We start from the raw sequence: 56,146 nt of genomic DNA, 5'->3' as shown, positions 1-56,146 counted from the left end.
GTTGAAGTCGACCTCCTCAGCGGCGGTCAGGTAGTCGATGTCATCGGTGACCACGCCGTCGACGACGCGACGGTACGGGGTCTCGATGAAGCCGAAGGAGTTGATGCGCGCGAACGTGGCGAGAGCACCGATCAGACCGATGTTCGGGCCTTCCGGGGTCTCGATCGGGCACATGCGGCCGTAGTGCGAGGGGTGCACGTCGCGCACCTCGACGCCGGCGCGGTCGCGGGAGAGACCACCAGGGCCCAGGGCCGACAGACGACGCTTGTTGGTCAGACCCGCGAGCGGGTTGTTCTGGTCCATGAACTGCGACAGCTGCGAGGTGCCGAAGAACTCCTTGATCGCGGCCACGACGGGGCGCACGTTGATCAGGGTCTGCGGGGTGATCGCCTCGATGTCCTGCGTGGTCATGCGCTCGCGGACGACGCGCTCCATGCGCGACAGGCCGGTGCGGACCTGGTTCTGGATCAGCTCGCCGACGGCGCGGATGCGACGGTTGCCGAAGTTGTCGATGTCGTCGGTGGCGATGCGGATGTCGGTGGTCTTGCCGCCGCGGATGCCCTCGAACGTCTCGTCTCCGCGGTGCACGCGCACGAGGTACTTGATGGTCGCGACGATGTCGTCGCGGGTCAGCACCGAGTCGGTGAGCGGGGTTGCGAGGCCGAGCTTCTGGTTGATCTTGTAGCGACCCACCTTGGCCAGGTCGTAGCGCTTCGGGTTGAAGTAGAAGTTGTCCAGCAGCGAGCGCGCGGCCTCGGCGGCCACCTGCTCGCCCGGACGCAGCTTGCGGTAGATGTCGCGCAGCGCGTCCTCCTGAGTGAGGATGGTGTCCTTCGCCAGGGTCTCCTCGATCGAGGGGAAGCCGGCGAACTCGGCGAGGATCTCCTCGCTGGTCAGACCCAGCGCCTTGAGGAAGACGGTGACGGACTGCTTGCGCTTGCGGTCGATGCGCACGCCGACCTGGTCGCGCTTGTCGATCTCGAACTCGAGCCAGGCGCCGCGGCTGGGGATGACGCGCGCGGTGACGATGTCCTTGTCACTGGTCTTGTCGGGCGTCTTGTCGAAGTAGACACCGGGCGAGCGCACGAGCTGCGAGACGACGACGCGCTCGGAGCCGTTGATGATGAACGTGCCCTTGTCGGTCTGCAGCGGGAAGTCGCCCATGAAGACCGTCTGGGTCTTGATCTCACCCGTGAGGTGGTTCATGAACTCGGCCTCGACGTACAGCGGGGCGGCGTAGGTCTTGCCGCGCTCCTTGCACTCGTCGATCGAGTACTTCTCGGGCTCGAGGTACGGGTTGGTGAACGAGAGCTGCATGGTCTCGCCGAGGTCCTCGATCGGGGAGATCTCCTCGAAGATCTCACCCAGACCCGAGACCTCGGAGACATCGCTGCGGCCGGCCTGCTTGGCCTCGGCCACGCGCGCCTTCCAGTCGTCGTTGCCGACGAGCCATCCGAAGGACTCGGTCTGCAGCGCGAGCAGGTCGGGGACCGTCAGCGTGTCGGAGATCTTGGCGAACGAGAGGCGGGAGACTCCGCGGCCGTTCTTGTTGGTGGTGGATGTGGATGCGTTGCGAGCAGCAGCCAAGGGAGTAACCTCCGTGAGCCCGGGCAGGGGCTGGTCGATTCCTAGACGTCGGTGGAGAACGCGCTCGAGAGCTCAACGGATGCCGACCACCATATGAGGGCACGGAGAAGCGAGCGCAACTACCAACTATAGGGCGAATTCGACGACATGGCAAGCGGAATCCTTGACCAATTCCGGATGCTGCGGTATTGGCGCCCTCTGCGACACTGGAGCATGCGCATCGTGCTGAAGTTCTCCATCGACTGCGACGCCGACACCGCCTGGCGTGCACTGCACTCGCCGCGGGTGGTCGGAGAGCTGTACGCGCCGCTGCTGCAGATGCAGCCCCTGCTGCCGGCCGGACTTCCCCAGCGCTGGACGCCCGGCGACGAGGTGCCGGTGCGGCTGGCCGCGTTCGGCCGCGTCCCAGTGGGCACCCAGCTCATCCACATCAGCGAACGCACGATCGACGAGACGGCTGGTCGGGTGCGCATCCTCCGCGACAGCGGCATCCCGCTCACCGGCCCGCTCGGGGCGCTGGATGTGTGGGACCACCAGATGGCGGTCTCACCGCTGCCCGGGCATCCGGGGCGCACACTGTGGCGCGACCGGCTCACCTTCGACGGCCCGGCCGCGGCCCTGTTCTGGCCGGTGCTCTGGGCGTCGTGGCAGGCGCGCGCGCTGCGGGTGCGCGCGCTCGCCCCCCGCTGGGCGCGCGATCCGGGGCTGCGGGACTGACTTCTCTGGTCAGGAGGCGATGCCGAGCTCGTTGCCGGGGATGGATGCCAGAAGTCGGCGCGTGTACGGGTCCCGCGGGTTCGTGAAGATCTCCTCGGAGCTCGCGGCCTCGACCAGAGCACCGTCCTTCATCACGCAGACGTAGTCGCTGATGAGTCGCACCACCGCGAGATCGTGCGAGATGAAGAGGTAGCTGAGGCCGTACTCCTTCTGCAGGTCGCCCAGCAGCGTGAGGATCTGATCCTGCACGAGCACGTCCAGCGCTGAGACCGGCTCGTCGCACACCATGAGATCCGGCGAGAGCGCGAGCGCCCGCGCGATCGCCACGCGCTGGCGCTGACCGCCGGAGAGCTCGGAGGGGTAGCGCTGCAGCATGGACTGCGGCAGTGCCACGTCGTCGAGCAGCGTGCGCACGCGCGCGCGGCGCTCGGCGCGGTTGCCGCGTTTGTAGAACTCGAGCGGCTCGCCGATGAGCCGCTCGATCGTGAACATCGGGTTCAGGCTGGAGTACGGGTCCTGGAACACCGGCTGCACGCGCTGACGGAACTCCCGCAACTGCGCGCGATCGAGCTTCGCGATGTCGCGCCCCTCGAAGCGGATCGTGCCGGCGGTCGGCTCGATGAGCTTGAGCAGCATCCGGGCGGTGGTGGTCTTGCCCGAACCGGACTCCCCCACGATCGCGACCGTCCGCCCCCGCGGGATCGCGAGCGAGACGTCGTCGACGGCGACGAAGTCCTCTGCCTGCCCGCGGATCGGGTAGACCTTGCGCAGGCCCTCGATCTCGACGATGTGGTCCTTCGCCGGGCTCAGGGATGCGTCCTCGGTCGCCTCGCCCGCCGCGGCCTCGTGCACCTCGGGCTGCAGCCGCGCGGCGGCGATCGACGGCGCCGCCTTCACCAGACTCTGCGTGTACGGATGCTGGGGGTCCTCGAGGATCTGCCGCGCCGGGCCCTGCTCGACCACGCGCCCGCGGTGCATGACCACCACGCGCTGCGCGCGCTCGGCGGCGAGGCCCAGGTCGTGGGTGATCAGCAGCACGGCGGTGCCCAGTTCGCGGGTCATCTCGCCGAGCTGGTCGAGGATCGTCTGCTGCACCGTGACATCCAGCGCGCTGGTGGGCTCATCGGCGATCAGCAGGCGGGGCCGGCAGGCGAGACCGATCGCGATCAGCGCCCGCTGACGCAGACCTCCGGAGAGCTCGTGCGGGTACTGCTTGGCGCGGCGCTCGGGATCGGGCAGACCGGCGGCGCTGAGCGCCTCGACCACCTTCTGCTGCACGTTGCCGCGGTTGGCCAGGCCATGCGCGAGCAGCGTCTCGGCGACCTGGGTGCCGATCTTCGCGACGGGGTTGAGGTTCGACATCGGATCCTGCGGCACCATGCCGATGTCGCGGCCGCGGATGCGGCGCATCTCCCCCTCCGAGATGCCCACCAGCTCCCGGCCGTCCAGGGCGATGCTGCCGGCGGCGACCCGGCCGCCGGAGGCGAGCAGTCCGATCACGGCCATCGCGGTGGTGGACTTGCCCGAGCCGGACTCGCCGACGATCGCGACGGTCTCTCCGGGGGCGATCTCGAGGTCGACGCCCTCCACGGCGTGCACGACGCCGTCCATCGTGCCGAAGTCGACCGCGAGTCCGGAGACCTGCAGCAGCGGGGCGCGGACGGCATCCGGGCGGGTGGTGTTCATCTCGTCGTCTCTCATCGCGCTCGCGTCCTCGGGTCCATCGCCTCACGCAGGGCCTCGCCGAACAGGGTGAAGCCCAGTGCGGTCACGGCGATGCAGATGCCGGGCAGGAACGCCAGCTGCGGGGCGATCGCCAGCTCGTTCTGCGCGTAGGTCAGCATCCGGCCCCATTCCGCCGTCTCGGGGCGTCCGCCGCCGAGTCCGAGGAACGACAGGGCCGCCGCGTCGATCACCGCGGTCGCCAGGGTCAGCGTGCCCTGCACGATGACCGGGCCGATCGCATTCGGCAGCACATGCGACATCGTGATGCGCCCGCGTCCCAGGCCGAGGGTCTGCGCCGAGAGCACGTACTCCGCCGAACGCTGCTGCAGCATCGACGCGCGCAGCAGCCGGGCGAAGATGGGCACCTGCGAGGCGCCGATGGCGATCATCACGGCCGAGGGCGTCTGCCCCAGGATCGCGGCGATCGACACCGCGAGCAGCAGGTTCGGCACCGAGAGGATGATGTCGACGATGCGCATGATCAGCGTGTCCACCCAGCCGCCGAACGTGCCGGCGAGCAGGCCGAGCAGCATGCCGCCCACCAGACCCAGCGCGGTGGAGACGACGCCGACCAGCAGCGAGGCCTGCGCACCCCAGATGAGCTTGGAGAGCACGTCGCCGCCGAAGCGGTCGAGACCCAGCGGGAAGCCGTCGACCTCGCCGATGCCGGGGATGCTCGTCGGCGTGATGAACTCGGTGCCCGGCAGGGCCGTCTCGGGGTAGGGCGCGATCACCGGCGCGAGCGCCGCGACCAGCAGGAAGAGGAGCACGATGACCGCGCCGATCCAGGCTGCGGGGTTCCGGCGGATGCGACGCAGCACGTCGCTCCAGAAGCCGCCGCCGCCCTTCATCTCCGCCTGAGTCACGGCGACGGTGTCGAGCACCTCGCCGCCCTGTGCGGGTGGGAGCACTGCGCTCATCACTGGACCCTCACTCTCGGATCGATGAAGCTGTACGACACGTCGACGGCGAGGTTGATCAGCGCATACGCGATCGCGATGAAGATGATGAAGCCCTGCAGCACCGGGAAGTCGCGCGCGAAGATCGACTGCGCGAGGAACGAGCCGATGCCGGGGTACGCGAACACGGTCTCGGTGAGCACCGCCCCCGAGATGAGCAGGCCGGTCTGCAGGCCGATCGTGGTGATCACCGGCAGCATGGCGTTGCGCAGGATGAACCTGTTGCGCAGCGTGCCGGATGCCACGCCCTTGGCCTTGCCGGTGCGGACGTAGTCGGCGTTCTGCACCTCGAGCACGCTGGCCCGGGTGATGCGCACGATGATCGCCAGCGGGATCGTGCCGAGGGCGAGCGCCGGCAGCACGAGGTGCAGGATGGCGTCCCAGCTGGCGTCGAACTCGCCGGTGATGAGGCCGTCCCACACGTAGAACCCGGTGACGTGCGTGGCGTTGATGCGCGGGCTCTGCCGGCCGTCGGAGGGCAGCCAGCCCAGCTGCACAGCGAAGATGTACTTCAGGATGAAGGCCAGGAAGAACACCGGGATGGTGATCCCGATCAGGCTGAAGATCACGGCGCTGTGGTCGCTCCAGCGTCCGTGCCGGCGCGCCGCCCAGTAGCCGAGCGGGATGCCGACGCCGACGGCGAAGATGAGCGCGGCGATGCTCAGCTCGATCGTCGCCGGGAAGCGGCGGAAGAACTCCTCGACGACCGGCCGGGAGGTGACGATCGACGACCCGAAGTCGCCCTGCAGCAGCCGGCCGATCCAGGTGACGTACTGCTCGATGAGGGGCCGGTCGAAGCCGTAGAGGGCGTTGACCTGCTCGACCGCCGCGGGTGTCGCCTTTTCGCCCAGCAGCGCCACGGCAGGACCGCCCGGGAGCGCACGGACCCAGGCGAACAGCAGGATGCTGAGGCCGAAGAGGGTGGGGATGAGCAGCAGCAGCCGCTTTCCGATGGTTCGCAGCACGAAGTTCTCCGTCAGGGCACGTCGTCCGCCCTCACTGGCCCTTCGACAGGCTCAGGGACCCAGTGAGGGCGGACGACGTGGCGGGCATTACTTGGTGAGGACGATCTCGTTGAACACCTCGTCGTTCACGGGGCTCGCCGGGTAGCTCTTCACCCGCTCGTCAAACGCGAGCGTCGGCGCCGGGTGGGCCAGCGGCACGCCGGGGATGAACTCCGCGACGTCCTCGTTGATCTGCTCGTACGCCTTCGTCTGGTCGTCGATGTTCGAGATACCGCGGGCATCGGCCAGCTCGCCGAACAGATCCGGGTTGTCGAAGCCCCACTCCGCGCTCTTCTGACCGAAGAACACGCCGACGAAGTTGTCGGTGTCGTTGTAGTCGCCCGTCCAGCCCAGCAGGTGGATGCCGTGGTCGGGCGTGCTGCTGATGCGCTCCAGGTAGTCGGGGCTCCACGCGTCGGTCTGCGGGTTGACCTTCACACCCGCCTGCTCGAGCTGCTTCGCCAGCACGGTGAAGATCTGCTCAGGGTTGGGCATGTACGGCCGCGACACGTTGACCGGGTAGTTGAAGGTCAGCGTGAGCGGCTTGTCGGCCGTGTAGCCGGCTTCCTCGAGCATCGACTTCGCCTTATCGACGTCGTAGTCGTACGTGGTGACGTCCTTGTTGTAGCCGTTGACCACCGGCGGCACGAACTGCGTGGCCTTCTCGGTGCCCTCCGGCAGGACCTGCTTGATCAGCGCATCCTTGTCGATGGCGTGCGAGAGCGCCTCGCGCACCTTGAGGTCCTGCAGCTCGGGCACGGCCTGGTTGAAGCCGAGGTAGAGGATCGTGAAGGGCTTGCGCGACACCATGTTGAAGCCCTTCTCCTCGAGGGCCTGGGTGTCGGCCGGACCGACCAGGTCGTAGCCGTCGATGTCGCCGGCCTCGAGCGCCTGGCGGCGCGCCGTCGGGTCGTCGATGACGCGGAAGATGACCTCTTCGATCTGCCCCTTCTCGCCCCAGTAGTCGTCGTAGGCCTTGAGCGTGACGTTCTCGCCGGGCGCCCACGAGTCGAACTGGAACGGGCCGGTGCCCACCGGGTGCGCCTTGGCGTACTCCGACAGCGTGGGTGCGGCGGCGGTGCCGCCGACCTCGTCGGCCTTGAACTCCTGCAGCGCCGACGGGCTCTGCATGCTGAACGCCGGCAGCGACAGCGAGGCGACGAAGCCGGCGAACGGCTTGTTCAGCTCGATCGTGACCTTGTCATCGCCGTCGGGCGTGCACGACTTGTACACGGCATCCGCCGGGTTCGACGCGTAGCCGCGGAACAGCTTGTTGTAGTAGTAGCCGAGCGCCTCAGAGGCGAGCAGGTCGGTCCAGTTGTACCAGCGCTCGAAATTGAAGCACACGGCTTCGGCGTTGAACGGGGTGCCGTCCTGGAACTTCACGCCGGTCTTCAGCGTGAAGGTGTGGCTCATGCCGTCCTCGGCCGACTCCCACGACTCGGCCAGCAGCGGGGCGGGGTCGGCGGTGCCGGGCTTGGTGCCGACGAGACCCTCGAAGATCTGACGCGAGACGCGGAAGGTCTCGCCGTCCTGCGCGAGCGCGGGGTCGAGACCCTGCGGGTCGGATGAGGCGGCGAAGACGAAGGTGCTGTCGACATCGGCCGACCCCTTGTCGCCCTTCGCATCGTCACGCTGGCTGGCGACGCAGCCGGTCAGCAGCATGGCTGCGGCGACCGCGCCGGCCGCCAGGGCGATGCCTCGCCTGCGGGTGCTCTGGTGCATGGTGAACCTCTCTGTGAACGCTTCTTCGCATGGATCGGATGCACCTTTGCATCCGCACATGATGCCTTGACGCTACTCAGCCGCCGCGATGATCACCAAACTTTCCCAGGTTGCGATCCGGTATCAAGTACCGCGCCCCGTACGCCCGGTAGGGTCGGGAGCCATGAAGCGCAGGCCCATCGCCCGGCACGCCCCGCATCGCAGCCCGACGGCGTTCGGGTCGGTGATGCGGATGCTCGGCATCGGCCTGGGCGTGCTGGTGGTCGCCGCGCTCGGCATCGGCGGCTTTCTCGCGGCCGACCTCGCGATGCGGGTGGGTGACGGCGCCGTCACGCTCGAGGACGCGCCGAAGGTCGCCGCGCCCTCGCTCGATGCATACCCCGGCGAGTTCGCCGTGCTGCTGGTGGGCACCGACGAGTGCGGCGCCGTGTCGACGCAGAAGCTCGGCGAGCGCTGCATCGATGAGGACGGCATCCGCAACGACGTCAACCTGCTCGTGCACGTGTCCGCGGCGCCGCGCCGGGTCAGCGTCGTCTCGCTGCCGCGCGACCTGGTCGTCGAGGTGCCGGACTGCACACGGGAGGACGGCACGGTGGCATCCGGCTCCCAGCGCGCGGTGATCAACACCGTCTTCGAACGCGCCGGACTGTCGTGCGTGGCGAAGACGGTGACCGGCATCAGCGGCGTCGACATCGGCTTCGCCGCGAAGCTGAGCTTCGACGGAGTGATGGAGATCACGGATGCCATCGGCGGCGTCGAGATCTGCGTGGGCGGCACCGGCATCCGCGACCGGCACACCGACATCGATTGGGAGCCCGGCCTGCGCACCGTCTCGGGGTACGAGGCGCTGCAGTTCATCCGCGTGCGCAAGGGCATCGGCGACGGCAGCGACCTGGCCCGCATCTCGAACCAGCAGCAGTACATGTCGCGGCTGGCGCGGACGATCCTCAGCAGCGAGACGCTCACCGACGTGCCCAAGGTGCTGCGTCTGGCGAACGTCGTAGCCGACAACGTCGACCCGAGCGACGAGCTCGCGAACCCGGTGCGGCTCGCGCAGCTCGGTTTGGCGATGAAGGACGTGCCGTTCGACGACTTCGCGTTCCTGCAGCTGCCCACACTCGAGGACCCCTTCGACCGCAACCGCGTGGTGGTGAACGAGGAGGCCGCGGAGCCGATGTGGGCGGCGATCCGCGCGGGTGCTGCGCTGCAGATCACGGGGAAGGCGAGCAACCACGGCGGCGTGGTCGACCAGCAGGGCGAGGGCGGCGAAGGCGACGAGGGCGAGGGGGACGAGGGCGCGACGCCGGAGGAGCCGGCGGCTCCCGGCTCACCGGATCCCACGTCGTCGGCATCCGAACGCGCCGTGCTGTCGGAGCAGATCAGCGGCATCGACCTCACCCAGGACACCTGCTCGGGCGGGCGGCGCTGACCCCCGCCGACCGCGCTGGGTAGGCTCGGACGATGGGACGAGCACGGGCGCAGGACGCCGCCAACCCGCAGGCGCGCCTGGATCACGGCGGGATCGCCGAGATCGCGCCCAGCGCGTTCGCGAACGGGTTCGAGCTGATCGTCGACGGCACGCCGCAGTCCCACGTCGACCTCGACGACCCCACCCACCTGCACTTCGAGTACATCGTGCGGATGGGCGCGGTGATCGATCAGCTGGGCGAGTCGGCATCCACTCCGCTCAGCGTCGTGCATCTGGGAGCCGGGGCGCTCACCCTGCCGCGCTACATCGCGGCGACCCGTCCGGGTTCGCGGCAGCAGGTGATAGAGCTCGAGGAGCCGCTGGTCGCGCTGGTGCGCGAGAACCTGCCGCTGCCGCGCGCCGGCGCCATCCGCATCCGCATCGGCGACGCCCGCGCGGGCCTGCGCCGGCTGCCCCCCGCGCTGCGCGGCCAGTGCGACCTCGTCGTCTCGGACGTCTTCTCGGGCGCGCAGACACCCGCGCACCTCACCAGCGTGGAGCTGTACCGCGAGATCGCCGACCTGCTCGCGCCGAACGGCGTGCTGCTGGTGAACGTCGCCGACGGACCCGGTCTCGCCTTCGCGCGACGTCAGGTCGCCACCGCGATGTCGGTGTTCGCCGAGGTGGCGCTGCTGGCCGACGCGCAGGTGCTGAAGGGACGCCGCTTCGGCAACCTCGTGCTCGCCGCCTCGCGGGCTGCGCTGCCGACCGAATGGCTGCCGCGGATCCTGGCCGCCGGCCCGCATCCGGCGAAGATCGCGCAGGGCGCCGAGGTCGCCGCGTTCGCGCGGGGTGCGGCGGTGGTGACGGATGCCGACGCCGTGGCCTCTCCACGTCCGGACGCCGGCATCTTCCTGCGCTGATCGTCGGGTTGGGCCGTCGCAGGGCGTGGCTCGAACGGTTCTCAGCCGGGCGGGGCAGACTGGGACGACGGTCGCGGAGAGGAGCCAGCAGTCGTGAATTTGATCCAGGGATACGACCCCGACACGCTTCGTGAACTGGTCGACGCACGCGAGTGCATGCGGCGCCTCGCCGAGATCGAGAACCAGCGCAGCCTTCCGGTGCTGCTCGAGCGGGTGTGGCTGCTGAAGGTGCTCGACCGGCTCGATGAAGCCCTCGAGCTCGCCGACGAGGCCGTGCGCCAGGCCCGCATGGCCGGCACCCGTAAGGACCTGCTGCGCGCGCGGGTGCTGCACGCCACCGTGCTGCAGAACCGCGGCGCGCACGCGGCGGCCGCCCAGGAGCTGGCGACCTGCGCCAACGAGGCGGAGGGACAGGGCTGGGCCGGCATCGCGGCGTTCGCCCACCAGCACCACGGCAAGAACGCGTATGAGGCGCACGACTACGAGCAGGCGCGCGAGAGCTTCAAGCGCTCGCTGTTCCTGCGGCGTGCCGCCGGCGCCGACGAGTCGGACCTCGAGAAGGCGCTGCGCGCGATCGAGGCGGCCGAGCGGCGCAGCCTCTCCTCCCCCGACGTCCTCGTCTGAGCCGGTGTCGGTGGGTGGTCCTACTCTGATCACATGGCCGATCTGAATCGGGTCCGCGTCTGGGGCGAAGCGCTGATCCGCATGCATCTCGATGACTCCTGGTCCTTCGAGTTCGACAACGCCAAGCGACGCGCGGGGCTGTGCGACTACCGCCGCAAACGCATCTCCGTCTCGCGTTATCTCGCCGCGCGCTTCGCCGACGACGAGATCCACCAGACGCTGCTGCACGAGGTCGCGCATGCCCTCGCCGGGCACGAGGCCGGGCACGGCGCGCACTGGAAGCACGTCGCGCGCGGGCTCGGCTACGTGGGCGGCACGACCCATCAGGGTGAGACTGCCGAGGAGCTGGCGCCGTGGATCGGCGAGTGCCCGTCGGGGCACGTCGCGTACCGGCATCGCCGCCCCTCACGAGAGACCAGCTGCGCGCGGTGCTCGCGCAGCTTCGATCGCCGTTACCTGTTCGAGTGGCATCGCCGCGAGATCACCGCCGCCGATCGGATGGCCGCGCAGCTGCCGCGCTGAGAGCTCGCCGGCGTGCGTGCCGGCCGGGTGTGCGAGCCCGGGTCAGGCGGCGGTGCGCGGACCGCGGAAGCGGCGCACGAGCAGGGCGATGAGCCGCCAGCCGAGCAGGAACGCGGCGAGCACAAGGGTGGCGACGATGATGAAGGGCGTCTCGGCGGTGTCGCCGGATGCCACGCGCAGCAGCATCCCGCCGGCGACGGTGACCACCCAGACGATCGCGCCCCACCCCAGCGACCAGGGCCGGCGCGGGCGCAGCGGCACGAGCGCGGCGACCGCATGCCCGACGAGCAGGGCCAGCAGGAACGGCCACGACGTGAGCAGGAAGCCGAGCGGGTCCTCGCCGTGCGAGGCGCGGCCGATCACCGCGAAGACGAGCACGAGGACGACGTCGACGAACACGGCGGGCAGGTACCTCATACTCCGACCTTATTCGGCCCGCGGACCGCCCGGCCGACGACACGTCGCGTGGTGCGCGCCCCTCAGCGGAACAGCGCGAAACGCCCGTCTCGCAGCACCGGCACGGCGTCGATCGCGTCGAGTTCGGCGGCCTCGGCGGTCGTGGCGGGGCGGATGCCGTCGGCGGCCATCCGCGCGGTCGAGGCGACGCCGTCGACGAGCTCGCGGCCGGATCCGCTGCCGATGAGCATGTGTCGCAGACCGCGGCGCAGCGCCCGGAACGACTCCGCCGCGGCGGCCGCCTCGGGCGAGGAGTGGTCGATGCCCAGACCCGACAGGGCGGCGATCACGGCGCCTGCCCCCAGCTGATCCTCGACGGCGAAGCGCAACTCTCCGGCGGCGGCGACCTCCCCCGCCGCGATGACGCTCACGGAGGTGCGCGCGGCCCGGCGCTCCTGCACGGTCATCACCGCGCGGGCGACCGCTCCGGCGTTGCGGATGCCGCCGACGAGCACCTCCGCGGTGGCATCCGCCTGCGCGGCGGCGTGGACGAGGGCGGCGCCGTTCGTCGACCATCGCATCGCGTCGGCCAGCGTGACCTGCTGCCCGGCGGCGAGCGCGTCAGGCAGCGTGGACGAGAAGCGCAGCACATCGACGACGATCACGATGTCGGCCGGTGCGAGCCGGGCGAGGCCCGTCGCTCCCCAGTCGAGGCGCACCTGGTACGAGGACTGATCGAACGGCGACGGCATCCCTCGAGTCTATTTCCTGCGCTTCTCACCCATGCTCGACTCGATCAGTCCGCAGCGAGCGCCTCGACCGGAGCGACCCGGGTCGCCAGGCGCGTCGGCGCCACCGCGGCGACCACCGTCAGCAGCGCCGTGGCGACGACGATCACGGCCACCGGGATCCACGGCACGGCCGGGTACACCAGACCCGCCGGCTCGAAGTCCGGCAGCACCGGCACCGAGCCGAGCAGCGACTGCGCGGCGATCCAGCCGTACGCGATCCCGAGCACCAGGCCGGTCAGGGTCGCGGCCACCGTGATGTGCACCGCCTCGAGCAGCACCATGCGCCGCACCTGCGCCGAGGTCAGCCCGATCGCCCGCAGCAGACCCAGCTCGCGCTTGCGCTGCACGACGCCGATCGTCAGCAGGTTCACCAGTCCCACCGCGGCGATCACCGCGGACACCGCCACCAGCACCATCATGACGCTGGCGAAGGCATCCATCGGCGCGAAGAACCCGTCGACGAACTCCCCCTCGCTCTGGCGCATCATCAGCGCCTTCGACGACTCCAGCGCCACGGCGAACATGGTCACCAGCGCCACACCCATCACCACGCCGATCGCCATGCGACTGGAGCGCTCCGGGTGCCGCAGCGCGTTCTCGGCCGCCAGTCGGGCCGTGGCGCCGCTGCCGAACATCCGGCCGACCAGCCGCAGCACGGGCGGCATGAACAGCGGAGACGCGGTGACCAGCCCGGTGAACGAGAACAGGCCGCCGAAGAACGCCACCACCACGCCGAGCGGGCTGAGCAGCCCCAGCAGCACGCCGCCGGCGAGCAGCACGACACCGACCGCGATGAGCACCAGCGCGACCACGTGCTTGCCGCGGCGTCCGGCCTCCTCGGCATGGGTGCGCTCGACCGACCCGCTCAGCGCCTGCAGCGGCGTGACTGTGAGCACGCGGCGCGAGCCGACCGCTGCCGCGAGCCAGGTGGTCAGCGCGACGCCGACGACGGGCACCAGCACGCCGGGCTGCGCGAGGGTGAACTCCTTCGGCGTCAGCGCGAGCAGCTGCTCGCCGACCAGCATCCCGACCGCGGCGAAGCCGATGCCGACGCCCAATCCCAGCACCGCGCCGATCACGCCGATGACGAACCCCTGGCCGGTGACCTCGGCGCGCTGCGAGCGCGCCGACGCGCCGATCAGTCGCATCAGGGCGATGCGCCGGGTGCGTCCGGCGATGATCGTCGAGAACGTGTTCGCGGTGACGACCGCCGCGACGTACATCGCGACCGCGCTGAGCAGCACCGAGAGGATCCCCACCACGACTGCCAGCGTCCCGCTGTCGCCGATGAACGGATCTGATTGCAGCGCGGCGCCGATGTACACGGTCACCTCGACGAGGGTCACCCCGAACGCGGTGGCCAGCGCCGCGACGAGGATGCTCGCCCCCATCCCCCGCTCACGCAGCCAGGCCAGCCCCGCACTGCGCGGGCGCGGCGCTATTGACCCGGGTGCGACGACGGCGCTCACGCCGCGACCTCCGCCGCCAGCATGTGGGCGGCGATCTGCTCGGCGCTCTGCCGGGGGTGATCGGCGGTGATGCGGCCGTCGCCGAGGAACAGCACGCGATCGGCATGGCTGGCGGCGATCGCGTCGTGGGTCACCATGGCGATCGACTGGCCGTGGTCGCGGCTCGCGGATGCCAGCAGCTCGAGCACCTCGCGTCCGCTGCGCGAATCGAGGTTGCCGGTCGGCTCGTCGGCGAAGACCAGGTCGGGTGCGGTGGCGAGCGCGCGGGCGATGGCCACGCGCTGCTGCTGGCCGCCGGACAGTTCGTGCGGGCGGTGGGTGAGCCGGGATGCCAGACCGAGGCGGTCGATGAGGCCGTCGATCCGCGCGCGCTCGATCGCAGTGGGGCGGCGCCCGTCGAGCTCGAAGGGCAGCAGGATGTTGCCGAGGGCGTCGAGGGTGGGCACGAGGTTGAACGCCTGGAAGATGAACCCGACCCGACGCCGCCGCAGGATCGTCATCTCGAGGTCGCCGAGTCCGGTGATCTCGGTATCGCCGATCCAGGCGCGGCCCTCGGTCGGCGCGTCCAGGCCGGCCATGATGTGCATGAGCGTCGACTTGCCCGAGCCCGACGGGCCCATGATCGCGGTGAACTGGCCGCGGCGGATGCCGACGCTGACGTCGTCGAGGGCGCGCACGCCGGCGGCGCCGACGCCGTAGGTCTTGGTGAGGTGCTGGACGCGGGCGGCGAGGCCGAGGTCCGAGGTGGTGATCTGCATGACTTCGACGCTATTTCCGCCATCCGCCCGCCCGCATCGGCCCGCAGGCGCATCCGGCTACACCCGGAGGATGATCCCGCCGCCCTTGTTTCTGCTCCCGGCGGGGTACGGATGTCGGCGAGATGCACACGCGTCGGCGCGCATGACGGAATGCCGCCGACATCCGTGCATCGCACCGACAAGCGTGTGCGGCGGGCGGGTGCCGGCGGGCGGATGCCGTCAGGCGAGGCCGTGCTCGAACGCGAACACGACGAGCTGCACCCGGTCGCGCAGCTGCAGCTTGGCGAGGATGCGGCTGATATGCGTCTTCACGGTCGCCTCGCTGAGGAACTCCCGCGCGGCGATCTCCGAGTTCGACAGTCCTCGGGCGGCGAGCGCGAAGATCTCGCGCTCCCGGTCGGTGAGCTCGCCGTAATGCGCGGGCACGGGCTTGGTCTGCGTGGTGAAGTGCGCGAACAGCTCGCGCGTGGCGGATGCCGCGATCACGCTCGACCCGGAGACGACGGTGCGCACGGCGGCGAGCAGGAACTCCGGATCGGCGTCCTTGAGCAGGAAGCCGCTGGCGCCCTGCTGGATGGCGCGCGCGGCCGCTTCGTCGAGATCGAAGGTGGTGAGCATGACGACGCGGGGCGGGTCGGGCTGGGCGAGCAGCTCGGCGGTGGCGGTCAGGCCGTCCATGACCGGCATCCGGATGTCCATCAGCACCACGTCGGGTCGGGTGCGGCCGATCACCTCGAGCGCCTCGCGGCCGTCGCCGGCTTCGCCGACCACGTCCATGTCGGGCTGGGACGAGACGAGCATGCGCACGCCGGCGCGGAAGAGCGCCTGGTCGTCGACGAGCACGACCCTGATCATCTGACCTCCCGGTCGTTCGCGACCACTCAGTTCGCCGAGGGGCCGATGGGAAGCGTAGCGCGCACGACGAACCCGTCCGCTTCGTGTTGCGCCGAGAGCACCCCGCCCACCAGCTGAGCGCGCTCGCGCATGCCGACGAGGCCGTGTCCGCTGCCGGGCGCGACACCGGCGGTGGCGCCGCGACCGGGGTCGACGGCGTTGCGCACGGCGATGTCGACACGGTCGGGCCACCACGACAGGCGCACGTCGACGTCACCGCGGCCGTGGCGCAGCGCGTTGGTGAGCGCTTCCTGCAGGATGCGGTACACGGCGAGCTGGATCGCCCCGGGCGGTTCGCCGGGTGGTGTGGGATCGACGGTGACGCGCGGCTCGACGCCCGCCTGGCGCACCTGTGCGAACAGGGTCTCGAGGTCGGCGAGGGTGGGCTGCGGGCCGTCGCCCTGCCGGTGGCGCAGCTGGGTGAGCAGCATCCGCACGTCCGAGAGCGCGGATCGCGCGGTCTGCCCGATCGTGGTCAGCGCCTCCTGCGCGAGCTCGGGCTGCGCGGCCGCGGCGTAGCGCGCACCATCCGCCTGCGCGATGACCACGGCGAGGGAGTGCGCGACGATGTCGTGCATGTCACGCGCGATGCGCACGCGCTCCTGCTCTTCGGCGGCCACCGCCTCGGCACGCTGCTGCGCTTCGCGAGTGGCGCGGTTCTGGCGCACCACCCGCCACAGCAGCCCCGCGCCCCAGGCGAGCGCGAGCGAGAGCACCACCGTGAGCCCCATCGTGATCCCGAGCAGCACGAGGCGCAGGTCGATGGGCGATTCCGCGGTGGCGGGGTCGAACTGCAGCAGCCCGATGTACAGGCCCGCGACGAGGCCGCCGATCAGGGCCGAGGCGCCGCCGAGCCACAGCATCCGCCTGCTGCCCCACGCCGACGTCGCGAACACCACCGCGAACACGGCGACATCCATCGGCAGCGGCGGCAGGCCGCTGCCCATCTGCAGCAGCGCCCCGACCCAGGCGACGGCCAGTGCCACCGCCGGGGAGAGCCGACTGATGGCGGCGGCGCCCCAGAGCAGCACCGCGGATGCGACGAGCAGCCCGTCGGAGACCAGACCGACCGGCAGCCAGAAGCTGAGCTCGCCTGCGCTGAAGGTGTACGACAGGGGCAGGGTGATCAGCAGGCCGACGATCGCGCCGACGATGTCGAGCGCGAGCCAGGGGCGAGGGACACGGCGGATCACGCTCTCACGCTACGGGAGTGCGGGCGGAGGGCGCGTCCGTCTGCGGATGTATCCCGCGGGCGTCAGTCGTGCGGGGGAACCTCGTGGATCATGCGGCGCAGCAGCTGCCGGTCGGGCTTTCCGGATGCCAGCAGCGGGATCACGCCGGCCTCGAGCTGCACCGGGCGGGCGTGCCGGCCGATCTCGGCCGCCACGAGGGCGCGCGCGGCTTCCAGCATCCGTCCGCCGTCCTGCCCGCGCACGTCGGCGAAGAGGACCGACGCCTCCCCCCATCGCTCATGCGGCATGCCGAGCACGACGGCGTGCTCGAGGCCCGGCACGCGGCGCACGATGCGCTCCACACGGTCGAGGGAGATGTTGATGCCGCCGGAGACGATGACGTTGTCGCGGCGTCCGTGCACTTCGACGACGCCGTCACGGAACTCGCCGAGGTCCCCGGTGCGGTACCAGCGGGTGCCGTCCGTGTCGGTCGGGAACGTCTGCGCGGTGCGTTCCGGGTCGCCGAGGTATCCGGTGGCGAGCATCGGACCGCTCAGCCAGAGCTCGCCGTCGACCTGCTGCACGGCGACCCCGTCCAGGGGGATGCCGTCGTACACGCAGCCACCGCTGGTCTCGCTGGAGCCGTACGTGCGGACGATCGGCACGCGGAGGTCGGCGGCGCGCGTCCGGATGCCGTCCGAGAGCGCCTGCCCGCCGACCAGGATCGCCGTGTGGGCGCGAAGTGCTCGCAGCACCGAGGGATCCTCCGCGGCGTCGATCAGGGTCGTCAGCTGCGCCGGCACGAGAGAGGTGTACAGGTCGCGGCCGGCGGCGGCTCGCGTGGTCGCGGAGACGAAGGCATCGGCGGTGAAACGCCCCTCGAGCAGGATCGGGTCGGTTCCGGCGAGGTGCGCGCGCACGAGCACCTGGAGTCCGGCGACGTAGCCGCTGGGCAGCGCGAGCATCCACTGCCCGGAGCCGATCCGGGCGGCGGTCGCCGCGGCGCTCGCGCGCAGCGCGTCGCCGCTGAGGATCACGCGCTTGGGGATGCCGCTGGATCCGGATGTCGCGATGACGGCGGCCGTGCCCGCCGGGACGGTCTGGTCTGCGGCGGGTGCGAAGCCGAGGGCCAGTGGCTGCTCGCCGTCGAGCGCGGCGGGCAGGGCGTCGCGCACTGCGGCGGCATCCGCCCCGTCGACCGTCCGCACCTTCATCCCCACCCCTCTCCTCGCTGCGTCCTTCACCCCGATCCCCGCTTCCCTCCCGGTACCCGCTTCCCTCCCGGATCCCCGCTTCCCTCCCGGATTCCCGCTTCTCGCTCCCGGCGACCGCTTCTCGCTCCGGTATGACTTTCTGCCGCCTGATTCGCCTCCAAGCGACACAAACTCATACCGGAGCGAGGGGCGGTTCGGCTCAGAAGTGGTAGGGGAACGCCGACCAGTCGGGTGGGCGCTTCTCGAGGAAGGAGTCACGGCCCTCGACGGCCTCGTCGGTGCCGTACGCCAGCCGGGTCGCCTCGCCGGCGAACACCTGCTGGCCGACCATGCCGTCGTCCACCGCGTTGAACGCGAACTTCAGCATCCGGATCGCCGTGGGCGACTTGGTCAGCACCGTCCGGGCCATCTTCAGCGCCTCGCGCTCGAGCTCGGCGTGCGGCACGACCCGGTTCACCGCGCCCATCTCGTAGGCGCGCTGGGCGGAGTACTCCTCGGCCAGGAAGAACACCTCGCGCGCGATCTTCTGCCCGGTCTGGCGCGCCATGTACGCCGAGCCGTAGCCGGCGTCGAAGCTGCCGACGTCGGCATCCGTCTGCTTGAACCGGCCGTGCTCGGCGCTCGCGATCGTGAGGTCGCACACCACATGCAGCGAGTGCCCACCCCCGGCGGCCCATCCGGGCACCACGGCGATGACGACCTTCGGCATGAAGCGGATCAGCCGCTGCACCTCGAGGATGTGCAGGCGTCCCGCGCGGGCCGTATCGTGCACCTCGGTCGTGGACTCGCTGTACTTGTATCCGTCGCGGCCGCGGATGCGCTGATCGCCGCCGGAGCAGAACGCCCACCCACCGTCCTTGGGGCTGGGGCCGTTGCCGGTGAGCAGCACGGCGCCGATGCGCGGATCCTGCCGGGCGATGTCGAGTGCGCGATACAGCTCGTCGACGGTGTGCGGCCGGAAGGCGTTGCGCACCTCCGGCCGGTCGAACGCGATGCGCGCGACGCCGCCGTCGTGCGACACATGCGCGGTGATGTCGGTGTAGTCCTCAGCGCCCGGCGCGAGGGTCCATTCGGCGGGGTCGAAGATGTCGGAGACGGATGCGGGGCTCACAGCATCCACTGTATGCGGCGTCGCTACGATCGTCCCGTGCTGACTCCCCGCCTTCGCCGTTCCCTGCTCGCTCTCACCGCCGCCGCGGCGCTCGTGCTCACCGGTTGCGCATCGACGCCGGATGCCGACCCGTCTGGCTCCGCGGGCGCGGCGCCGCAGTCGACGGCATCCGCAGACGCCGGCACCTGCTCCTACCCGACCGACGACCGCGAGCCGGCGAAGACCGCCGACCCGCCCGCCGCGGAGCCGACCGCTGCAGGACAGGTTCCCGTGACCGTCGCGACCAGCGTGGGCGACCTCGCCGTCACACTGGATGCCGACAAGACCCCGTGCACGGTGAACAGCTTCCTCTCGCTCGCCGAGCAGGGGTACTTCGATGGCACCGCGTGCCACCGCCTCACCACCCAGGGGATCTTCGTGCTGCAGTGCGGCGACCCGACCGGCACGGGCACCGGGGGCCCCGGGTACTCTTTCGGCGACGAGCTCGACGGCTCCGAGACCTACCCGGCGGGCACGCTCGCGATGGCGAACGCCGGACCCGACACCAACGGCTCGCAGTTCTTCATCGTCTACGCCGACAGCCAGCTGCCCCCGTCGTACACCGTGTTCGGCCACCTCGACGAGGCGAGCACGAAGACCGTGGCGGCCGTGGCGGAGAAGGGCACCGAGGACGGCGGACCCGACGGCGCGCCGAAGACGCCGGTGCAGATCGAGTCGGTCACCGCCGGCTGACCCCCCCGCGGCGGCCCCGGCTCCGGGCCCGGTCCCGGCCCCGCCGAACCGCCGAACCGCCTAACCGCCCTTCACTCCGGTATGAGTTTCTGCCGCCTGATTCGCAGGTAGGCGACAGAAACTCATACCGGAGCAAGAAGCGGTGGGCGGTCAGGCGGCGCGGCGGTGCAGGCGCACCTTGCGCCAGCCGTCGACGGCATCCCAGATCGAGATCCCGGCGATGAGCACACCGGCGAGGGCGCCGAGCACCGGCGTCGCGGCATCCCCACCATGCGCGAACACCGCGTCGACGACACGGTCGTCGAACAGGGCGCCTGTCCCCAGCGCGGTCAGCGCCATGCTCAGGAACGCGATCGCGAGCACCGTGTTCACCGCGGCGAGCGCTGCACTCCATGTCCCGCGCGCATACACCGCGATCGCGAGCGCCGCCTCACCGGCGATCACCACGAGCACCGCTCCGATCCCCCAGGGCCACAGCGCCGGATCCAGCACATGCCGCAGCTCGCCCCCGACGTAGGCGAACCCGATGAAGCGGTCCCACAGCAGCGCCCCGGCGAACAGGGCGAGCAGCACCAGCGAGACGACGAGATCCGCGCGCCCAGTGCGCGAATCCGCCGACTCCGGCGGATTCGGCAGCTGATCCACACTCCAGCCCACTCCGGTGTCGGCGCCGGTGCGCTCGAGGATCACGAAGACGAGCGTCGTCCAGAACGACACGTGCACGATCACCGACAGCGCGACCACGACCGCTTCGCCGATGATCTGCCCGATCGCCGCACCCGTCAGCGCCTGTGCGATGACGACCCCGCCCACCGCACAGGCCGGCACGATGGCCAGCAGCACCTTGAGCAGTCGCCACCAGGTGAGGAAGTAGCGCGGGCCGATGAGGTGCAGCGGACGATCCGCATACCCTGCGGCCAGGATGCCGGGATCGCCCAGCTCGGTGAGCACCTCGCGCTCGGCCAGCGCGACCGGCTCGCCGTTCTCCGCGCGCGCGTCGATGGCATCCGCGATCGAGGTCTGCAGCTCGTCGCGCACCTCGCTCTGCAGTCCCGGAGGCAGACCGCGCACGGTGGCAGCGATATAGCGTTCGGTCAGGGTGGCGGTCATGTCACATCTCCTGTTCGCGGAGTGCAGCGGTCGCCGCCGCGATCGCGGCGACCTCGGCGGTGAGAGTCTTGGCGAGGCGGATGCCCGTCTCGGAGGTGCGGTAGAACTTGCGAGGCCGCGCCTCGTCGGTGTTCCACTCGCTCTCGAGACAGCCCTGCTTCTCGAGTCGGCGCAGCAGCGGGTAGAGCGTGTTCGCGTCGGTGGGAAAACCGGCGGATGCCAGCTGCTGCAGCAGTCCGTATCCGTAGCCCGGGGTGCGCAGCAGCTGCAGACTGGCGAGCACGACGGTGCCCCGCCGCAGCTCCTGCAGATGGCCCTCGAACTCAGCATCGCTCATGCGCATCACTATATTGTGTGTCGCACACTATAGTCAACGACACAATGCATCGAACAGCGCGCTCTATTCTGAGGCGATGCGCGCCGCTCTGCAAATCCTTCGCGTCGACCCGTTCGACGCCGCCGACCACGACCGCTGGTGGCACGCGTACGCTGCGGCGAAGCACGCCGACATGGGTGAGGACGCGCTGGTGTGGACCCTGGAGGAGAGCCGCGCGGAGATGCAGCAGCACTCGGCTACCACCGAACGGCGCACCTACGTCGCACTGCGCGATGGCGCGGTCGTCGGGGCGGGCTCCTTGGCGCTCGGGCTCAAGGACAACCTCCACGCGGCTGCGCTCGGCGTGACCGTTCCTGCCGAGCACCGCCAGCGCGGTGTGGGATCCGCCCTGCTCGCGTACATCGAGGCCGAGGCTCGCGATGCTGGACGGCGCACCTTCCGCGCCGAGACCGCGTGGCCCGCCGCAGCACCGGCAGACGGGAGCGGGCAGCCCGGCATCGATTTCGCCCGCCGCCACGGCTACGCGCTCGCACTCGGCGACCTGCAGAACAGGCTGACTCTCCCCGTGCCTGACCGGATGATCGCCGAGCTCTTGCACGAGGCCCCGCACGAGGCCGAACCCACGACCGTGCCCGAGTCCGCGTCCCCCGCAGCGGGGTACGACATCCGCAGCTGGGTCGGGCCGGTTCCCGAGGAGTTCGTCGCGGAGTGGGCCGCCCTCGACGCCGTCCTCGACACCGAGGCGCCCACCGGCGACCTCGACATCGAGGCGGGCGTCGCCGATGTGGCCGATCATCGCGCCGACGAGGCGCTGCAACAGGCGCAGGGACGCACCTCGTTCGGGACGGTGGCAGTGGCACCAGACGGGCGCGTCGCGGCGTACACCCAGCTCGTGGTGTCGGGCGACGACGGCAACGCATACCAGTGGGGCACGCTGGTACGCCACGAGGACCGCGGGCACGGGCTGGGACTGCGCGTCAAGCTCGTGAATCTGCGGATGCTGCAGCAGCACAGTCCGCACGTCCCGCGCATCTACACGTACAACGCCGAGTCCAACGCGCACATGCTCGCGGTGAACACCCGGCTCGGATTCGTGGCGACCGGACGGCTCGGCGAGCTGCAGAAGCGGATCGGCTGAGCCCCCAGCGGTTCAGAACTCCGGAGAACCGGACCGGAAACGAGCCAGGACGGCAACGAACCGGTCCCGACGCACGAATTCTCCGGAGTTCTGACCTGGGAGGGACGCGCAGGACGGGCATGATGGACGCATGACGCCGCCGCTCGCCGACCTGCTCGACACCGCCCGCGTGCTCGCGCTGCCGATGAACACGCGCTTCCGCGGGGTGGATGTCCGCGAGGTGGTGCTGTTCGAAGGGCCGCAGGGCTGGGCGGAGTTCTCGCCGTTCGTGGAGTACCCGGATGCCGAGGCCGCGACCTGGCTGGCCGCGGCGGTCGACTTCGCGTGGAACGAGCAGCCCGCGCCGCTGCGCACGCGCATCCCGGTGAACGCGACGGTGCCGGCGGTCGCCGCCGAGGACGTCGCCGCCGTGCTGGCCCGTTTCGACGGATGCCGCACGGCGAAGGTCAAGGTCGCCGAGCGCGGCCAGCGGCTCGCCGACGACATCGCCCGCGTGCGAGCGGTGCGCGAGCGGATGGGACCGGAGGGGCGGGTGCGCATCGATGCCAACGCCGGCTGGAACGTCGATGAGGCCGAGCACGCCGTGCACGCCCTCGCCGAGTTCGACCTGGAGTACGTCGAGCAGCCCTGCGCCACGGTCGACGAGCTCGCCGAGCTGCGCCGCCGAGTAAAGCACAGGGGCATCCCGATCGCCGCAGACGAGAGCATCCGCAAGGCCGAGGACCCGCTCGCCGTGGCCCGCGCCCGCGCCGCCGATCTCATCGTCATCAAGGCCCAGCCGCTGGGCGGGATCCGCCGCGCGCTCGACATCGTCGCCCGGGCCGGCCTTCCCGCCGTCGTCTCCAGCGCGCTCGACAGCGCGGTCGGCCTCGCGCAGGGCGCGGCGCTGGCGGCATCCCTGCCAGCGCTGGACTTCGACTGCGGGCTGGGCACGGCGTCGCTGTTCGCCGACGACGTCGCCGACGCACGCCCGGTCGGCGGCACGGTGCCGGTGACCCGTGTGGTTCCGGATGCCACGGCGCTCGCGCGCCTCGAGGCCCCCGCCGCGCGGCGGGAGTGGTGGCTGGAGCGGCTCACGCGGTGCCACGCGCGGCTCGAGAGCTGACACCCACGCGCGGCTCGAGCGCTGACGGCGGGTCCGACCCGAACGCCTCAGACCCGCAGCAGCTCCACCATGCGGCCCAGCGCGTCGCTGCCGACGCGGCGCAGCCGGGCGGGGTCGTCGCCGTCCATCGCCCCGCGCACGGTCGTGCCCTCCCACACCGTCATCAGCAGCTGCGACGCCTCCGCGGCTTCGACGCGCAGGGTGATCTGGCCCGAGTCGACGAGCTCCTGGATCAGGGCGGTGATGCCGCGCACCATCTCGTTCTCCTGCGCGAGATAGGCCGCTCCGAACGCCGGATCACGCAGCGCACGGATGCGGATCTCGCTGAGCATCATCACGCCGAGGCGGTCGTCCGCGCCGGAGTCCATGATGCGCTGCACGAGATCGACGGGGTCGCAGTCATCCAGCGACTGCTCGCCGATGACATCCGACACCCGCTCGCGCACAGCGGCGAGCCGCGCCTCGCCGACGGAGGCGGCGAGCGTGAGGAACAGCTCGTCCTTCGACTCGAAGTTGGAGTAGAACGCCCCACGGGTGAACCCGGCGCGCTCGCAGACCGCCTCCACGGTGGCGCCTTCCAGACCCACCTCCGCGAAGACCTGCTCGGCGGCGTCCAGCAGGCGCGCGCGAGTGTTCTCGCGACTCCTCGTCGGTACCGTCATGGCTCCTCCCGGAACAACTCTCGCACGCCGCACGCAGGCCGCGCAGAGCACACCTTCCCACCCGGCGCACAGCCTGTGGCCTCCCGATGCCCCTACGATACATCTACGTATCCAATACGTTCATGTATCGAGATCTCGCGGAGGCCGTGTGTCCACCCTTCTCTCCTCGCTCGGCCGCTGGTCGTTCCGCCACCCCTGGCGTGTGCTGGTCGCGTGGCTGATCGTGCTGGGCGTCGCCGGCTGTGGCGCGCTCGTGCTCGGCTCTGGCACCGACAACACGTTCTCGATCCCCGGCACCGAGTCACAGGCGGGTCTCGAGCAGCTCGAGCGCACCTTCCCGCAGGTCAGCGGCACCAACGCCCAGTTCATCGTGGTCGCTGCGCCCGGTGACGACGTCACGGACGCGCAGTATCGCGACGACATCGAAGACACCGTCGCCGACCTCGACCGCCTCGACGGCGTGCTCGCGGTCACCTCGCCCTACGACGAGAACATCAGCGGCATGGTGAACAACGAGCACACCGCGGCCATCGTGCGACTGCAGTTCGAGGGGCAGTCCACCACCGTCTCCGACGAGGTGAAGACCGACCTGCGCACCTCGGTCGACCAGCTGGCGGACGCGCTGCCCGACGGGTCGCAGGTCGCCCTCGGTGGCGACCTGTTCGCCACGTCGATCCCCACGGTCACGCTCACCGAGGCCGTCGGTCTGGTCATCGCCCTGCTCGTGCTGATCGTCACTTTCCGCTCCTTCGTCGTCGCCGGGATGCCGCTGCTGACGGCGATCCTCGGCGTGGGCATCTCGATGGCGGGCATCTTCGCCGCCACCGCCTTCGCCACCGTCTCGTCCACCACTCCCCTGCTCGCCCTCATGCTGGGGCTCGCGGTGGGCATCGACTACGCGCTGTTCATCGTGGCGCGCCATCAGGATCAGGTGCGCGAGGGGATGGACCCCGAGGAATCCACCTCGCGTGCCGTGGGCACGGCGGGTTCGGCGGTCGTGTTCGCCGGCGTCACCGTGCTCATCGCGCTGATCGGCCTGGGCTTCGCCGGCATCCCGTTCCTGACCACCATGGGCATCGCCGCCTCGGTCGCCGTGGCGATCGCCGTCGCGATCGCCGTCACCCTCACCCCGGCGGTGCTCGGCTTCTTCAAGGGACGCGTCGTCGGCCGGCCGCGGCGGTCGCGCCGCGGCGGGACGGATGCCGGCGCTGAGAGCCGCGCCGCTCGCCCGCGACCCACCGCGTCGCAGCGCTGGGTCGCCGCGATCACGAAGAAGCCGGCCCTGGTGGCGACCGCTGTCGTCGTGGGGCTGGGCATCGTGGCCATCCCGGCCCTCAGCCTGAATCTCGCCCTGCCGAACGCCGGCGTGCTGCCGAAGGGCTCCGAGGCCCGCGTGAACTACGACCTCACGGCCGAGGAGTTCGGCCCGGGATTCAACGGCCCTCTCATCCTCACCGGCACGATCGTCACCTCCACCGACCCGCTGAACCTCATGAAGGATCTCGGCGACGCCGTCGAGCAGCTGCCCGGCGTGCGCGAAGTGGCCCTGTCCACCCCCAACGAGACCGCCGACACCGGCATCGTGCAGATCATCCCCACCACGGCTCCCGACGACCCGGCGACCTCCGACCTGGTGCGCGAGCTGCGCTCGCACCACGACGAGTGGCTGGACGAATTCGGCATCGATCTGAAGGTCACCGGGTTCACCGCCGTGGCCATCGACATCTCCGACCAGCTGGGCGCCGCCCTGCTGCCCTTCGGCGTGTTCGTGATCGGCCTGTCGCTGATCCTGCTCGCGATCGTCTTCCGCTCGATCTGGGTGCCCATCACCGCCGCGGTGGGCTACCTGCTCTCGATCATCGCCGCGTTCGGCGTCGTGGCCGCGGTCTTCGAATGGGGCTGGTTCGCCGACCTGCTGCACGTCGCGCGCACCGGACCGATCATCAGCTTCATGCCGATCGTGCTGATGGGCGTGCTGTTCGGTCTGGCCATGGACTACCAGGTGTTCCTCGTCTCGCGCATGCGGGAGGACTTCGTGCACGCCTCCGGCTCGGGCCGAGCGGAGGCGGAGGAGGCCGTGCGCACCGGATTCGCCGGAAGCGCCCGCGTGGTCACCGCCGCCGCACTGATCATGTTCGCCGTCTTCGTCGCGTTCGTGCCGGAGGGCGACTCGTCGCTCAAGCCCATCGCGCTGGGCCTCGCGGCAGGCATCGCGATCGACGCGTTCCTCGTGCGCATGACGCTCATCCCCGCCGTGATGGCGCTGCTCGGTGACCACGCCTGGCGCATCCCGCGCTGGATGCAGCGCATCCTGCCGCACGTCGACATCGAGGGCGAGGCCGTAGAGCGCGAGCGCGCGCTGCGGGAATGGCCGGGCGATGACAGCATCCTTGCCGCCGACGACCTGGCCGTCGACGCCGCCGGCATCTCGGGCGCCCACCTGCGCCTGATGCCGGGCAGATCCCTCATCGTCACCGGCGCGTCCGCTCGCGAGCTGCGCGCCCTCGCGCTCACGCTCGGCGGACGTGTGAAGCCGGATGCCGGGATGCTGCGCGTCGCCGGGCATCTGCTGCCGGGACGCTCCGCCTGGGTCCGCGCGCACGTCGGCGTCGTGCTGCTCGCGGAGCCGGATGCCCGCGCGCAGCTGACCGACGCGCTGCGCGGTCGCACCGGGCTGGTCATCCTCGACGGCGTGGAGCGGGTCTCGGCATCCGATCGGGACCAGTTCACGGCGCGGCTGCGGGACGCCGGTGACGGCCTCGCGATCGTCTGCACGACCACGGACGCGGATGCCGCGCAGCGTCTGCTCGGCGAGGCGGGCCGGGCCGCGGCATCCGTCACCGCCCTCTCCCCTTCTTCCGTCACTGACCTCTCCGATTCGACCGAGGTGCCCGCATGACCCTTCCCATCGAACGCGCGCGCTCGCGCCGGCCGATCACGTGGCTCACCGTGCTCGGCGTGCTGCTGCTGCCGGCGCTGATCGGCGGCATCCTCGTCGCCGCGCTGCAGGAGCCCACCGAACGACTCGACGAGATGACCGCCGCGGTGGTCAACCTCGACGAACCGGTCACCATCGACGGGCAGTACACGCCGCTCGGGCGGCAGCTCGCCGCCGGGCTGGTGGAGGGATCCGACGAACTGGACTCGAACCTGACCTGGGTGATCTCCAACAAGGACGACGCGGCGGAGGGCATGTCCGAGGGCCGGTATCAGGCGGTCGTGACGATCCCGAAGTCGTTCTCGGCGGATGCCACCTCCGCCGGCACCACCTTGAAGGACGGCGAGGGCGCGGCCGAGCAGGCCGAGATCCGCGTGACCACCCCACCGGACGGGCGGGTCGCCGACGGCCTCATCAGCCAGCAGATCGCCACGGCCGCGGCCTCTACGCTCGGCACCATGCTCAGCGAGGCGACCGTCGAGAACGTGCTGATCGGCTTCACGACACTGGGCGATCAGATCGGGGATGCGGCCGATGGTGCCGACCAGCTCGCCGACGGCGCGCGTTCGGCGGCCGACGGCGCATCGGAGATCCCCGGGGGCGCGGCGAAGCTCGCGGACGGCGCGAACGGGCTCGCCGACGGCGCGGCGCAGCTGGCCGGCGGTGCGGGCGAGCTCGCGTCCGGCGCGGATGCCCTCGCCGGCGGGCTCGGCACGATCGCCGGGAAGGCGCGCGAAGCGGGATCGGGTGCGACACAGCTCGGGCAGGGCCTGACCTCGGGCGCGAGTGCGCTCGAGCGCGACGGGATCGTGCCCGCGCAGCTGCTGGACCCAGCGGGACTCGCCGCGAAGGCCGCCGACGGGGCCGCGAAGGCCACCGCCGGAGCGGCGCAAGCCAGCACGGGCGTGAAGGACGGTCTGGACGAGATCGCCCCCGGGCTCAGCGGCTTGGCTGCCTCGTGCAACGCGGCCGCGCAGCCCGAGTTCTGCGGTCAGCTCGAGGGGCTGGCGGCCGGCACGGAGAAGCTGAGGGAGTCGGCAAAGACGGCCGCCGACCTGGCCGACACCGCCGCGAAGGCCACCGACGGTGCCCAGCGGGCTTTGACCGGCGTCGCCTCGGGTCTCGGCGCCTTCAACGAGAAGGCGACCGCCGAGATCGCCGGTCAGCTGCGCACGGCCGGCGCGGCGGCGTCTCAGCTCGGAGGCGGCCTCGGCCAGCTCGCCGACGGCGTCGACCAGTCGGCGACCGGTGCGCGCCAGCTGTCCGACGGAGCGGGGCAGGTCGCCGACGGCAACCGCGGCCTCGCGGACGGCGCGCACGAGCTGGGCGATGGCGCGACTGCGCTGGGCGACGGAGCGGGCGAGCTGGCGGACGGGCTGGACGAGCTGGCATCCGGAACCGGCGATCTCGCCGAGGGACTGCACACTGCTGCGACCTCGCTCCCCGCGTTCGACCAGGACGAATCGAAGTCTCTGGCGTCGGTGATCGCCGACCCGGTGACCGCCTCGTCGAACGCGGACGAGCTGTTCGGCCCCACCACCATCCCGCTGCTGTCGGCGGTGGTGCTGTGGTTCGGCGCCCTGGCGACGTTCCTCGTGCTGCGGGCCGTGCCCGGCAGCGCGCTCACCTCACGCCGGTCGTCGATCGGCATGGTGCTGCGCGGGTTCTGGCCGGCGGCGGCGATCGGGGCGGCGCAGGGACTGCTGCTGGCACTGGTCGTGCAGTTCGTGGCCGAGTACGATGCCGCGACGTGGTGGGGCTTCGCCGCCTTCGCCGTGACCGCGGGAGTCGCGTTCGCCGCGGTCGTGCAGGCGCTGGTGACCGTGCTGGGTGGCATCGGCCGCTGGGTGAGCGCCCTCATCGGCGTGCTCGCCTTCGCGACCGGGCTCATCTCCACGGTGCCGGGCTGGCTGGCCGGGCTCGGCGCGGCGCTGCCGACCGCGCCCGCGCTGAACGGGCTGATCGCGCCGAGCGGGGCGGACTTCGCGGGTCTGGTGATCTGGGCCGTGCTTGCCCTGGGCGCGGCGACGCTGGCGGTGGCCACCCGGCGCACCACGAGCGCGAAGGCGGTGCTGGCCAGAGCGTAGCCTCCGGCACCCGCCCGGTCGTCCTCTTGCCGGTGTCACCGAGCGAAGGTTATTCACCGGAGGACGGATGCCACACCCGGCATCCGTCCTTCTCCGGGTGAATCACCTTCCCCGGGTCAATCCGCGAAAGCCGCTCGAGCACTCAGCTCAGGCCGGAGTAGGCGTGCAGGCCCTTGAAGAAGACGTTCACGATGGCGAAGTTGAAGATCACGGCGGTGAAGCCGGTGATCGACAGCCACGCCGACGGGTTGCCGCGCCAGCCGCGGGTCGCCCGCGCGTGGATGTAGCCGGCGTAGAGCACCCAGATGATGAAGGTCCAGGTCTCCTTCACGTCGAAGCCCCAGTAGCGGCCCCACGCATCCTGCGCCCAGATGGAGCCGGCGATCAGTGTGAAGGTCCAGAAGATGAAGCCCACTACCGTGAAGTGGTACGCCATGTTCTCCAGGCGCACAGTGTTCGGCAGGGTGCGCAGGAACCCGGGGCCGGCGTTCTCCACGCCCTCCGCGACGCGACGCTCGCGCCGGGACTGCAGCAGCTGCATCACCGAGAGGGCGAAGGCGAGGGCCAGCAGCGCGGTGGACAGGGATGCCACGAACACGTGGATCACGAGCCACACCGACTTCAGCGGGTCGACCAGCGGCGTGACCGAGACGTAGAAGTTCGCGGCGGCCGCTCCGAGCAGCACGACGACGAGCCCGGAGATGAACGTGCCGAGGTAGCGCAGGTCGATGCGGGTGAGCACGACCAGGAACACGCCCATGATCAGCAGTGTGCCGATCATCGCGAACTCGTACAGGTTCGCCCACGGCACGCGTCCGGCGGCGAACCCGCGGGTCAGGGTCGCGGCGAGGTGGAAGAGCCAGCCGAGAATGGCCAGCGCGGTGCCGATCCGGGCGAAGATGTAGCGCGGTGCTCCGTCGCGCTTGCCGCGACGAGGGCGCACGTCGCCGGCATCCGCGACTCCCGCAGCGCGCAGGTCGCCGGCAGCCGCCGCGCCACCACCCGCAGCGACCAGCGCCGGTGACGAGGCGGGCGACGCGACCGCGGCCGCGGTGTTCGCCGACGAGCGCCGTGCCAGGTCGAAGGCGTAGGCGATGAACGACCCGGCGTACACGGCGATGGCCGTCCACAGCGTGAGGATCGAGATCGAATCGAGGTCCATGTCATACTCCCTGCGCGGGGGTCGCGCCCTTCGGCGCGGCCGCTTCGAGAAGCCGCTCATGCCCGCGGACGAGGTCGTCCACGGCAGCGGCGAGGGTCGGGTCGTCGCCGCGGGCCAGCGCGGCGTACTCCAGGTGGATGCGATCGTCGTCGCCGGTCGTCGCCTTCACCCACATGCGACGGCGCGGGATGAACAGGGCCAGGCTCAACCCAGCGAGCGCCAGCAGCGCGAAGGCCAGCACCCATGGTGCCGATGCGTCGTGGTGGATCTGCAGCGAGACGTAGCGCTTCACCGACTGCAACGAGTCCTTCGCACCCTCGGGCGAGGCGTCCTCGAAGGTCACCGTGCCCAGCCCGTTCGGCAGCTCGGCAGTCTGCCCGGGCTCGAGCTCGAGTGACTTCGTCTCGGTGCCGCGACCGTTGAGCTTCTCCAGCCCGTCGGTGTTCAGCTCGAACACCGACACCGGCTTCCCGCCGTCGATGCCGAGATCGCCCTGATACACGTCGAGCGTGAGCAGCGGCAGCGTCAGCGCGCCGTGCACGGAGGTGTAGGCGCCGGTCTTCAGCTTCAGCGGCGTCGGGTAGAGGAAGCCGATCATGCCGAGCTGCTCCGGCATCCCGTCGGTCACCTTGACCACGCCCAGCGAGGTCATCGAGCTGTCCTGCGGCAGGAACTCCACCGGTCCGCTGCGGACGACCTCGCCCTCGGCGTTGCGCACGGTGATCATCGGGGCGTAGCCGTTTCCGAGCAGGTAGACGCTGTCGCCGCCGACGTGCAGGGGGTGGTTCACCCGCACGGTGCCCTTCCGGGTCGAGCCGTCGACGTCGCGCACGGTGAGGTTCGCCGCGAAGTTTCCCGCCTGCCCTGCGCCGGGGGTGCCGAAGTCCTCGTAGGTGATGTCGAAGGAGTCGAGAGTGAGCGCGTAGGGCTGGAAGCTGTCGTCGGCGACGAAGCGGCCGCGGTTGATGGAGTTGTAGTCGATCAGGGTGTTGACGTAGCTGTCTCCCTCGATCACGACGCGCTGGCCGGTGTAGGCGAAGCCGCCGCCGATGCCGACCGTGACGAGCACGCCGACGAGGGCGATATGGAAGACGAGGTTGCCGGTCTCGCGCCAGTATCCGCGTTCGGCGGAGACCGACCAGGTGCGGCCGCGGTCGTAGCGCGCGACGCGGTAGCCGAGAGCCTTGAGCTGCTTCTGAGCGATGTCGATGGATGCGGCCGCCGCACCGTCCTCGAGTACCACCGCGCGGTGGTGCTCGAGCCGGTCGAGCCGCGCCGGGGTGCGCGGGGGCGCCGCGCGCAGCGCCTTCGCGTGGTGGCGGATGCGCGGGATGATGCAGCCGATCAGCGAGATGAACAGCAGCAGATAGATGGCCGAGAACCACGGCGACGAGTACACGTCGAACATGCGCAGCGCGTCGAGCACCGGGAACAGATCGGGGTTGTTCTGCTTGTACTGCACGACGCCGTTCGGGTCGGCGGTGCGCTGGGGGAACACCGACCCGGGGATCGCCGCGATCGCGAGGATGAGCAGCAGCACCAGCGCGACGCGCATGGACGTGAGCTGCCGCCAGCCCCAGCGCAGCCATCCGACGACTCCCAGCTTCGGCTGATTGATCTCGCCGTCGTCGACGGGTGCGGAGTCGATGTGGTCGGACGGGCGCAGCGGGTCGGATGTCGCCGCCGCGCCCTCCACCGGTCCGGAGCGATCAGAGAGGGAGGATGACACTGCTCATCACCGCCGTCAGTCGAGACATGATCTGGGTCCACACGCCGGTGACCATCAGCAGGCCGAGCAGGATCAGCAGCGCGCCGCCGATGACGTTCACGGTGCGGATGTGTCGGCGCAGGAAAGTCGTGGCGGTCGTCGCCCAGCCGAAGCCGAGGGCCACGAGGAGGAACGGGATGCCGAGGCCGAGCGAATACGCCACCCCGAGCAGCCCGGCGCGCCACGGGTCGCCGAGTGTCCAGCCGACGCTGATGATCGCGCCGAGCGTGGGACCCGTGCACGGCGCCCAGCCGATCGCAAGCGTGAACCCCAGCAGCGGGGCGCCGATCAGCCCGGTCGCTGAGCTGACCTGCACCTTGTACTGGCGCTGCGCGAAGCCGAACAGGCCGAGGAACACCAGGCCCATCAGCACGACCACCGCGCCCAGCACGCGGGTGATCAGATCGCCCCACTGCAGGAAGAAGGTGGAGGCCGCGCCGCCGATCACGGTGTACGCCACGAAGACGACCGTGAAGCCGGCGATGAACAGCAGGACGCCGAGCAGCATCCGCCGGCGCTGAGAGGCCGAGCCCATCTGGGTCCCTGAGCCTGCCTGGGTCCCTGAGCCTGCCGAAGGGCCCGACGACGCCCTGGTGCCTGCCGCGCCGCCGATGAAGCCGAGGTAGCCCGGCACGAGCGGCAGGATGCACGGCGAGAGGAACGAGACGAGTCCGGCGAGCAGCGCGAACGGGATGGCGATCCAGAGCGCACCGGCTCCGATCACGGCATCCGGGCTCACGCCTTCTCCTTGAGCGCGTCGGCGATCAGCGTGGACAGGATCGAGGTGCCGTCGATGGGTCCGATGATGCGCGCCGAGACCCGTCCCTGCCGGTCGAGCACGAGCGTGGTCGGCGGCGCCTGGATGGGCGTGACGGCGGCGAATGCGAGTTTCGCCTCGCCCGTGGTCGCATCGATCAGGCTGGGATAGGTGACCCCGTAGGTCTTGGCGAACGCCTTGGCGGTATCGGCCTGGTCGTAGATGTTCACGCCGATGAACTGCACGTCGTCGCCGCGGTGCTTCTGCCAGGTCGCCTCGAGGTCTTTCGCCTCGATGCGGCAGGGCCCGCATCCCGCGTACCAGAAGTTGACCACGGCGACCTCGCCGCGGATGTCATCGCTGGAGAACTTCTCACCGTCCTCGGTGACGCCGCCGAAGTAGACCGGCGCCTTGCGCTTGGCAGCGGGGATGGACTCGACGCGGAAGTCGGCCGAGGTGTACGCCTTCTCCTCGCCGTTCTTGAAGGCGTCGACCGTGGGGTCGGAGCTGCAGGCGCTCAGCCCGACGGCGAGCGCCGCGGCGAGAGCGGCAGCGCCGAGACGGCGAGCGCCGCGCAGGGTTCGAGCAGGCACGGACACGCTGGGAATCGTACGCGGGGTTCCTATGCGCGCTCTGAAACGCGGCTCGCCTGCCGTGCTGTCGTGCGGTCGGAGGACGGTCAGACCGCGCCGAGGTCGATGCCCTTGCTCGCGGGTTCGGCGTACGCGACCTCACGCCACACGTCACCGACGCGCTCGAAGCTCGTCACGCTCGACAGCGCGCAGCGGCGTGTGCGGGGATCGTGCTGCAAGCGCAGACCGGCGACCGAGAGGTGGGTGATCCAGATCGGCGCCTGATGCGAGACGAACACGATGTCGCCGTCGTGCACCGCGGCGCCTTCGCCGGCGGCATCCCACGCCTCGTCCATCGCCGCGCGCACGCGCTGCGCGACGGCCGCGTACGGCTCACCCCAGCTGGGCAGCGAGGGCCGGCGCAAGTGGCGCCAGTTGAAGGGGTTGCGCAGTGCGCGCGACATCCGCTGGCCCTCGAACACGTTGGCCGGCTCGATGATGCGGATGTCGTGCGTGGCGGGCAGCGCGAAGATCTCGGTGAAGGGCTCGGCCGACTCCTGGGTGCGCTCGAGCGGCGAGCAGCGCAGCTCGCCCACCGGCCGGTCGAGCGATGCCACGTGCGCGGCGGCGGCCCTCGCCATCTCCCGGCCCGCCTCGCTGAGGTGGTAGTTCGGAAGGCGTCCGTAGAGCACCCGGGCGGGGTTGTGCACCTCGCCGTGGCGCACCAGGTGCAGTCGTCGTTCCGTCACCCGCTCACCGTATCGCGCGGCAGGCCGCCGGCCGAGTCGGCCGCCACGACACGCCACGTAGACTGGCGGGGTCACTATCCCCCGATCAGAAGGAATCCTCCGTGCTGCGCACCCACCCGGCAGGCTCTTTGACTGCCTCGCACATCGGTCAGACCGTCACCCTCTCGGGCTGGGTCGACCGTCGCCGCGATCACGGAGGCGTCGCATTCATCGATCTTCGCGATGCGTCCGGCATCGCGCAGGTCGTCATCCGTGACGAAGAGGTGGCGCACCCGCTGCGCAGCGAGTTCGTGCTGCAGGTGACCGGCGAGGTCGCCCGCCGCCCCGAGGGCAACGAGAACCCGAACCTGCCCACCGGAGAGGTCGAGCTGATCGCATCCGAGGTGGTCGTGCTCAACGAGTCCGCGCCGCTGCCGTTCCCGGTGTCCAGCGGCCTGGCCGAGACCGACCCGATCGGCGAGGAGGTGCGTCTCAAGCACCGCTACCTCGACCTGCGCCGACCCGCACCCGCCGCCGCGATGCGCCTGCGCTCGCAGGTGTACAAGGCGATCCGCGACGAGCTGCACCGGCGTGAGTTCGTCGAGGTCGAGACGCCCACCCTCACGCGCTCGACTCCCGAGGGTGCCCGCGACTTCCTGGTGCCGGCGCGCCTGCATCCGGGCAGCTGGTACGCGCTGCCGCAGTCGCCGCAGCTGTTCAAGCAGCTGCTCATGGTCGGCGGTGTGGAGAAGTACTTCCAGATCGCCCGCTGCTACCGCGACGAGGACTTCCGCGCCGACCGCCAGCCGGAGTTCACCCAGCTCGACATCGAGATGGCCTTCGTCGACCAGGAGGACGTCATCGAGATGATGGAGTCGCTCATCGTCGCGATGTGGCGCACCATCGACGTCGACGTGCACACCCCGCTGCCGCGCATCACCTACGCCGACGCGATGGCGAAGTACGGCTCCGACAAGCCCGACCTGCGCTTCGGCCTCGAGCTCGTCGAGGCGACCGGCTACTTCGTGAACACGCCGTTCCGCGTGTTCCAGTCGGAGTACGTCGGTGCGGTGCGGATGCCCGGCGGCGCTTCGCAGCCGCGCAAGACTCTGGATGCCTGGCAGGACTGGGCCAAGCAGCGCGGCGCGCGCGGCCTGGCGTACGTGCTGTTCAACGAGGACGGGACGCTCGGCGGCCCGGTCGCCAAGAACCTCTCCGAGTCGGAGCAGGCCGGACTGGCTGCGCTCGTGGGCGCGGAGACCGGCGACTGCGTGTTCTTCGCCGCCGGCGAGACGAAGGCCAGCCGGGCACTGCTCGGTGCAGCGCGCGTGGAGATCGGCCGCCGGCTGGGTCTGCTCGACCCGAACGAGTTCGCGTTCACCTGGGTGGTCGACGCGCCGATGTTCGAGCCGGCCGGCGATGCCGTGGCATCCGGTGACGTCGCGGTCGGCTCAGGCGCCTGGACGGCCGTGCACCACGCGTTCACCGGGCCGAAGCTGGAGTTCGCCGACACGTTCGACACCGACCCGGCATCCGCCCTCGCGTACGCGTACGACATCGTCTGCAACGGCTCCGAGCTGGGCGGCGGATCGATCCGCATCCACCGCGAGGACGTGCAGAAGCGCGTGTTCTCGGTGATGGGCATCACCGAGGAGGAGGCCGACGAGAAGTTCGGGTTCCTGCTCGAGGCGTTCAAGTTCGGCGCTCCCCCGCACGGCGGGATCGCGCTGGGCATGGACCGTGTGATGCAGCACCTCACCAAGACGGAGTCCATTCGCGAGGTCATCGCTTTCCCGAAGTCCGGCGGCGGTTTCGATCCGCTCACCGAGGCGCCCGCGCCGATCACGCCGGAGCAGCGCGCCGAAGCCGGCGTGGACGCGGAGCCGGATGCCGAGGAGCCGGCCGAGGCCTGACGGTCACGGCACACTTACCTCCCCGCCGACACCCCCACTTCCCGCCGACACCCCCAGCTGCGCACGTCCGCAGCTGGGGGTGTCGGCATTTTCTGGGGGTCTCGGCATCCTGACAGACTGGACGGGTGCTGGCATCCCTCCCCCTTCCGCAGCCGCTCGACTCGCGCATCGGGACGTGCGTGCTGCGACGGGCGTCGCGGGCGGATGCCGACGGGATCATCGCACTGCTCGCCGACGACCCGATCAGCGCCTCCCGCGGCGATCAGGCGTCGGATGCCGACCGGCCGGCGTATCTCGCCGCGCTCGAGGACATCATCGCCGACGACTCCAACGACCTGCTCGTCGTCGAGCTCGATGGCGCGATCGTGGGGACCCTGCAGCTGACCTCGATCCCAGGCATGGCGCGCAGGGGTGCGCGGCGTCTGCTCGTCGAGGCGGTGCGCGTGCGCGCCGACCTGCGCTCGAGCGGCATCGGCTCGGCCATGATGCGCTGGGTGTCCGGGGCCGCCGCGCCCGCCCTCGGGGCGGCGATGATCCAGCTCACCTCCGATGCCGCTCGAACCGATGCCCACCGGTTCTACGAGCGCCTCGGCTACACCGGCTCGCACGTCGGCTTCAAGTACCCCGTGCCCGTCGGCCTCACTTCATCGAGCCGGCCACCATCCCCTTGATGAAGCTGCGCTGCAGGAAGAGGTAGGCGAGCAGCACCGGCACGACCGACAGCAGTGCCGCCGCGGCCGCGGCGCCCGGATTGCTGCCCTGAGACGCGAAGAAGTTCGCCACCGCGGGTGCGATCGTGCGGGTCTCGTCGCTGCGCAGGAAGTACGTGCTCAGCGCGAACTCGTTCCAGATGCCCACACCCGCCAGGATCGCGACCGTCGCGGTGACCGGGCGCAGCATGGGGAACACGATGCGCATCAGCACCTGCCATCCGCTGGCGCCGTCCACGACCGCCGCCTCCTCGATCGCGACGGGCAGGCTGCGCATGAACGCCGTGTACAGGAACACCGCCAGCGGCAGGTTGCCGGTGACCATCACCGCGATGATGCCCCAGTGCGTGTTCAGCCCGTGCAGAACCTTCATGAGCGTGTACAGCGGCACCAGCACCGACAGCGGCGGGATCATGATCAGCCCGATGATGCCCGCGTACACGAGTCGGTTTCCGCGAGTCTGCCGGCGCGCCAGGGGGTAGGCGGCGAAGGCGCCCAGCACGCACACCAGCACCGTGGAGACGACAGTGACCTGTGCGCTGTTGCCGATGGCGGTGAGGATGTGGCCCTGCTCGATCGCGGTGCGGAAGTTGGCCCAGTGGATCTCACCCGGCAGCACCCACGGCGAGGACAGATCCGTCTTCGCCTTGGCCGCCGTGGTGACGCCGAAGTAGAACGGCAGCAGCTGCAGCAGGGCGATGAGTGCGAGTCCGGCGTAGATGAACGCCTTCGACGGCGCGGATGCCCGCTTCACAGCTCGACCCGTCGACGGTTCAGCAGAGTACTGAGCACGAAGGTCACCGCGGCGATGAGGATGAACAGCACGACGCCGATGGCCGCGGAATACCCGGCGGCCTGCCCGGCGAAGTACGTCTCGCCGATCAGCGTCGACACCGAGTGCGTGGACTTGCCCGGGCCGCCCCCGGTGAGCACCTGCACCACGTCGAACAGCTTCAGCCCGCCGATGAGGTTCAGCACGATGCTCGTGGCGAACGCGGGCTGCAGCAGCGGCACGGTGATGCTGCGAAAGCTCTGCCACCATGTGGCCCCGTCGAGCTGGGCCGCCTCGTAGTACTCCGTGGGCACGGCCTGCAGCCCGGCGAGGTAGATGACCATCGAGATCCCGACGAACTGCAGGGAGTTCACGGCCACGATGACGGCGATGCCCACGGAGGCATCGGCCAGCCACGCGACCTGCTCAGCACCGAACACCGCCCGCAGGTCGTTGAGCGCGCCGTTGTTGTAGCGGAAGATCAGGTAGTACATGGTGCCCAGCACGACCGGCGAGACCATCACCGGCAGGTAGATGATCGCCCGCAGCACCGCCGCACCGCGCACGACGCGGTCGAGCACGACGGCCAGGGCGAGTCCGAGCACCTGCTGGATGACGGTGCTGCCCACACCGTAGATGAGGGTGTTCACCAGTGCGGTGCGGAACACCTCGTCGCCGAGCAGACGCACGTAGTTGTCGAAGCCGATGAAGTCGCGGCTGCGGCTGTACCCGTTCCAGTTGGTCAGCGACAGGCTCATCCCGCTGAGCAGCGGATAGATCGAGAACACCGCGAACAGCGCCAGCGCCGGCACATAGAACCAGTTCAGCCGCCGCGGATAGAGGCCGTGCGCGCGGGCGCGGCGGCGGACGGCGGACGCGACGACGGGTGCCGCGTCTGCGGGACGCGGCGCGCGAGCGAGGGTCATCGGTTCTCCAGGCGTCCGGGGCGGCCGGCGGACAGCCGCCCCGGACGGGTTCGGACGGTCGGCTACTGCTGACCGTACAGCGTGCCGAAGTCGGCCTCGGTCTGCGTGACTGCCGAGTCGACCGTGGTCTGACCGGTGACGAGCCCGCTGGTGGTGGTGATCAGCGTGTTCCACATGCCGTTGGGCAGGTACGCGCGGTCGAAGTACGGCACCATGCGCACCTTGCCGGGGGTGAAGAACGCCTCGTAGCTGCTGGAGAGCTCGCCGAGATCCACGTCGATGTCCTTCAGCCCGGCAGGGTTGCCGTCCTCGCCGGCGAACTTGCCGATGTTGTCGGGCTCGGCGAGGAACGCGAGGAAGTCCAGTGCCTGTTCCTTGTGCTCGCCGTCGCGCCACGCCCCCAACGCCACTCCCTCGCCGCCGATGAGGTACTCCGGGTCACCATTGATCGCCGGTACGGGCATGAAGCCCAGCTGCGCGTCAGGCACGAACTGCTGCGCGTTGACGAGAAGGGTGTTCTGGATCATCACGAACGCGGTCTTGCCCTGGCCGAGAGCGGTCGCGATGTCGTCGCTCGTCGCCGACGAGAAGTCCGGGTTGAAGTAGCCGCCCTTCGCCCACTCGTCGATCTTGCCGAACAGCGCCTCGAAGCCGTCGGCTGCGAAGTCGCCGTCGGTGAGCTTCTCTGACTGGCCCTCGTCGAACGAGCCGGAGCCGAGCCAGTCGGCGACGTTGCCGGCGAACCAGTCGTCCTTCCCGGAGCTGGCGATGGGTACGATGCCCTCGTCCTTCACGCGCTTGAGCGCCTTGTCGAACGCATCGATGCTGCCCAGCGATGCGGGGTCGATGCCGAGATCGGCGAGCACGGTCTTGTTGTACAGGATGCCGGCGACATCGGTGGTCAGCGGCAGGGCGAAGAACTGCCCGTCGTCGTTCTTCATGGTCGAGTCGAGCACCGGGTTGAGCTGGTCTGCCCACGACTGCTCGTCGAGCGGCTCGAGGAACTCGCTGTACCGCAGCAGCGACCAGCCGTGCGTGGCCCAGATGTCGGGCAGGTCGCCCGAGGCCATGCGCACCTTCATGTCGCCCTCGTAGTCCTTCCCCATCGGGACCACGTTGATCTTCACGTCCGAGTTCTTCTTCTCGTACGCCTCCGCGAGTGCGCTGAGCGAGTCGTAGCGCGCCGTCCCCTCGGCCATCGCCGACTGCACCTCGAGTTCGACCTTCTCCCCGTCGCCCCCGTCGCCCGCGCCCGAGCATCCGCTGAGCGCCAGTGCGGCGACAGCGAGAACGGCCGCTCCGGCCAGCATCGGCTTCCTGTGTGGTGACATCATCGTCCCTCCTCCGTCAGGCCGCGTGCCGCCCCCTCCGGACGCACGCACTCGCGAGTCTACGCGGGAAGACAGCTCGCGAGCAGGGGGGTGACCAAAGCGATATGCATACTCAGACCGCGGCGAGCGACGCGAGCAGCGGCGAGAGGTTCTCGTTCCACACATCGACGCCGAGCTTGCCGATGAGCAGGACGACGACGACGAGGAACACCACCCGGATGAAGGTCGACCCGCGCGAGATGGCCATGCGCGATCCGAGGTAGCTGCCGGCGGTGTTGGCAGCGCCGAGGATCAGACCCAGCAGCCACAGCACCGCGCCGTGCGGGATGAAGAGGATGAGCGCGCCGGCGTTGGTCGCGAAGTTCACGATCTTGGCCTTCGCGCTCGACTGCAGGAAGTCGTAGCCGAGCAGCGCGACCAGGGTGATCACGAGGAAGGTGCCGGTGCCGGGGCCGATGAGTCCGTCGTAGAAGCCGATCACCAGGCCGGCCGCCCCTGCGGCGATGTGGTGCCGGTGGCCCGAGAAACGCAGCGCCGTGGCCGCCCCCAGCTGCGGCCTGAAGGCGGTGAACAGCGCGACGGCGAGCAGGGCCACCACGATGATGGGCTTGAAGGCGGATGCCGGGAGCACGGTCGCGACTGCGGCGCCGCCGAACGAGCCGGCCAGGGCGATCACCGCCATAGGAAGGGCGGTGCGGATGTCGGGGCGGGCGCGACGGTAGTAGGTGACGCTGCTGGTGGCCGTGCCGAAGATCGATCCGAGCTTGTTGGTCGCCAGCGCCTGCACCGGCGTGATGCCCGGGATCAGCAGCACAGCCGGCAGCTGCAGCAGTCCACCGCCACCCACGACGGCGTCGATCCAGCCCGCACCGAACGCGGCGATGACGACGAGGATGAGCATGCCCCAGGTGAGCTGCTCGAGGCCGAGTAGTGCGCCGATCTCCATCACGTTCCAGGATGCCAGACGCGGGCGCCCCTCGATGACGCGCCGCCCGCCCGACGGCCCGGTCAGAGCACGCGGGAGAGGAAGTCCTGCGTGCGCGGATGCTGCGGGTTCGCGAGCACCTCGCGCGGGTCGCCCTGCTCGAGGATGTGACCGCCATCCATGAAGATCAGGCGCGAGCCGACCTCGCGGGCGAAGCCCATCTCGTGCGTGACGACGAGCATGGTCATGCCCTCATCCGCCAGCTGCCGCATCACCTGCAGCACCTCGCCGACCAGCTCCGGGTCGAGCGCGGAGGTGGGCTCGTCGAAGAGCATCATGTCGGGGTTCATGCACAGCGCGCGAGCGATCGCGACGCGCTGCTGCTGCCCGCCGGAGAGGTGGCTCGGGTACGCATCCGCCTTCTCCGACAGGCCCACCCGCTCCAGCATCTCGCGCGCGACGTTCTCGGCCTCATCCTTCGAGCGCTTCTTCACCCGCCGCTGGGCGATGGTGAGGTTGCCGAGCACCGACATGTGCGGGAACAGGTTGAAGCTCTGGAAGACCATGCCGATGCGCTGGCGCACCCGGTCGATGTCGGTGTCCTCGTCGGTGACGTCGATCCCCTCGATGAGGATGTGGCCGTCGGTGGGATGCTCGAGCAGATTCACCGAGCGCAGCAGCGTCGACTTGCCCGACCCGGACGGCCCGATGATGCAGACCACCTCACCGCCGAGCACGGTGAGGTCGATGCCCTTGAGCACCTCGTTGTCGCCGTAGGTCTTCACCAGACCCTGGATGTCGATGGCCGGGGCGTGGACGTCGATCATGTCGGTGGTCATCGTTCCCTCGCCATCCGCCGCTCCAGCCACGCCGTGAAGCGGGTGAGCGGGATCGTCACGATCAAGTACAGCAGCGCCGCCATGATCAGGGGTGTGCCGTTCGCGTTCTGCGTGCTCGCATCGCGGGCGAAGGTGGTCAGCTCCTTCGACCAGATGAACGTCCCCGCGACGAACAGCAGCGAGGTGTCCTTCAGCAGCAGCACGAATTCGTTGGTCAGCGGCGGGATGATGATGCGGAAGCCCTGCGGGATCACGATCCAGAACGTGGTCGCCATGGGCGACATGCCCAGCGAGCGCGCTGCCTCGGTCTGTCCCTTCGGCACAGCCTGAAGGCCGGCTCGGATGGTCTCGGCCATGTACGCCGAGGCCACCAGGATGAGACCGATCAGGCCGAGGACGACCGGGCCGCCCAGATCCTTGCCCGGCACGCCCACGGCGATCGGCAGGATGAACGCGATCGCGAAGATCGTGAGGATCGCAGGCAGACCCCGGAACAGTTCGATGTACACCGTCGCGATCCAGCGGAACGGGCCGATCACCGACATCTTCATGAGCGCCAGTCCGATGCCGATCAGCAGGCCGCCCGTGAACGCGACCGCCGTGAACCACAGGGTGTTCACGAGCCCGGTCGTGACGATCGTCGGCAGCATCCGCACCGCGACCTCGGGGTTGAGGAACAGCGGCACCAGCCGACCCCAGTTCGCCGTGAGAGCGATCCACACGGCGACCGCGATCAGCACCGCATAGACGCTGTAGCGGTACAGCCGCTGCTTCTGCGTGCGCTTCAGCGCCATGGTCGCGGTCCTTCCGACCGGGCTCTCGCGGGAGTCACTTCGCGGTGAAGAACTCGTCGTAGATCTTCTGGTACTCGCCGTCGTCCTTCAGCTCCTTGAGAGCCTTGTTGACCGCATCGCGCAGAGCGTCCTTCTTGCCCTTCTCGAAGGCGAAGCCGTACTGCTCGTCGGTGTTGTACTCCTCGACGATCTTGTAGCTCTTGTCCGCCTTCTCGTGCTCCAGGTTGACCGGCTGGTCCTGCAGGATGGCGTCGAGCTGCCCGGCTTGCATAGCCGGCCACAGGTCGCCATCCGAACCCATCTGCAGCAGCTCCGCCCCCTTGGCGTTCTCCTTGGCGTAGTTCTCGCCCGTGGTGCCCTGCTGCACGCCGACCGTCTTGCCCTTCAGATCCTTGATGCTCTTGATCCCCGAGTCGGTGCGGACGAGCAGCGACTGGAGAGAGTCGTAGTAGGGATCGGAGAAGTCGATGTTGGCCTTGCGTGCCTCGGTGATCGTCATCGCGGACGCACCGACGTCGCAGGTGCCGGCGGCGAGCGTCGTGCCCGACTGCAGCGCGTCGAAGCCGACATCCTGCACGTTGAGCTTCAGGTCGAGCTTCTTCGCGATGGCGCCGAGCAGCTCGATGTCGAAGCCGGTGTAACCCGTGCCGTTGTCACCGCCCTCGAATTCGAACGGCGCGTAGGGGATGTCGGAGCAGACCGAGAGGGTGCCCGGGGTCACCAGACCGTACTCGGCACCGGCATCCGACGAGGTCTGGTCTGCGTCGTCGGAGCCCGAGCCGCTCGCGCAGCCGGTGAGAGCGAGTACGGCGGATGCAACGATGGCTGCAGTGAAAAGCAGGGGACGGCGCTTCATCAGGCCACTCCTTCGTGACGGGGGCATACGCCCGGTTCGGGTGAATTCATCTTGGCATGCTCACGCGCACATCTCACAGCGGGGCGGCACGGACGCCGATCACGTTTGCGTTGCAAGGTCAGATCTCGAAGTCGACTGCCGTGCGCCCGGCGGCGACGGACTTGATGTAGGCGCCGGCCTCCTGGTGCGCGGGGTGCACCTGATACGCCTCGAGGGCGTCGGGCGAGTCGACGTCGGCGACGAGAGCGACGTCGAAGTTCACGTCGGTGTGCAGGACGTTCGCGCCGGCGGAGACCGCACGCAGTTCGGGGATCACGCCGGCCAGCGCGTTGAGTCGACGGGCCACCTCGGCGGCCTGGCCGGCGCGCGCGTCGGCATCCGCGCCGTTCATCTTCCACATCACCACGTGACGGATCATCTCAGGGCCTCCTCGAGCGCGGTGCGCAGCCGGTCGGGCGAGACGCGCCAGTGCGCGTGCAGCTCGCCGTCGATCAGGACGACGGGGATCTTCTCCCACCATCGTTCGTACAGGGCGGGGTCGTCCGCGATCGATCGCTCGACGATCTCGAGGCGCTCGGCGGCCGCATCCGGAAGCTCGGCGACCACCGCGTCGACGATCTCGGTCGCGACGTCGCAGAGGTGGCAGTCCGGCTTGCCGATCAGCGTGAGCGTCGTCACTGCTCGACCGGGCGTCCCTGGGCGATCCACTCGCCCGTGCCGCCCTCGACGTTGGTGGCGTCATGTCCGCGCGCCGTGAGCGCCTCGACGGCTCGCGCGGAGCGGCCGCCGACCTGGCAGATCACGTCGAACGGCTCCGCCGGCAGCTCGTCGACCCGACCGCCCAGTTCGGACAGCGGAAGGTTCACGGCTCCGGGCACGTGGCCGGCAGCGAACTCGTCGCGCTCGCGCACATCGATCAGCGGAACGCCCACGCGGGCGGCGAGCTCTTCGACGGTGATGGACTTCACGGGATCCTCCTGGGTGCGCGACGCATACACGAAGCGCCCCTTCGACAGGCTCAGGAGCCATGAGGGGCGCTCGGTGTCGTGCCGCTTACTTCTTGTTGCGGCGCTGGTGGCGAGTCTTGCGAAGCAGCTTGCGGTGCTTCTTCTTCGCCATGCGCTTGCGGCGCTTCTTGATGACTGAACCCACGGAAACCTCACTAAGTCAGGGGTTGGATGCCGACGAGGCGGCACCCGGGTACGGGCACGGAAAAAATGCCTCGGACGAGTCTAGCAAAAGGTCGCAAGCCCTCTGTACCGCCCACCCGGGTCTCGTGGTCAGCCCACGTCGGCGATCGGCGGGCGCATGGCGTCGGACACCGCGGACTCCGGCACACGGTAGCTGCGTCCGAAGCGCACCGCGGGCAGCTCGCCGGCGTGCACGAGACGGTACACCGTCATCTTCGACACGCGCATGATCTCGGCCACCTCGGCCACCGTCAGGAATCGGACATCGTGAACATCGGGCATCCCCAGCACCCCTTTCTGATGAAGCTCAGCATATGGGCGCGTGCAACGGGTGTAAACCACTGGGGCGCATGTGACTGAGCTCCGCTCAGGTGCCGAGCTTCTTCAGCGCCGAGGCGACCGCGTGCTTGGCCGACGCGGCCGCACGGCCCACCACCTCCGCCGCATGCGCCGTGGCAGGCGGAAGCGCGGTGAACGGGATGTCGACCTCGGGCGCCAGTTCGCCGTACGCGTCGACGAGGAACGGCACCAGCCAGTCGTCGACCTCCTCGAGCGGGGCGACCGCGATGCTGTAGAAGCGGCGTTGGCCGTCTTCGCGCACGGTGACCAGATGCGCCTCACGCAGCACCTTGAGATGCTTGGACACCGTGGGCTGGCTGATGCCGAGCTCGCTGACGATCCCGGTCACGCTCGTGCCGCCGTCACCCTTCGCCGACTCGCTCAGCAGCAGCCGGAGGATGTCTCGCCTCGTGCCGTCTGCGATCACGTCGAAGATGTCGGTCATGCCCTCAGGGTAGTAGGCACCGCGGCGGAGTACCATGACGAGGGCTCGGCGAGCGGCGCCGGCGAACGAAGGAGGGGGAACGATGTCGGGCATGGGGTCGGCATCCTCCCCGCAGATCACGATGCGCGGTTTCGGCCGCCGCGCGAAGCACCTGGTGACGTCGTCGCCGTCGCGCTTCGCGATCATCATCTTCGCCGCGCTCATCCTCATCTTCACCGGCCTGCTGTCGCTGCCGATCGCGTCGGCCGATCGCACGATCACGCCGCTCAGCGACGCGCTGTTCACTGCGATGTCCACGATCTGCGTCACCGGTCTCGCCACGGTCGACATGGCCACGCACTGGTCGCCGTTCGGCAACGTGCTGCTGTTCATCGGCGTGAACATCGGCGGCATGGGCGTGCTCACGCTCGCCTCCGTGATGGGCATGGTCATCTCCAAGCGCCTGGGACTGCGTGCGAAGCTGCTCGCCGCCGGCGACACGAACCCGATGCGCGCGCACGGCGGACCGGTCAACGAGAGTCAGACCGTGCGCCTCGGAGAGGTGGGTCAGCTGCTGACCACCGTCGCCCTGTCGACGCTGGTGATCGAGGCCGCAGTGGCGGTGACCCTGTATCCCGCCCTGCTCTGGGCCGGGATCGACCCGTTCGCCGCGCTCTGGGAGGCGCCGTACTACGCGGCGATGTCGTTCACCAACACCGGCTTCACCCCGAACGCGGGCGGCGTGACCGTCTTCGCCGATGACTACCTGGTGCTGACCATCCTGATGATCAGCATGTTCCTGGGCAGCATCGGCTTCCCCGTGATCTACACCCTCGCCAAGCACGTGTGGCACGTGAAGCGCTGGTCGCTGCACTCCAAGCTCACGCTGATCACCACCACCCTGCTGCTCGTGGTCGGCGCCGGCGTGTTCCTGCTGCTCGAGTTCGACAACCCCGCGACCTTCGGGTCGATGGATGCCGGTGAGACCACGATCAACGCGCTCTTCCTGTCGGCGATGACGCGCTCGGGCGGATTCAACGTCATCGAGATATCCGACCTGAACGGCTCGTCGATGCTCGTGGCATGCATGCTCATGTTCGTCGGCGGCGGTTCGGCGTCCACCGCCGGCGGCATCAAGGTGACCACCCTCGCCGTGCTCGCCATCGCGGTGTGGTCGGAGGCGAAGGGCCGGCAGTCCGTGGAGGTGTTCGGTCGTCGCATCCCTTCCGACGTCCAGCGTGTGGCGCTGTCGGTCGTCGCGTGGGGGGCGACGATCGTCGCGCTGTCGACCGTGGTGATCGCGCAGATCACGAAGGCCGACATCATCGACGTGCTCTTCGATGTCATCTCGGCGTTCGGCACCGTCGGGCTCAGCTCCGGACTGACCGCCCAACTGCCGGATTCCGCCAGCTACGTGCTCGCGGCGACCATCTTCATGGGCCGCGTTGGTACAGTGACACTCGCCGCGGCGGTCGCCGCGACGTCCCGCTCGCAGCTGTACTCGCTGCCCGTCGAAAGGCCGATCGTTGGTTGAGATGGTGCGGGGCGACGCCCCGGTGCTCGTGATCGGACTCGGACGCTTCGGCGCCGCGTGCGCGGGGGAGCTCGACCGCCTCGACCGCGAGGTGCTCGCGATCGACGGGGACCTCGGCCTCGTGCAGAAGTGGTCGGAGCGGGTCACCCACACCGTGCAGGCCGATGCGCGCAACATCGACGCGCTGCGGCAGATCGGGGCGCAGGACTTCCAGGTCGCCGTCGTCGCCGTCGGCTCGCTCATCGAAGCGTCCGTGCTGATCACCGCGAACCTGGTCGACCTCAAGGTGCCGCAGATCTGGGCGAAGGCCGTGTCGCAGTCGCACGGCAAGATCCTCGCCCGCGTCGGCGCCAACCACGTCATCTACCCCGAGCGCGAAGCCGGTGAGCGCGTCGCGCACCTCGTCAGCGGACGGATGCTGGACTTCATCCGCTTCGACGACGACTTCGTGCTGGCGAAGATGTACCCGCCGAAGTTCATCCGCGGAGTCAGCCTGAAGGACTCCGGCGTGCGCACGAAGTACAAGGTCACGGTCGTCGGCGTGAAGAGCCCCGGCAAGCCGTTCCGCTACGCCGAGGCGAACACCGTGGTCACCAACCACGATCTGATCATCGTCTCGGGCACCAACAGCGACATCGAGCGCTTCGCGGGCCTCGACCGGTAGCTCTCACGAGCCGGCGGCGAGCTCCTTCGCGCGGGCGAGGGCGGCAGCGGTCGCGCGGGCGAAGACGTCGTCGAGCGCCGCCTCCTGCAGCACGGCGATCGCGCGTTCGGTCGTTCCCTTGGGGCTGGTGACCCGGCGGCGCAGCTCGGCCGGCTCCTCCCCCGAGGCGGCGAGCAGCGCCGTGGCGCCGATGAAGGTCTGCCCGGCCATGAGGCGCGCGTCGGCATCCGAGAAGCCCATCCCGATCGCCGCCTTCGTGAGCTCCTCGATGAGCAGGAAGACGTACGCGGGGCCGGAGCCCGACACGGTCGACAGCGCATCGATCTGCCCCTCGGGCACCTCGATCACCGCACCCACCCGCTCGAACAGCGCCCGGACCAGGGCCATGTCCTCGTCGGTCGCGGCGGGGCCGGCGGCGAGGCCGGTGACCGCTTCGCCGACGGTGGCCGGGGTGTTCGGCATGGAGCGGATGCTGTGCACGCGCTCCCCCAGTGCTGCGGTGAAGGTCTGCAGCGTGACGCCGGCCGCGAGGCTGACCACGATGGCGTCGTCGCGCAGGGCCGGCGCGATCTCGCGCAGCAGGTCGGGCACCATCGCCGGCTTCACTCCGACCAGCACGATCCGGGCGCTCGAGACGGCGTCGGTGTTGCCCGCCGGGTTCTCCTCCAGCGCGATGCTCGTCACCCCGGGAAGGGATGCCAGCGTCTGCGCCTTCTCGCGGGTGCGATTGGTCGCGACGATGCCGCCGTCCACCTCGACACCGGATGCGACCACGCCCTGCAGGATCGCACCGCCCATCGAGCCGGCGCCGAGGAATGCGAGAGAGGGAAGCGAGTCGACCATGCCGCAATCCTACGAGCCGAGCCGGGCCCGTGAAGAGCCCGCCGTCGCATCGTAGACTCGGGCCATGAGCGCATCCGGCGGCAGCAAGGCGATCATCGCGGCTTTCCTGGCGAACATGGGCATCGCCCTGGCCAAGTTCCTGGCGTGGGCACTTTCGGGCTCGGCATCGATGCTGGCCGAGGCGATCCACTCCGTCGCCGACTCGGGCAACCAGCTGCTGCTGATGCTGGGCAACCGCAAGGCCACCAAGGAGGCCGACCGCGCGCACCCGTTCGGATACGGTCGCGAGCGCTACGTCTCGGCGTTCGTGGTATCGATCATCCTGTTCTCGCTGGGTGGCCTGTTCGCCGTCTACGAGGGCATCGAGAAGCTGGTCGATCCGCACGACATCGATCGCACCTGGTGGTGGCTGCCACTCGCGGTGCTTGTGATCGCCATCACGCTGGAGTCGTTCTCGCTGCGCACCGCAGTGCGAGAGAGCAACCGGGTGCGCGAGAAGGGTCAGTCCTGGTTCTCGTTCATCCGCCGCGCGAAGGCACCGGAGCTGCCGATCGTGCTGCTCGAGGACACCGGCGCCCTCGTCGGCCTCGCCTTCGCGCTGCTCGGCGTGGGCCTGACCCTGATCACCGGCGACCCGCTGTTCGACGCGCTGGGCACACTGATGATCGGCGTGCTGCTGATCCTCATCGCGATCGTGCTGGCGATCGAGACGAAGAGCCTGCTCATCGGCGAGGGCGCCAGCCGCGCCGACCACGACCTCATCGTCGACGCCATCTCGGGCGGGCCCGACGTCGAGAAGCTCATCCACATGAAGTCGCTCTACCTCGGCCCGGACGAGCTGATGGTCGCCGCGAAGATCGCGCTGAAGGCCGACAAGTCCGTGCGCGAGGCGGCGGCCGACATCGACGAGATCGAACGGCGGATCCGGGCAGCCGTTCCCGCGGCGCGCGTCATCTACCTCGAGCCCGACATCTACCGTCCCGCGCTGGACCCCGAGCCGCCGACGGACGCGTTCGTCTTCAAGTCCTCGGACTGACAGACGACCCCGGCGTCAGCGTCGGGCCTCGAAGAACGACTGCAGCAGCGCGGATGCCGCATCCGCCTGCACCCCGCCGATCACCTCGGCCCGGTACGGCAGGCGCCGGTCGCGCAGCAGGTCGTACATCGATCCAGCCGCGCCGGCCTTGTCGTCCCAGGCGCCGAAGACCACCCGGCCCACCCGCGCCTGCAGGATGGCGCCGGCGCACATCACGCACGGCTCGAGGGTGACCACGAGCGTATGGCCCTCGAGGTTCCAGCCGCCGTGCGCTCGGGCCGCGGCGCGCAGCGCGACGACCTCCGCGTGTGCGGTCGGATCGTGCGTCTGCTCGCGCAGGTTCGCGCCCTCGCCGACGACGCGGCCGACGGCATCCGTCACCACTGCCCCGACCGGCACGTCGCCCGCCTCGCCCGCGCCGGCGGCGAGCAGCAGCGCGCGACGCATGGCATTCTCGTCTGCGGCGGTCATGGCCCCTCCCGTCGACCGAGCCTACTGGGCGCTCCCCCGCCCGGTGGACGGACATCTCCCCCGCGGGACGGATGCCGCGGACCCGCCGCCTGCGTAGCGTGACTGACATGGACAACGCACCCGCTGTCATCATCATGCTCACCACGATCCCGGCGCTGGTCGGCTCGATCCTTGCCGCGACGCAGGCCACGAAGACGAACCGTGCCGCCCGTGCACGACGCACCTCTCGTTCTGACGCGGAGGCGACGGCGAAGTAATCTGTTCCCATGCGCGTTCATGTGGCCGATCACCCGCTCATCACTCACAAGCTCACGGTGCTGCGGGATGAGAACACCTCCTCGCCGGTGTTCCGCCAGCTCACCGAGGAACTCGTGACGCTGCTCGCCTACGAGGCCACGCGCAACGTGCGGGTGACGCCGATCGAGGTGAAGACGCCGGTCACGACCACGACCGGCGTGAAGATCGCCGAGCCGCGTCCGATCGTCGTGCCGATCCTGCGCGCCGGACTCGGGATGCTGGAGGGGCTCGTCAAGCTCATCCCCACCGCCGAGGTCGGCTTCCTCGGCATGGTGCGCGATGACGAGACATTCGAGCCGACCACGTACGCGGAACGCCTGCCCGACGACCTCAGCGACCGCCAGTGCTTCGCCATCGACCCGATGCTCGCCACCGGCGGCTCGCTCGCGGCGGCGATCCAGTTCCTCTTCGATCGCGGGGCGAAGGACGTCACCGCGATCTGCCTGCTGGGAACGCCCGAGGGCGTCGCGGCGATCGAGAAGATCGTCGGCGACGCCGATGTGACTCTCGTGCTCGGTGCGCTGGATGAGCGGCTGAACGAGAAGGGCTACATCGTGCCCGGCCTCGGCGACGCCGGCGACCGCCTGTACGGCACCGTGTGAGTCGGCGCTGCTGCGCTTTGCGTGATGCGCAAGCGCGGCGGCGTCAAGGGGCTGGGGTTTCGCGGCCGCGATGACGATGATCGCGACATGAGCAGCGACAGCGATCCCCGTGAGACGACCGGTGCCGACGAGACGACGGATGCCGACGCGATGACTGACTACCCGGCCGCCGACGATGACACCGAGGCGGTCGAGCAGGTCGTCGAAGAGGTGCGGGACGACATCCGGCACGGGCAGGTGGACGACGACGTGACGAACGTGCTCGAGGAGCGCTTCGAGGAGGCCGGCGTGCAGCTTCGTCCGGAGGCGATCGACGATCTGGCCGAGGACATCGAGAACGACGTCTCCAGCTGAGCGGCGATCGCGGCTTCAGTCGCGGTCGGCGCCGACGAGATGCGCGAACGCGCTGAGCCGCGCGACGCCCTCCGCGGTCCACGGCAGATCGTCGAGCAGCGCCGGGGAGTGGATCAGGTAGGCGATGCTCTTCGCCCGAGAGATGGCGACGTTCAGACGATTCTGCAGCAGCAGGAATTCCGGTCCTCGGGGCGCGTCGCGTCCGCTGGACGCGGCGAGCGAGGTGATCGAGACGACGGCTTCGCGGCCCTGGAAGTTGTCGACGGTGCCCACCGCGACACCGTCGAAGCCCGCCGCCGAGAGCTCGTCGTGGATGAGCTGCTTCTGCGCGTTGTACGGTGCGACGACGATGATGTCGTCCTGCTGCAGTGGCCGCGGCGGGTCATCGCACATGCCGTCGATGTAGGAGCGGCCAATCAAGTCGCGTACGATCCGCACCACCTCGGCTGCCTCCTCGGTGGACTGCGTCGCGTTGCCGCGATGCCGGATGCTGATGACGTGCAGCCCCGGCTCGACGCCGTCGACCACCCGACGCTCCGCTCCCGGCGCCGAGGCGAGGCGGTCCGCGTAGGACAGACTCGACACCGGCGCGGCGACCGCCGGGTGCATGCGCCAGGAGTCCGCGAGGAAGTATCCGTGCGCGGGATCGATCACCGCAGCGCCGTCCATCACCCAGCCCAGCGCCGAGGTGTTGACCGGCTCGGGGTGCGTTCCCTGACTGACCTGCGGCAGCTGCTGCGGATCGCCGAGCAGCAGCAGCCGCTTCGCGCCCGCGGCGACGGCGATGGTCGAGGCGAGTGAGAACTGCCCGGCCTCGTCGATCACCAGCAGGTCCAGCCCCTTCCTCTCCACGCGACGGGTGTTGCTGAAGTCCCAGGCGGTCCCGCCCACCACGGCGCCGTGGTGGGCGTGCTCGGCGAGGAAGGCCGCCATGCCGTCCTTGCGGATCACGGTGTAGGCGGGCGCTGCGGCATCCGGATCCTTCGGCGCCTTCGCGACCTGGGCGGCGGGCACGCCATCGGCGACCACACGCTCGAGAAGGTTCTCGACGATGGCGTGCGACTGCGCGACCACGCCGATGCGCAGACCGTGGTCGCGCACGAGGCGGGCGATCACATGCGAGCCGGTGTAGGTCTTCCCGGTGCCCGGCGGGCCCTGCACGGCCAGATAGCTGTGATCGAGATCGAGCACGGCGCGCACGATCGCGCCGACGACGTCTGCGCCGGTGGCGTGCGCGGCCGGTAGCCCCGCCCCGGAGAAGGTGCGCGGCGGGGTGCGGCGGAGGATGTCCGTCGCCGCATCACGCGGAAAGTCGGGCGCTGCCTGATGCAGCGAGGAGGCCCACTCCTCGATCGCGCCCTGCTGCGACGCGACGTGCGGCGGTGCGGCAGGGGTGAGCGCGAGGGGCAGCTCGTCCCACATCTGCCCCTGCACCGTGCGCTCGCGCACGAGGTAGCCGTCGTCGAGGACCTCGACGATCTCCACCTCGTGCGGCACGTGGATCACGCGCGAGGGGGCGGGCGCATCGAACGGCGTGGGCACGCCGTAGAGCGCGAACGGCCGTCCGCCGACGCCCAGAGTGCTGCCCGGCGCGACTTCGCCCCGCAGGCGCAGCATCCGGGTCTGCGCGCGACGCCCCTCATCGATCGCCCAGTCCTCTGCGACCGCACTGACCGACGCATCCACCCGCAGCACATCGCGGGTGCTCTCCCAGATCGAGAGCGGCTCGCGCAACCGCTGGAAGTGCCCCTGCCAGAAGCTCTTCGCCTCGCGGGGATGGTAGTCGATGGCCGCCGCGGCGACCCGGTACGACGCCGCCGCATCGTCGTCCGCGCGCAGTGCCTCGGCCTGCAGCGCGAGCGACAGCGGCTCGGGCTCGTAGGCACGTGTCTCGGGGTCGTCCGGCGGAGCCGGCACGACGCCTGCGCTCCGGGCCAGGCCGATCAGCCACTCGCGCAGTCGACGCGTCGACACGCAGTCGTAGCGGTTGTAGTCGGCCAGGTCGGCGAAGATCCGCTGCGCCTCGGCATCCTCCCCCGCCGCGAGCAGCTGACGCGCGTGCACGTACTGCACGATCGAGTCATCGCCCTTCTGCACATCGCTGGTGCGCACCTCGGCGCCCATGTACAGCGGCTCGAGCTTCTTGATGGAGTACGACCGCGAGCCGATGCGCACCGCGCGCAGCACGATCGGGTACAGGTCGACGAACACGCCGTCGCGCAGCAGCCGATCGACCTCGGCCTCGCCCACGCCGTGCCGCGCGGCCATCGCGGCGAGGTGGGAGGTCTCGTAGGGCGCGTAGTGATAGATGTGCATGTCGGGATGCGACTGCCTGCGTAGCGCCACGAAATCGAGGAAGTCGCGCAGCGCCTGCTTCTCGTCGGCGAAGCTGTGCGCCCACAGCGCCGTGTACTGCTCATCGTCGTCGGTCCAGCCGAACAGGTAGTCGATCCCCCACATCGGGGTCTCCCCGCGGCGAACCGGCTCGGTGTACAGCGGATCGCCCTCGAAGTCGAAGAACAGATCCCCCCTGCTGGGACGCGGCATCAGCCCGATCGCGGCCGCGGAGACGAGCTCGTACGGCGGCACCTCGCCCGCCTCGGAGGCCGCTGCCAGCTGCAGCCGCGCCTGCGCGCGCAGGGCGAGGAAGGTGTCGGGGTTCATGCCGTCCGGAGCATCGGTGGCGTCGGCGAGGTCGTCGACGGTGTGGATGCCTGCCGCCCGCAGCCGTTGCCGCTGCACGGGCCGCATGCGCGCCACCATCAGCAGGTCGCGATGCGCGAGCACCTGCTCCTCGCAGGTCGCGCAACGCCCGCATGCGCCGATCTGCAGCTCACCGCGATCGTCGCCCCACGCCAACGGCTCGGCAGCGGGGTCGTCGATGCGGCGATCGGCGATGAGCGCGCGCAGTCGGGCGCGACGCACGTGGAACAGCGGCAGGATGTCGGCGACGCGGTGCGTGCTGGTGCTGCCGTCGCCGAGCAGCAGGTCGACCTCGTCGGACCGGGGGATGCCCAGCCGGTCGAGCTGGTCGACGTATGCGGCGAGCTGCATGAGCGCGGTCGCACGCGCGGTGCGCGCGAGTTTCGAGTCCTGCACGCGCCAGCGTCCGCTGCTCCCGCCTGGCAGCGCTCCGTCGCGGGCGAGGAAGTCCGCGAATCCGACGAACTCCGCGGTGGAGAAGGCAGCCTGGAACACCAGCGTCGCCTCAGAGCGCAGCGCCTCCTCGGTCGCGGCGACGGTGGCCGCGAGCTCATCGGCATCCGCGGACGAGACCTTCGGCAGCACCACGACTCCCGGCCCGCCGTGCACGGACTCGCCCAGGTCGTCGAGATACTGCGCGAGCACCTTCTCCTCGTGCCGGTCCCCCAGCCGCGCGGCGCGCTCGAGGGTGGCGTCCTCGGGCTCTTCCACGGCCGGCACGCGCCCGAGCTTGGCGTCGAGGGCGCGTGCCCAGGCGAACTCGCACTCCGCGGCGAGCTTCAGGTCGCTGGCGCTCCAGACGACCCTGTTCTCTGCTGTGATGACCCGCACGCTCTCCCTCTCGTCGCTGTCCTCGACACTATCCGCGGCCTCCGACATCCCCGGCGCGCGGCAGGCGGGTCACGGGAGCGGGCTCAGCGCCACCAATCGTCGGTCGGCGTGACCGGCAGATGCCGCTTGTGCCGTGAGGCCCGGTACTTCTGCTCGATGAGCGCAGCCACCTCGGGCGCCACCTCGCGACCCTCGAGATAGTCGTCGATCTGCTCATAGGTCAGCCCCAGCTCGTCCTCGTCGGGGCGGCCGGGCACGCCGTCGAGCAGGTCGGCGGTGGGCACCTTCGTGTACAGGTGCTCGGGTGCGCCGAGCTGCTCGAGGATCGCGCGGCCCTGCCGCTTGTTCAGTCCGGCCAGCGGCGTGAGGTCGGCGGCTCCGTCGCCGAACTTCGTATAGAAGCCGGTCACCGCTTCGGCGGCATGGTCGGTGCCGAGCACGAGCAGTCCGTCGTGCCCGCCGAGCGCGTACTGCGTCACCATGCGCAGGCGCGCTTTGAGGTTGCCGCGATTGAAGTCGCTGATGCTGCCGCCCAGCCCCTCCTCGAGGTCGCGTTCGAGACCGTCGACGCCGTGCTGGATGTTCACGGTGACCGAGCGATCCGCGTTCACGAAGGCGATGGCCGCCTCGGCATCCGCGGCGTCCATCTGCACTCGGTACGGCAGCCGTACCGCGAGGAACATGGCCTCTGCTCCGCTCTCGCGCACGCGCTCGACCGCGAGCTGCGCGAGCCGGCCCGCGAGGGTCGAGTCCTGCCCGCCCGAGATGCCGAGCACGAAGCCCTTCGCCCCGGTCGCGCGCAGGTAGTCGCCGAGGAAGGCGGTCCTCCTCTCGATCTCCGCTGCGGGGTCGATCTCCGGCTTCACCCCGAGGTCCTCGATGATCTGCTGCTGCATGCCCATGGCGCCTCCTCCGTCGGGTTCCAGTCTCTCCTACCTGCGAGGATGGGGTGGTGAAACTTCTTGTCGCGGCTCTGGCGTCCGAACTGCAGGCCTTCCCCGCCGAGCTTCCCGGCTTCGATCGCCTGGTGACCGGTCCCGGCAAGCTCATGGCCGCGTACGGCTTGACCCGGGCGCTGGACGCGCGGCGCTACGAGGAGATCGTCGTCGTCGGCACGGCCGGCGCTGTCGACGATGCGGTGGAGTCGGGCGTATACGACATCAGCGCGGCGATCCAGCACGACGTGCAGGACCTGGACGGTGTCGTAGGCCAGCACGTCTCGCTGCCCTCCCGCGTGGAGACGGGGCGGGACGGGGTCACGATCGCGACCGGCGACATCTTCGTGGATGACGCGGATGCCGTCGCCCGCATCCGGGCTCTCGGCGGCGTGCTGGTCGACATGGAGACGTTCTCGCTCGTCTGGGTGGCGCAGCGCTTCGGTGTGCCGATCCGCGTGCTGCGGGTGGTGTCCGATCGTGCGCAGGACGGTGCGACGCAGGTGTGGGACGAGGTGGTCGCCGCGTGCAGCACGCGGCTGTGGGAGCACATGCAGCGGGAGTACGCGGTCTGAGTTCGCCTCAGTCGGCGCGCTGCGGTGCGCGCGGTGCGTCGATGACGCTGTGCCCGTCCGCAACCGTGCGGACGGTGAGCTGGGCGGGGATCTGCTCCTGCATGGCCTCGACGTGACTGATCACGCCGACGGTGCGTCCGCCCTGGCGCAGTTCATCGAGAGTGCGCATGGCCGTCTCGAGCGTGTC

58 protein-coding genes (2 of these 58 cut by a window edge) are annotated in these 56,146 nt (G+C 70.0%); 19 read left to right on the top strand and 39 right to left on the bottom strand.

What is annotated here, in order from left to right; all coding sequences use genetic code 11:
• Positions 1–1,587, bottom strand: partial view of a DNA-directed RNA polymerase subunit beta gene (rpoB, locus tag WFG93_RS12615; protein WP_336646683.1) — the beginning only. 1,914 nt of this gene lie to the left of the window's left edge; 1,587 of the gene's 3,501 nt are visible here — the first part of the coding sequence; it begins with the start codon at positions 1,585–1,587; its stop codon lies beyond the left edge, outside the window.
• A gap of 213 nt (positions 1,588–1,800) precedes the next feature.
• On the opposite strand from rpoB, the gene WFG93_RS12610 reads away from it, so the two are divergent.
• Positions 1,801–2,304, top strand: coding sequence for a hypothetical protein (locus WFG93_RS12610; RefSeq protein ID WP_336646682.1), 504 nt, complete (start codon positions 1,801–1,803; stop codon positions 2,302–2,304).
• Positions 2,305–2,313: 9 nt separating this feature from the next.
• On the opposite strand, the gene WFG93_RS12605 is transcribed toward WFG93_RS12610, so the two are convergent.
• From WFG93_RS12605 to WFG93_RS12590, 4 genes are all read right to left on the bottom strand, one after another.
• On the bottom strand, positions 2,314–4,005 hold the full coding sequence (locus tag WFG93_RS12605; RefSeq protein ID WP_336646681.1) for an ABC transporter ATP-binding protein: 1,692 nt from the start codon (positions 4,003–4,005) through the stop codon (positions 2,314–2,316).
• Positions 4,002–4,949, bottom strand: coding sequence for an ABC transporter permease (locus tag WFG93_RS12600; protein ID WP_336646680.1), 948 nt, complete (start codon positions 4,947–4,949; stop codon positions 4,002–4,004). The genes WFG93_RS12605 and WFG93_RS12600 overlap by 4 nt, the downstream gene beginning before the upstream one ends.
• Entirely contained in the window at positions 4,949–5,953 is a 1,005-nt protein-coding gene (locus tag WFG93_RS12595) for an ABC transporter permease (protein WP_336646679.1), read from the bottom strand. Before WFG93_RS12595 ends, WFG93_RS12600 begins: the two co-directional genes overlap by 1 nt.
• A gap of 87 nt (positions 5,954–6,040) precedes the next feature.
• Positions 6,041–7,717 carry an ABC transporter substrate-binding protein gene (locus WFG93_RS12590; protein WP_336646678.1) on the bottom strand — a complete coding sequence of 559 codons (1,677 nt, stop codon included), beginning with the start codon at positions 7,715–7,717 and terminating at the stop codon, positions 6,041–6,043.
• Between the two features lie 163 nt (positions 7,718–7,880).
• On the opposite strand from WFG93_RS12590, the gene WFG93_RS12585 reads away from it, so the two are divergent.
• The 4 genes from WFG93_RS12585 (at position 7,881) to WFG93_RS12570 (ending at position 11,194) form a co-directional block, all read left to right on the top strand.
• The gene (locus WFG93_RS12585) at positions 7,881–9,146 is read left to right on the top strand and encodes an LCP family protein (RefSeq protein WP_336646677.1); all 1,266 of its coding nucleotides are present in this window, start codon (positions 7,881–7,883) and stop codon (positions 9,144–9,146) included.
• 32 nt (positions 9,147–9,178) lie between these two features.
• Positions 9,179–10,048: a spermidine synthase gene (locus WFG93_RS12580; protein ID WP_336646676.1), complete on the top strand. Its 870-nt coding sequence runs from the start codon at positions 9,179–9,181 to the stop codon at positions 10,046–10,048.
• Between the two features lie 93 nt (positions 10,049–10,141).
• Positions 10,142–10,672 carry a hypothetical protein gene (locus WFG93_RS12575; RefSeq protein ID WP_336646675.1) on the top strand — a complete coding sequence of 177 codons (531 nt, stop codon included), beginning with the start codon at positions 10,142–10,144 and terminating at the stop codon, positions 10,670–10,672.
• Positions 10,673–10,705: 33 nt separating this feature from the next.
• A complete protein-coding gene (locus WFG93_RS12570) occupies positions 10,706–11,194 on the top strand; it encodes a SprT-like domain-containing protein (protein ID WP_336646674.1) in 489 nt (162 codons plus the stop codon).
• 42 nt (positions 11,195–11,236) lie between these two features.
• On the opposite strand, the gene WFG93_RS12565 is transcribed toward WFG93_RS12570, so the two are convergent.
• The 8 genes from WFG93_RS12565 to WFG93_RS12530 form a co-directional block, all read right to left on the bottom strand.
• Entirely contained in the window at positions 11,237–11,611 is a 375-nt protein-coding gene (locus WFG93_RS12565) for a DUF3054 domain-containing protein (RefSeq protein WP_336646673.1), read from the bottom strand.
• A gap of 62 nt (positions 11,612–11,673) precedes the next feature.
• On the bottom strand, positions 11,674–12,342 hold the full coding sequence (locus WFG93_RS12560) for a 2-phosphosulfolactate phosphatase (protein ID WP_336646672.1): 669 nt from the start codon (positions 12,340–12,342) through the stop codon (positions 11,674–11,676).
• Between the two features lie 44 nt (positions 12,343–12,386).
• Positions 12,387–13,850 (bottom strand): FtsX-like permease family protein, encoded by a 1,464-nt coding sequence (locus WFG93_RS12555; RefSeq protein ID WP_442928260.1) that lies wholly within the window; start codon positions 13,848–13,850, stop codon positions 12,387–12,389.
• Positions 13,847–14,608 carry an ABC transporter ATP-binding protein gene (locus WFG93_RS12550; protein ID WP_336646671.1) on the bottom strand — a complete coding sequence of 254 codons (762 nt, stop codon included), beginning with the start codon at positions 14,606–14,608 and terminating at the stop codon, positions 13,847–13,849. The genes WFG93_RS12555 and WFG93_RS12550 overlap by 4 nt, the downstream gene beginning before the upstream one ends.
• 219 nt (positions 14,609–14,827) lie before the next feature.
• Positions 14,828–15,463, bottom strand: a complete 636-nt coding sequence (locus WFG93_RS12545) for a response regulator transcription factor (RefSeq protein WP_336646670.1) — start codon at positions 15,461–15,463, stop codon at positions 14,828–14,830.
• Positions 15,464–15,489: 26 nt separating this feature from the next.
• Positions 15,490–16,695: a sensor histidine kinase gene (locus WFG93_RS12540; RefSeq protein WP_336646669.1), complete on the bottom strand. Its 1,206-nt coding sequence runs from the start codon at positions 16,693–16,695 to the stop codon at positions 15,490–15,492.
• 62 nt (positions 16,696–16,757) lie between these two features.
• Positions 16,758–17,888 carry an AMP-binding protein gene (locus WFG93_RS12535; protein WP_336646668.1) on the bottom strand — a complete coding sequence of 377 codons (1,131 nt, stop codon included), beginning with the start codon at positions 17,886–17,888 and terminating at the stop codon, positions 16,758–16,760.
• Between the two features lie 199 nt (positions 17,889–18,087).
• Positions 18,088–18,999, bottom strand: a complete 912-nt coding sequence (locus tag WFG93_RS12530; protein ID WP_336646667.1) for a 1,4-dihydroxy-2-naphthoyl-CoA synthase — start codon at positions 18,997–18,999, stop codon at positions 18,088–18,090.
• 36 nt (positions 19,000–19,035) lie between these two features.
• On the opposite strand from WFG93_RS12530, the gene WFG93_RS12525 reads away from it, so the two are divergent.
• Positions 19,036–19,731, top strand: coding sequence for a peptidylprolyl isomerase (locus WFG93_RS12525; protein ID WP_336646666.1), 696 nt, complete (start codon positions 19,036–19,038; stop codon positions 19,729–19,731).
• 150 nt (positions 19,732–19,881) lie between these two features.
• Here WFG93_RS12525 and WFG93_RS12520 read toward each other — a convergent pair whose 3' ends face one another.
• Together WFG93_RS12520 and WFG93_RS12515 are read right to left on the bottom strand one after the other, a co-directional pair.
• Positions 19,882–20,841, bottom strand: a complete 960-nt coding sequence (locus tag WFG93_RS12520; RefSeq protein WP_336646665.1) for a hypothetical protein — start codon at positions 20,839–20,841, stop codon at positions 19,882–19,884.
• A 1-nt stretch (position 20,842) separates the two neighbouring features.
• Entirely contained in the window at positions 20,843–21,178 is a 336-nt protein-coding gene (locus tag WFG93_RS12515) for a PadR family transcriptional regulator (protein WP_336646664.1), read from the bottom strand.
• Positions 21,179–21,254: 76 nt separating this feature from the next.
• Between WFG93_RS12515 and WFG93_RS12510 the strand changes: the two genes are divergently transcribed.
• Together WFG93_RS12510 and WFG93_RS12505 are read left to right on the top strand one after the other, a co-directional pair.
• Entirely contained in the window at positions 21,255–22,316 is a 1,062-nt protein-coding gene (locus tag WFG93_RS12510; protein WP_336646663.1) for a GNAT family N-acetyltransferase, read from the top strand.
• Positions 22,317–22,446: 130 nt separating this feature from the next.
• The gene (locus tag WFG93_RS12505) at positions 22,447–23,421 is read left to right on the top strand and encodes an o-succinylbenzoate synthase (RefSeq protein WP_336646662.1); all 975 of its coding nucleotides are present in this window, start codon (positions 22,447–22,449) and stop codon (positions 23,419–23,421) included.
• 47 nt (positions 23,422–23,468) lie between these two features.
• Here the strand turns inward: WFG93_RS12505 and WFG93_RS12500 are convergent, their stop codons facing one another.
• The gene (locus WFG93_RS12500; protein WP_336646661.1) at positions 23,469–24,083 is read right to left on the bottom strand and encodes a TetR/AcrR family transcriptional regulator; all 615 of its coding nucleotides are present in this window, start codon (positions 24,081–24,083) and stop codon (positions 23,469–23,471) included.
• Between the two features lie 148 nt (positions 24,084–24,231).
• On the opposite strand from WFG93_RS12500, the gene WFG93_RS12495 reads away from it, so the two are divergent.
• Both WFG93_RS12495 and WFG93_RS12490 read left to right on the top strand, forming a co-directional pair.
• Positions 24,232–26,982, top strand: coding sequence for an MMPL family transporter (locus WFG93_RS12495; protein ID WP_336646660.1), 2,751 nt, complete (start codon positions 24,232–24,234; stop codon positions 26,980–26,982).
• Positions 26,979–29,108 (top strand): YhgE/Pip domain-containing protein, encoded by a 2,130-nt coding sequence (locus WFG93_RS12490; RefSeq protein ID WP_336646659.1) that lies wholly within the window; start codon positions 26,979–26,981, stop codon positions 29,106–29,108. The genes WFG93_RS12495 and WFG93_RS12490 overlap by 4 nt, the downstream gene beginning before the upstream one ends.
• 142 nt (positions 29,109–29,250) lie before the next feature.
• Here the strand turns inward: WFG93_RS12490 and ccsB are convergent, their stop codons facing one another.
• The 5 genes from ccsB to WFG93_RS12465 all read right to left on the bottom strand — a co-directional run bounded on the left by ccsB (position 29,251) and on the right by WFG93_RS12465 (position 34,116).
• On the bottom strand, positions 29,251–30,270 hold the full coding sequence (ccsB, locus tag WFG93_RS12485) for a c-type cytochrome biogenesis protein CcsB (RefSeq protein WP_336646658.1): 1,020 nt from the start codon (positions 30,268–30,270) through the stop codon (positions 29,251–29,253).
• Position 30,271: 1 nt separating this feature from the next.
• Complete coding sequence (gene resB, locus WFG93_RS12480) at positions 30,272–31,999, bottom strand: cytochrome c biogenesis protein ResB (protein WP_336646657.1); 1,728 nt, start codon at positions 31,997–31,999, stop codon at positions 30,272–30,274.
• Positions 31,980–32,777, bottom strand: a complete 798-nt coding sequence (locus WFG93_RS12475; protein ID WP_336646656.1) for a cytochrome c biogenesis CcdA family protein — start codon at positions 32,775–32,777, stop codon at positions 31,980–31,982. The genes resB and WFG93_RS12475 overlap by 20 nt, the downstream gene beginning before the upstream one ends.
• On the bottom strand, positions 32,774–33,394 hold the full coding sequence (locus tag WFG93_RS12470) for a TlpA family protein disulfide reductase (RefSeq protein ID WP_336646655.1): 621 nt from the start codon (positions 33,392–33,394) through the stop codon (positions 32,774–32,776). Before WFG93_RS12470 ends, WFG93_RS12475 begins: the two co-directional genes overlap by 4 nt.
• A gap of 80 nt (positions 33,395–33,474) precedes the next feature.
• Positions 33,475–34,116, bottom strand: coding sequence for a histidine phosphatase family protein (locus tag WFG93_RS12465; protein WP_336646654.1), 642 nt, complete (start codon positions 34,114–34,116; stop codon positions 33,475–33,477).
• Between the two features lie 101 nt (positions 34,117–34,217).
• On the opposite strand from WFG93_RS12465, the gene aspS reads away from it, so the two are divergent.
• Together aspS and WFG93_RS12455 are read left to right on the top strand one after the other, a co-directional pair.
• A complete protein-coding gene (aspS, locus tag WFG93_RS12460) occupies positions 34,218–36,008 on the top strand; it encodes an aspartate--tRNA ligase (protein WP_336646653.1) in 1,791 nt (596 codons plus the stop codon).
• Between the two features lie 125 nt (positions 36,009–36,133).
• A complete protein-coding gene (locus tag WFG93_RS12455; RefSeq protein ID WP_336646652.1) occupies positions 36,134–36,679 on the top strand; it encodes a GNAT family N-acetyltransferase in 546 nt (181 codons plus the stop codon).
• Here the strand turns inward: WFG93_RS12455 and WFG93_RS12450 are convergent.
• The 13 genes from WFG93_RS12450 to WFG93_RS12390 all read right to left on the bottom strand — a co-directional run bounded on the left by WFG93_RS12450 (position 36,648) and on the right by WFG93_RS12390 (position 45,135).
• A complete protein-coding gene (locus WFG93_RS12450; RefSeq protein ID WP_336646651.1) occupies positions 36,648–37,472 on the bottom strand; it encodes a carbohydrate ABC transporter permease in 825 nt (274 codons plus the stop codon). The genes WFG93_RS12455 and WFG93_RS12450 overlap by 32 nt on opposite strands.
• A complete protein-coding gene (locus tag WFG93_RS12445; protein WP_336646650.1) occupies positions 37,469–38,416 on the bottom strand; it encodes a carbohydrate ABC transporter permease in 948 nt (315 codons plus the stop codon). Before WFG93_RS12445 ends, WFG93_RS12450 begins: the two co-directional genes overlap by 4 nt.
• A gap of 62 nt (positions 38,417–38,478) precedes the next feature.
• Positions 38,479–39,750 carry an ABC transporter substrate-binding protein gene (locus tag WFG93_RS12440; RefSeq protein ID WP_336646649.1) on the bottom strand — a complete coding sequence of 424 codons (1,272 nt, stop codon included), beginning with the start codon at positions 39,748–39,750 and terminating at the stop codon, positions 38,479–38,481.
• Between the two features lie 109 nt (positions 39,751–39,859).
• Positions 39,860–40,693, bottom strand: a complete 834-nt coding sequence (locus WFG93_RS12435; protein ID WP_336646648.1) for a TSUP family transporter — start codon at positions 40,691–40,693, stop codon at positions 39,860–39,862.
• A 62-nt stretch (positions 40,694–40,755) separates the two neighbouring features.
• A complete protein-coding gene (locus WFG93_RS12430) occupies positions 40,756–41,511 on the bottom strand; it encodes an amino acid ABC transporter ATP-binding protein (protein WP_336646647.1) in 756 nt (251 codons plus the stop codon).
• On the bottom strand, positions 41,508–42,305 hold the full coding sequence (locus WFG93_RS12425; RefSeq protein ID WP_336646646.1) for an amino acid ABC transporter permease: 798 nt from the start codon (positions 42,303–42,305) through the stop codon (positions 41,508–41,510). The genes WFG93_RS12430 and WFG93_RS12425 overlap by 4 nt, the downstream gene beginning before the upstream one ends.
• Before the next feature lie 34 nt (positions 42,306–42,339).
• Entirely contained in the window at positions 42,340–43,161 is an 822-nt protein-coding gene (locus tag WFG93_RS12420; protein ID WP_336646645.1) for a basic amino acid ABC transporter substrate-binding protein, read from the bottom strand.
• A 118-nt stretch (positions 43,162–43,279) separates the two neighbouring features.
• Entirely contained in the window at positions 43,280–43,579 is a 300-nt protein-coding gene (locus WFG93_RS12415; protein WP_336646644.1) for a Dabb family protein, read from the bottom strand.
• Complete coding sequence (locus WFG93_RS12410) at positions 43,576–43,839, bottom strand: glutaredoxin family protein (RefSeq protein WP_336646643.1); 264 nt, start codon at positions 43,837–43,839, stop codon at positions 43,576–43,578. Before WFG93_RS12410 ends, WFG93_RS12415 begins: the two co-directional genes overlap by 4 nt.
• Positions 43,836–44,129 (bottom strand): rhodanese-like domain-containing protein, encoded by a 294-nt coding sequence (locus tag WFG93_RS12405; protein ID WP_336646642.1) that lies wholly within the window; start codon positions 44,127–44,129, stop codon positions 43,836–43,838. Before WFG93_RS12405 ends, WFG93_RS12410 begins: the two co-directional genes overlap by 4 nt.
• Positions 44,130–44,214: 85 nt before the next feature.
• The gene (locus WFG93_RS12400) at positions 44,215–44,313 is read right to left on the bottom strand and encodes a 30S ribosomal protein bS22 (RefSeq protein WP_003792170.1); all 99 of its coding nucleotides are present in this window, start codon (positions 44,311–44,313) and stop codon (positions 44,215–44,217) included.
• 128 nt (positions 44,314–44,441) lie between these two features.
• Positions 44,442–44,633, bottom strand: a complete 192-nt coding sequence (locus WFG93_RS12395; protein WP_336646641.1) for a helix-turn-helix domain-containing protein — start codon at positions 44,631–44,633, stop codon at positions 44,442–44,444.
• 85 nt (positions 44,634–44,718) lie between these two features.
• Complete coding sequence (locus WFG93_RS12390; RefSeq protein ID WP_336646640.1) at positions 44,719–45,135, bottom strand: ArsR/SmtB family transcription factor; 417 nt, start codon at positions 45,133–45,135, stop codon at positions 44,719–44,721.
• Between the two features lie 91 nt (positions 45,136–45,226).
• Here WFG93_RS12390 and WFG93_RS12385 point away from each other — a divergent pair, with 91 nt between their 5' ends.
• On the top strand, positions 45,227–46,648 hold the full coding sequence (locus WFG93_RS12385) for a TrkH family potassium uptake protein (protein WP_442928264.1): 1,422 nt from the start codon (positions 45,227–45,229) through the stop codon (positions 46,646–46,648).
• 1 nt (position 46,649) lies between these two features.
• Entirely contained in the window at positions 46,650–47,312 is a 663-nt protein-coding gene (locus WFG93_RS12380) for a potassium channel family protein (RefSeq protein ID WP_442928259.1), read from the top strand.
• Positions 47,313–47,315: 3 nt separating this feature from the next.
• On the opposite strand, the gene proC is transcribed toward WFG93_RS12380, so the two are convergent.
• Positions 47,316–48,155, bottom strand: a complete 840-nt coding sequence (gene proC / locus WFG93_RS12375) for a pyrroline-5-carboxylate reductase (RefSeq protein ID WP_336646638.1) — start codon at positions 48,153–48,155, stop codon at positions 47,316–47,318.
• 64 nt (positions 48,156–48,219) lie between these two features.
• On the opposite strand from proC, the gene WFG93_RS12370 reads away from it, so the two are divergent.
• Positions 48,220–49,191 (top strand): cation diffusion facilitator family transporter, encoded by a 972-nt coding sequence (locus tag WFG93_RS12370; RefSeq protein ID WP_336646637.1) that lies wholly within the window; start codon positions 48,220–48,222, stop codon positions 49,189–49,191.
• Between the two features lie 15 nt (positions 49,192–49,206).
• Here WFG93_RS12370 and tadA read toward each other — a convergent pair whose 3' ends face one another.
• A complete protein-coding gene (tadA, locus tag WFG93_RS12365) occupies positions 49,207–49,662 on the bottom strand; it encodes a tRNA adenosine(34) deaminase TadA (RefSeq protein WP_336646636.1) in 456 nt (151 codons plus the stop codon).
• A 107-nt stretch (positions 49,663–49,769) separates the two neighbouring features.
• Between tadA and WFG93_RS12360 the strand changes: the two genes are divergently transcribed.
• The 3 genes from WFG93_RS12360 (at position 49,770) to WFG93_RS12350 (ending at position 50,915) form a co-directional block, all read left to right on the top strand.
• Positions 49,770–49,919, top strand: a complete 150-nt coding sequence (locus tag WFG93_RS12360; protein WP_336646635.1) for a hypothetical protein — start codon at positions 49,770–49,772, stop codon at positions 49,917–49,919.
• A 9-nt stretch (positions 49,920–49,928) separates the two neighbouring features.
• Positions 49,929–50,561 (top strand): uracil phosphoribosyltransferase, encoded by a 633-nt coding sequence (gene upp, locus WFG93_RS12355; protein WP_336646634.1) that lies wholly within the window; start codon positions 49,929–49,931, stop codon positions 50,559–50,561.
• A gap of 87 nt (positions 50,562–50,648) precedes the next feature.
• Positions 50,649–50,915: a hypothetical protein gene (locus tag WFG93_RS12350; protein WP_336646633.1), complete on the top strand. Its 267-nt coding sequence runs from the start codon at positions 50,649–50,651 to the stop codon at positions 50,913–50,915.
• Positions 50,916–50,930: 15 nt separating this feature from the next.
• On the opposite strand, the gene WFG93_RS12345 is transcribed toward WFG93_RS12350, so the two are convergent.
• Together WFG93_RS12345 and nadE are read right to left on the bottom strand one after the other, a co-directional pair.
• A complete protein-coding gene (locus WFG93_RS12345; RefSeq protein ID WP_336646632.1) occupies positions 50,931–54,449 on the bottom strand; it encodes a TM0106 family RecB-like putative nuclease in 3,519 nt (1,172 codons plus the stop codon).
• Positions 54,450–54,532: 83 nt separating this feature from the next.
• Positions 54,533–55,351 (bottom strand): ammonia-dependent NAD(+) synthetase, encoded by an 819-nt coding sequence (nadE, locus tag WFG93_RS12340; RefSeq protein ID WP_336646631.1) that lies wholly within the window; start codon positions 55,349–55,351, stop codon positions 54,533–54,535.
• 50 nt (positions 55,352–55,401) lie between these two features.
• Here nadE and WFG93_RS12335 point away from each other — a divergent pair, with 50 nt between their 5' ends.
• Positions 55,402–55,959: a phosphorylase family protein gene (locus WFG93_RS12335; protein ID WP_336646630.1), complete on the top strand. Its 558-nt coding sequence runs from the start codon at positions 55,402–55,404 to the stop codon at positions 55,957–55,959.
• Between the two features lie 7 nt (positions 55,960–55,966).
• Here the strand turns inward: WFG93_RS12335 and WFG93_RS12330 are convergent, their stop codons facing one another.
• A protein-coding gene (locus tag WFG93_RS12330; RefSeq protein WP_336646629.1) for an SMC family ATPase crosses the window boundary here: on the bottom strand, positions 55,967–56,146 show its 3' end. The gene runs 2,910 nt beyond the window's last position; only the last 180 of its 3,090 coding nucleotides appear in the window; its start codon lies beyond the right edge, outside the window — the gene reads right to left on this strand; the stop codon is at positions 55,967–55,969.

It is taken from the genome of Microbacterium sp. USHLN186 (assembly GCF_037145155.1).
Classification (GTDB): Bacteria; Actinomycetota; Actinomycetes; order Actinomycetales; family Microbacteriaceae; genus Microbacterium.
This window is presented reverse-complemented; position numbering and strand designations above follow the sequence as displayed.

Coding starts and splice junctions, on each gene's coding strand:
- WFG93_RS12610 (WP_336646682.1), top strand. CDS start 1,801: ATGCGCATCGTGCTGAAGTTCTCCATCGACTGCGACGCCGACACCGCC.
- WFG93_RS12605 (WP_336646681.1), bottom strand. CDS start 4,005: ATGAGAGACGACGAGATGAACACCACCCGCCCGGATGCCGTCCGCGCC.
- WFG93_RS12600 (WP_336646680.1), bottom strand. CDS start 4,949: ATGAGCGCAGTGCTCCCACCCGCACAGGGCGGCGAGGTGCTCGACACC.
- WFG93_RS12590 (WP_336646678.1), bottom strand. CDS start 7,717: ATGCACCAGAGCACCCGCAGGCGAGGCATCGCCCTGGCGGCCGGCGCG.
- WFG93_RS12585 (WP_336646677.1), top strand. CDS start 7,881: ATGAAGCGCAGGCCCATCGCCCGGCACGCCCCGCATCGCAGCCCGACG.
- WFG93_RS12580 (WP_336646676.1), top strand. CDS start 9,179: ATGGGACGAGCACGGGCGCAGGACGCCGCCAACCCGCAGGCGCGCCTG.
- WFG93_RS12570 (WP_336646674.1), top strand. CDS start 10,706: ATGGCCGATCTGAATCGGGTCCGCGTCTGGGGCGAAGCGCTGATCCGC.
- WFG93_RS12565 (WP_336646673.1), bottom strand. CDS start 11,611: ATGAGGTACCTGCCCGCCGTGTTCGTCGACGTCGTCCTCGTGCTCGTC.
- WFG93_RS12560 (WP_336646672.1), bottom strand. CDS start 12,342: ATGCCGTCGCCGTTCGATCAGTCCTCGTACCAGGTGCGCCTCGACTGG.
- WFG93_RS12550 (WP_336646671.1), bottom strand. CDS start 14,608: ATGCAGATCACCACCTCGGACCTCGGCCTCGCCGCCCGCGTCCAGCAC.
- WFG93_RS12545 (WP_336646670.1), bottom strand. CDS start 15,463: ATGATCAGGGTCGTGCTCGTCGACGACCAGGCGCTCTTCCGCGCCGGC.
- WFG93_RS12535 (WP_336646668.1), bottom strand. CDS start 17,888: ATGAAGGTGCGGACGGTCGACGGGGCGGATGCCGCCGCAGTGCGCGAC.
- WFG93_RS12520 (WP_336646665.1), bottom strand. CDS start 20,841: ATGACCGCCACCCTGACCGAACGCTATATCGCTGCCACCGTGCGCGGT.
- WFG93_RS12515 (WP_336646664.1), bottom strand. CDS start 21,178: ATGAGCGATGCTGAGTTCGAGGGCCATCTGCAGGAGCTGCGGCGGGGC.
- WFG93_RS12510 (WP_336646663.1), top strand. CDS start 21,255: ATGCGCGCCGCTCTGCAAATCCTTCGCGTCGACCCGTTCGACGCCGCC.
- WFG93_RS12505 (WP_336646662.1), top strand. CDS start 22,447: ATGACGCCGCCGCTCGCCGACCTGCTCGACACCGCCCGCGTGCTCGCG.
- WFG93_RS12500 (WP_336646661.1), bottom strand. CDS start 24,083: ATGACGGTACCGACGAGGAGTCGCGAGAACACTCGCGCGCGCCTGCTG.
- WFG93_RS12490 (WP_336646659.1), top strand. CDS start 26,979: ATGACCCTTCCCATCGAACGCGCGCGCTCGCGCCGGCCGATCACGTGG.
- ccsB (WP_336646658.1), bottom strand. CDS start 30,270: ATGGACCTCGATTCGATCTCGATCCTCACGCTGTGGACGGCCATCGCC.
- WFG93_RS12445 (WP_336646650.1), bottom strand. CDS start 38,416: ATGACCCTCGCTCGCGCGCCGCGTCCCGCAGACGCGGCACCCGTCGTC.
- WFG93_RS12440 (WP_336646649.1), bottom strand. CDS start 39,750: ATGATGTCACCACACAGGAAGCCGATGCTGGCCGGAGCGGCCGTTCTC.
- WFG93_RS12435 (WP_336646648.1), bottom strand. CDS start 40,693: ATGGAGATCGGCGCACTACTCGGCCTCGAGCAGCTCACCTGGGGCATG.
- WFG93_RS12430 (WP_336646647.1), bottom strand. CDS start 41,511: ATGACCACCGACATGATCGACGTCCACGCCCCGGCCATCGACATCCAG.
- WFG93_RS12425 (WP_336646646.1), bottom strand. CDS start 42,305: ATGGCGCTGAAGCGCACGCAGAAGCAGCGGCTGTACCGCTACAGCGTC.
- WFG93_RS12420 (WP_336646645.1), bottom strand. CDS start 43,161: ATGAAGCGCCGTCCCCTGCTTTTCACTGCAGCCATCGTTGCATCCGCC.
- WFG93_RS12415 (WP_336646644.1), bottom strand. CDS start 43,579: ATGATCCGTCACGTGGTGATGTGGAAGATGAACGGCGCGGATGCCGAC.
- WFG93_RS12395 (WP_336646641.1), bottom strand. CDS start 44,633: ATGCCCGATGTTCACGATGTCCGATTCCTGACGGTGGCCGAGGTGGCC.
- WFG93_RS12390 (WP_336646640.1), bottom strand. CDS start 45,135: ATGACCGACATCTTCGACGTGATCGCAGACGGCACGAGGCGAGACATC.
- WFG93_RS12385 (WP_442928264.1), top strand. CDS start 45,227: ATGGGGTCGGCATCCTCCCCGCAGATCACGATGCGCGGTTTCGGCCGC.
- WFG93_RS12380 (WP_442928259.1), top strand. CDS start 46,650: ATGGTGCGGGGCGACGCCCCGGTGCTCGTGATCGGACTCGGACGCTTC.
- proC (WP_336646638.1), bottom strand. CDS start 48,155: ATGGTCGACTCGCTTCCCTCTCTCGCATTCCTCGGCGCCGGCTCGATG.
- WFG93_RS12370 (WP_336646637.1), top strand. CDS start 48,220: ATGAGCGCATCCGGCGGCAGCAAGGCGATCATCGCGGCTTTCCTGGCG.
- tadA (WP_336646636.1), bottom strand. CDS start 49,662: ATGACCGCCGCAGACGAGAATGCCATGCGTCGCGCGCTGCTGCTCGCC.
- WFG93_RS12360 (WP_336646635.1), top strand. CDS start 49,770: ATGGACAACGCACCCGCTGTCATCATCATGCTCACCACGATCCCGGCG.
- upp (WP_336646634.1), top strand. CDS start 49,929: ATGCGCGTTCATGTGGCCGATCACCCGCTCATCACTCACAAGCTCACG.
- WFG93_RS12350 (WP_336646633.1), top strand. CDS start 50,649: ATGAGCAGCGACAGCGATCCCCGTGAGACGACCGGTGCCGACGAGACG.
- nadE (WP_336646631.1), bottom strand. CDS start 55,351: ATGGGCATGCAGCAGCAGATCATCGAGGACCTCGGGGTGAAGCCGGAG.